This window comes from Microbacterium sp. NPDC012755 (assembly GCF_042901325.1).
Classification (GTDB): Bacteria; Actinomycetota; Actinomycetes; order Actinomycetales; family Microbacteriaceae; genus Microbacterium; species Microbacterium natoriense.
The window spans coordinates 1,583,768-1,641,438 of the sequence record NZ_JBIBCT010000001.1; the positions used below are offsets into that span (position 1 = coordinate 1,583,768).

Genomic DNA, 57,671 nt, shown 5'->3' on the forward strand with positions numbered 1-57,671 from the left:
TGCGTTCGACCGCGACCGCACCCAGCGCTCCTACGACGCGCCGGGCGAGCGCAGCCGCCCCTCGACCGGCGGCGCCTACCGCACCGACCGTCCGCGTCGTGATGAGCGTCCGAGCCGTGACGAGCGTCCGAGCCGCAACGACTGGAGCGCGAAGCCCAAGGCCGCGTTCGAGCCGACGGATGACGTCGTGCACGAGCGCCTCGAGGCGAAGTCCGTCGCTGCGGTCGAGGTCGACGGCGTGACCTTCGGCGACCTCGGTCTCGGCTCCAACATCGTCGAGACCCTCGTCGGCATGGGCGCGGCGACGCCGTTCCCGATCCAGGCCGCCAGCATCCCGGCCGTCCTCGAGGGCCGTGACGTCCTCGCCCGCGGCCGCACCGGCTCCGGCAAGACCATCGCCTTCGGCGCCCCGCTCGTCGAGCGCGTGCTGCAGTCTCAGGCCGGTAAGCGCCGTGAGTTCGGTCGGTCGCCGCGCGCGATCATCCTCGCTCCGACGCGTGAGCTCGCGCTGCAGATCGACCGCACGATCCAGCCGATCGCCCGCAGCGTCGGTCTCTTCACCACGCAGATCTACGGCGGCGTGCCGCAGGGACGCCAGGTGGGTGCGCTCAAGAAGGGCGTCGACATCGTGATCGGCACCCCCGGTCGCATCGAGGACCTCATCAACCAGGGCAAGCTCGACCTCTCGGACTGCCGCATCGCGGTGCTCGACGAGGCCGACCACATGTGCGAGCTCGGGTTCGTCGAGCCGGTGCAGCGCATCCTGCGTCACACGGCCGACGGCAGCCAGAAGCTCCTCTTCTCGGCGACGCTCGACCGTGAGGTCGCGGCCCTCGTCGACGAGTTCCTCGTCGACCCGGCCGTCTACGAGGTCGCCGGTGAAGACCAGGAATCCAGCACGATCGAGCACCGCGTGCTCGTGATCGAGCACCGCGACAAGGCCGACATCCTCACGTCGCTCGTCGACCGCGCCGGCAAGACGCTCGTGTTCGCCCGCACCCGTGCGTACGCCGACATGCTCGCCGAGCAGTTCGACGACGCCGGCATCCCCGCGGTCTCGCTGCACGGCGACCTGAACCAGGCGAAGCGCACGCGCAACCTCGAACGCCTCACCTCCGGTCGCGTGAACGTGCTGGTCGCGACGGACGTCGCCGCCCGCGGCATCCACGTCGACGACATCGATCTGGTCGTCCAGGCCGATGCTCCCGATGAGTACAAGACGTACCTGCACCGCTCCGGCCGCACCGGTCGGGCCGGCCGCTCTGGGCGCGTCGTCACGCTCATCACGCGTCAGCGTCAGCGTCGGATGACCGAGCTGCTGCAGCGCGCCGAGATCGACGCGCCGTTCGAGAACGCCCGCGTGGACGACGACCTGATCGAGGAGATCGCCGGCCGCGTGCCGACGGCGGCCGACCTCACGGCCTGACCCACCGCATCGAAGGCCCCGTCACCGCATCCGCGGGGCGGGGCCTTCGGTCTGCGTGCCTCATGCGCGTGCCTGCGGTGCGGCGGTCATGCATCGCGCCGCGCGAAGAGCACTGAGCCGATCACCCCCATGACGACGATCCACGCGATCAGCACGAGAGCTCCGGTCGTCGGCGTGAGGATGCTGTCGTCCGGCGCGTACAGTTGCGCCCCCGCGCGCTCCGGCAGCCACCGGGCGTGCTCGCCGAGCGGACTCAGCAGCGGAGGCAGCGCGAACACCAGAAGGAGCACCGCGATCAGCGATGCCATGAGCTGACGCAGCACGAGCGCGACCGCATGAGCGAGCAGCCCGATCAGCGTCAGATGGATCATCGCCCCGCCGAGGTGCGCAGCCGCCTGATCCCAGGGCAGGGCTGTCGCGGCCGCACCCAGCGCGGCAGCCACCGCGAGGGCGGATGTCGTCAGCAGCACCGCAGCGGCGGCGACGGTCTTGCCCAGCACGACCGCCATCCGTCGGGGCATCGCCGTCAGGGTGGTGCCGATCTGTCGACCGGTGTACTCCTGGGAGATCGGGACGACGCCGATCACGATCATTCCCGCCTGCAGGTAGGGGACGGCCCGCAGCGCCGCAGTCGCGGCATCCGTGCCCGGAGGAGCATTCCCCGCCAGGGCTGCGGCGAGCAGCGCTCCGATCGCGATCGTTCCGGTCGCCGTGTACACGACCAGGGGAAGGCCGCCGAGCTTCCTCAGCTCGGCGGAGACGGCGTTCATGCGTCCCTCCTCGCGAAGACCACGGCGCCGGCGACCGCGAATGCGAGCGCCCAGGCGGCCATCACGAGCGCTCCGGTGGCGGCGCCGAGTCCGCCCTCCATCATGTCCAGTCCGCTGAAGAGCTTGCGCCCCGCCATGTCGGGCAGCCAGTACGCCAACGGTGTGAGGTTCGCCAGCAGCACCGAAACCGAGACCACGGTGTTGTTGACGATCAGGATGATGAGCGGCACGATCACGCTCCGGACGAGGGCGGTGATGCCGAAGGCGATCAGCCCGGTCAGCGCCCAGTAGAGCAGGGCGCCGAGCGCTGCCAGGGGAGAGTCGTCGGTGGTGAAGGGCAGCAGATCGCCGATCACCGCGACCGAGATCCCTACGCCGGCCGCGAGGGCCGCGATCCCGGTGGCGATGCCGACGAGGAGCACGGCTGCGGCCTTCGCCGCGATGAGGAGGCCGCGTCGGGGGAGCGCCAGGAGCGTCGAGGTGATCTGGCGCCCGCCACCGGCATCCGACGTGTTCGCCGAGTACTCGCTGCCGATGGCGAGCACGCCGACGATGACCGCGCCCACCGTTCCCAGCGGGGCCGCCGCGTATGCGCTGTCGAAGACGGACACGAGGTGGTAGCCGTCGGTGTCGCCGGACAGCAGGGCGTCCTTCGCCATGAACGCGTTCAGCAGGGCGATGCCGGCGAATCCGGCGATCGTCACGGCGCAGCCGATCCAGACTCCGGGGAGCGTCATCAGCTTGCGCAGCTCGGCCAGAAGTGCACGCACCGCCGTCATCGGCCCGAGTCCGAGCCGGTCAGCGCGAAGAACGCGGTCTCGAGGTCGCCGTGATCGGCGACCACCTCGGGCACCGTCCCCTGGGCGACGACCCGACCGTGGGCGATCACGACGAGGTCGTCGGCCAGCCCCTCGACCTCGCCCATCAGGTGGCTGGACAGCAGCACGGTGCATCCGGCATCCGCCCGTTCGCGCAGCAGCCCGCGGATCCAGCGGATGCCGCCGGGGTCGAGGCCGTTCACGGGTTCGTCGAGCACCAGCGCCGCGGGGTCGCCGAGAAGCGCGGTGGCCAAGCCGAGCCGCTGGCCCATGCCGAGGGAGAACCGTCCGACCCTGGTGCCGGCGGCGTCGCCGAGACCGACGGTCTCGAGGACTTCGCCGACCCGCCGCCGGGGGATGCCGTTGCTGGTCGCGACCCAGCCGAGATGCCCGCGTGCGGTCCGGGAACGGTGGGCGCCGGAGCCGTCGAGCATGGCACCAACGGTCCGCATCGGCGTTCGCAGCCGCCGATAGGGGGTTCCGTCGATGAGGGCGCGCCCCTCGTCCGCGTGGTCGAGGCCGAGCAGGATGCGGAGGGTCGACGACTTGCCCGCGCCGTTCTCCCCGAGGAAGGCGGTGATGCGTCCTGGTCGGGCTTCGAAGGAGATCCGGTCGAGGACGGTGCGGCGGCCGTGGCGTTTCACGATGTTGTCGATGACGAGCATGCGTCCCATCACAGCCGGTGCGGTGCCGAGGCGGATCGGTCCTCGGGCCGGTGTTCGAGAGGTCCTCTCCGACCGAGGTCTCTCAGACCAGGGTCGGATGTGCCGGATGACGGGCGCTCCTAGACTCGGGAGATGAACGATCTCCCTCGGCCGGTCTGGCGTTCGCGCGCCTGGGGCGCGGCGCTGATCGTGCTCGTCGTGCTGGTGGTCCTGGTCGCGGCCGTGGGCGTCGACGGCCCGCGCACGGCCGGCCTCGTCGCCGCGGCGACCGCGCTGGCGGCCAGTGCGGTGGTGGTGTGGGCGATGCGTCGCACCCGTCGGCAGCGGCGCGAGTTCGAGGTGAGCCTGACCGCCTGGGCCGCTGAGCGGGCGACGCAGGAGGAGCGGCTGCGGATCGCCAGGGAGCTGCACGACCTCGCATCGCACGGCCTCGGGGTGATCACCGTGAGGGCGGCGGCCGCGCAGACGGCAGGTGTCGCTGACGCGGAGCGGATGCAAGCGCTGTCCGACATCGAGGAGGCGGGGCGCTCGGCGACGGCCGAGCTGCGGCGGATGCTCTCCGTGCTGCGCTCGCCGGAGCCCGCGTCTCGACGTCCGACCCCTGACCTCGGTGCTCTCGTCCCTTTGATCGCCGAGGCCGAGCGCAGCGACCTCTCGGTTCGCCTCGATCGCGGCGAACTCGGGGACGTTCCGGCAGGAGTCCAGGCCGCGGCGGTCGCGATCATCGGAGAGGCGCTGGCGAACAGCATCCGCCATGCCGGGCCGACCGCGACCGATGTGCGTCTCCGGCGTCGGGGGGACGCCGTGGAGGTGGAGGTGGAGGACGCGGGCAGCGCACCAGGGTGGCAGGCTCATCCGGGCGCCGGACACGGGGTGATCGGCATGCGCGAGCGGGCGGCCTCGCTCGGGGGCTCCGTGTCGGTCGGCGCGACGGAGACGGGATTCCTGGTGACCGCCGTCCTGCCCTGCGGAGACGCCGGGTGAACGAGGAGATCAGGGTGCTGATCGTCGATGATCAGCCGCTGCTGCGACACAGCCTGCGGATCATCGTCGAGGGCGCGGGAATGGACGTCGTGGGGGAGGCCGCCGACGGCGCCGCGGCGATCGAGGGGGTCCGTGCACTCCGTCCCGACGTCGTGCTGATGGACATCCGCATGCCCGGGATCGACGGCATCCGCGCGACGGAGACCATCGTGGCGGAATCGCCCGAGACGCGTGTGCTGATCCTCAGCATGTTCGAGCTGGATGAGTACGTGTACGGGGCGCTTCGCGCCGGGGCGAGCGGCTTCCTGTTGAAGGATGCGCGTCCGGAGCAGCTCGTCGACGGCATCCGGCGCACGGTTCAGAACGAGTCGCTGTTCGCTCCGAGCATCCTCGGACGGCTCGTCTCGCACTATCTCGACGCGCCCGTACGTCGCCCGAGCGCGAGCCCCGGACCGATGACGGCACGGGAGGCCGAAGTGCTCACGCTCGTCGGTCGCGGACTCGCGAACACCGAGATCGCCGATGTGCTGAAGATCTCGATGGGAACGGTGAAGACGCACATCGGCAACCTGCTGGCGAAGCTGCAGGCCAGGGACAGAGCGCAGCTGGTCATCGCCGCGTACGAGTACGGGCTGGTGCCGCTGAGTCGCTAGGCGAGCTCGTGCTCGTGCACCCCGGTGGTCAGCATCGTGCCGTTGAGCGAGAGGTACAGCGTCTGCTCGGTCACCGTCAGGGACAGCATGTTGCGGCGTTCGAGCAGGGGCACCGCCGAGTCGATGAACCCGGGGTCGAAGCTGTAGACGCGGATGTCCTCGGCGCGGTGGATGCGCTTGTCCGCCCAGGGGGCCATGACCTTCGCGGGATCGCGGTGCGTGTAGACGACGGTGCGCTCTGCGAGCCTGCTGCCGTAGTGGAGGCGCTCGGCATCCGGCGCGCCTACCTCGATCCAGACCGTGATCGCACCGGTGAGATCACGCACGAGAACAGCGGGCTCATCGGACTGCGAGACGGTGCCGCCGAACACGATGCCCTCCGCGTACTCGAGTCCGTACGCGATCACGCGGGTCAGCATGTAGGCGTCTGTCTCCGACGGATGCCGTGCGACGCGCAACGCGTACTCCTCGAAGACGCCGCGGTCCATGTCTGCGAGCTGCACCTCGAAGGTGTGCATCGTCGATCCGATTGCCATGGGTCGAGCCTATTGGCCAGGGCGGTCGCCGCCGGACGAGGAGGTTGCGCTCAGAAGAGCATCGGCTGCGCAGGGGCGGATGCCGCGGTCGACGCCGACGGCGCGAATCCGGGGCGCGTGCCGCGGACGGGATAGTCGTCTTCGTGTCGACCGTCGAGTCCGTGCATGCGGATCAGGGGGCGCACCCGTTTCGCCAGCCACTGCCGATAGGCCTTGGGGGCCTCCGCGGACACGCCGGGGTACAGGCCGCGATAGGACGACAGCAGGTCGGGCCGATACTCGCCGAGCCACTGGAAGAACCACGGCTTCACGCCGGGCCGGAGGTGCAGCGCCCCGTAGATCACGCGTGCAGCGCCCGCCGCTCTGATCCGGGCCAGCGCCGTGTCGAGCGCGTCGACGGAGTCCGTCAGGTGCGGCATGATCGGCATCAGGAAAACGGTCACGCGGAATCCGGCATCCGTCAGCGCCTTCACCGTGTCGAGGCGGGCCTGCGTCGTCGGCGCACCCGGTTCGATGGCCTTCTGCAGGTCGTCGTCGTACATCGCGATGGACATCTGGATGTCGACGTGCACGCGTTCGGCCGCTCTGACGAGCAGCGGGATGTCGCGTCGGATCAGCGTGCCCTTGGTGAGGATCGACATCGGAGTGCCGGATGCCGCGAGCGCCTCGATGATCCCCGGCATCAGGCGGTACCGCCCTTCTGCCCGCTGATAGGGGTCGGTGTTGGTGCCGAGCGCGACGAGCTCGTGCTGCCAGCTGCCCCGCCGCAGCTCCTTCTCGAGCACCTCGACGACGTTGACCTTCACGACGATCTGGGAGTCGAAGTCGGCTCCTCCGTCGAGGTCGAGGTACTCGTGCGTGCCGCGGGCGAAGCAGTTGTGGCTGATCACTCCGTTGGCGATGAAATCACCGGTGCCCGTCGTGATGTCCAGCAGATCCCGTTCTCCGTCAAGAGGCGTGATCTCGACCACACGCAGATCCGCGACGGTCTTGACCGCCGTGCCCTCGATGGACATCTTCCGGGTGATCGCGGGACGGACGGCGGCGAAGAACCGCTGCCTGCTGGGGAGGCCGCCGATGACACGGACGGCACGGACCCCGTTGGCGCGAGGAGCCTCGACGACGTAGGGGATACGGATCTCGCGCAGCCCTTCTTCGATGAGGGCGATGATCTCGTCATTCTTGTTCGAGATCCGAAGCACGCCGCGTGAGCAGCTCCCCTCTGCATCGAAGATGCCGGCGAGAAACCCTGCATACCAGTCACGATCTGCGTGTGCGGGCGTCTCGATCAGGGTCTCGATCGATTTGACGTGTGCTTGCGCTGCCGTGTGAATCGCCTGCGACGCGCTTCTGGTCGCGGACGCGACCGCGAAGGGTCGGGTCCGCGTCGGCACGCCTTCATCGAGGAGGAATTCGCGTGACCTGTCCAGGGCTTCGTCGTCGATGAGGGCGAGACGGAACCGGTGAATCCTCCGAGTCCGCCGTGGGCTCGGATAGGAGCCGTGGAAGATCATCCCGTCCCCACGGATCATCCCGGCGAGGTAGCCGCGACGGTACTCCTCGCCCGAATGCTCGATCGACAGGTCGTCCGCACCGACGCCGAACCCCATCAGTCGATTGTTCAGGGTGAGATGAGGGCGCTGCCCCGTCTCGGCATCCGTGACATGCTTCCAGCCTCGATCCGTGAGGAAGCGATGGTCCCCGCTGGCCTCGAGTCGAGTGCCGTCGGCGAGGGTGACGCGGTAGGCCGGCTTTCGGGTGCTCCATTTCGCCGTGATGGTCGTGCGCACATATCGGCGATAGAAGCCCTGCACTTCGGTGCCGATGATCTCATCGCCGATCTCAAGCTCACGCAGAGGACGTTGGCGCCCATCCGCGCACAGGATGAGCGTGTCGGGAGAGACGCAGTACACGCAGGCATGACTGCATCCGCGGTAGGGGTTGATCGTCCACCCGAACGGCATCCGCGACGATCCGGGGACCTTGTTCAGCGCCGAGCGCGACAGCACCTCGTGGAATGTCATCCCCGCGAACTCGGGCGTGGTCACCGTGCGCAGCACGCTGCTGCGGTCTTCGAGCCCCGGCAGAGCGGCAGCATCCGTCTCTCCGAGTTTCTGACCCTGCCAACGCATGATTCATTCGAACATAGCAACGACACTCGTGTCAACCGCGATGGGATATTCGTTCGAAACGGCGATGGGGGAGAATGGAGCCATGTACTCCGCGCGGCAGCCCCAGCATGCACGGCCGCGCTCCCCGATTCACGGGCCCGCCCTTCCCGTCGGACTGGCGGTGACGGCGCTCGGCATCCTGCTCTCCCTCGCCACCGTGCCGTCGGGCGACGCGTCCGCCCCGCAGGCCATGCCCGAGCCGAGCGTGGTCCAGGAGGTGCCGCCGGTCGAGACCGACGCGATCCCCGCCGCTGATCCGTGTTCCGACCCCGCGGTTCTCGACGCCATCGCCGCCGCCGACGACGCGGCGATCATCGCGGGCTTCGGCGGAGGGGAGAGGTTCCGTGCGGCCGTCGTCGCAGGCAATGCGCCCTGCATCTCCCTCGATGACCCTGCGCATGTCTGGGTCGTGGTGAACAAGGCGCGCCCGCTCAACCCCATCGACTTCGCGCCGGCGTCGCTGACCGATGCGCCGCTGCAGATCACCACCGGATCGGGTCAGGCGCGTACCGACGTCGCCCGGGCGGTGGGGGAGCTCGCGGCGGCCGCAGCCGCTGATGGAGTCGGCCAGATCGGCGCCAACAACGGCTACCGCTCGTACGACCTGCAGGTGCGCACCTACGCCACGCACGTGCGCGCCGAGGGGCAGCAGAGCGCCGACGCCGCCTCCGCCCGAGCCGGGCACAGCGAGCACCAGACGGGGCTCGCCCTCGATCTCGTGGCGTGTGCGCCGTGCGGCGGCATCGACGCGTTCGGCGGAACGCCCCAGGGGGCGTGGGTCGCGGAGCACTCCTGGGAGTACGGGTTCATCGTGCGGTACGAGGCCGGTGCGACGGGCATCAGCGGCTACAAGCCCGAGCCCTGGCACGTGCGCTACATCGGCGTCGAGCTCGCCGCGGCCTATCACCAGGGCGGATTCCACACGCTCGAGGAGTTCTTCGGCCTCCCCGCCGCGCCCGACTACCCCCACTGAGACGCCCTGTTGCGGCATCCGACAATCGCGGTACCCAGTCTCACGGATTGTGGGATGCATTCTCACAATGGTCTGCCGTGCCCCGTGTTTCCGGCATAGAATCACCGGAGCAAAGACGCACGACATGCTCAGGAGGACGCAATGGAACGCGACATCTACGAAGAGGATCACGAGGCATTCCGCGACCTCGTCAAGGATTTCGTCAAGCGCCACGTGACGAACGAGGCCATCGAGCGGTGGGATGCTGCAGGAGAGATCGACCGCGCGACCATGCTGGCCGCGGGTGAGGCCGGCCTGATCGGCCTGTCCGTGCCCGAGGAGTTCGGCGGCGCGGGGATGCTGCAGGACTACCGCTTCCGCACGATCGTCATGGAAGAGGTCATCGCGGCCGGTGCCGGCTCGCTCGCCGGCGCCTTCGGCATCCAGGACGACCTCGCGGTGCCGTATCTCGTGCACATGGGCACGCAGGAGCAGAAGGAGAAGTGGCTGCCCCGCATGGCCACCGGCGAGGTGCTCGGCGCGCTCGCCATGACCGACCCCGGCGCCGGCTCCGACCTTCGCGGCATCAAGACCAACGCCAAGAAGGTCGACGGCGGCTACATCCTCAACGGCGCCAAGACGTTCATCTCGTCGGGCACCACGGCCGACGTCGTCGTGACCTTCGTCAAGACGGGCGAGGGCAACCGGCCCGACGCGTTCAGCCTGCTGCTCGTCGAGAAGGGCATGGAGGGCTTCGACCAGGGCAAGAAGCTCAGCAAGATGGGCTTCCACGGCTGGGACACGGCAGAGCTCAGCTTCACCGACGTGTTCGTCCCCGAGGAGAACCTGATCAGCGGCAAGGAGGGTCAGGGCTTCATCCAGCTGATGCTGAACCTGCCGCTCGAGCGCCTCTCGATCGGCGTCGCCGCAGCCGCGGCCGCCCAGGCCGCCTTCGACTGGACCACCGCCTACACGAAGGACCGCGAGGCGTTCGGTGAGCGCATCACCGACTTCCAGAACACGCGTTTCCGCCTCGCCGACATGTCGGCGACGACCGACGCGATGTGGGCGTACATCGACCGCGCGCTGCTCGCCTACAAGGACAACAAGCTCACCGCCGAGGACGCCGCGAAGGTCAAGTTCTGGGCGACCGAGCGCGAGTGGGAGGTGCTCGACATGGGTGTGCAGTTGCACGGCGGCTACGGCTACATCATGGAGTACCCGATCGCTCGCGCGTTCACCGACGCCCGCGTGCACCGCATCTACGGCGGCACGAACGAGATCATGCGCGACCTCGTCGGACGTCAGATCGCCGGCAAGCGCTGACGCACGCTGCACGAAGGGCCCCGGATGCTGCATCCGGGGCCCTTCTGCATGCCCATCGTCCCGTCGGGCGTGCGCGGGGGCGGGCGCGGCTTCGGAGCGGGGGCGGGGCGCGCCGAGGGGTGGATGCTGTAGAGCGGCGTGTCGGGAGCGGGCTCCGCAGTCGTGCTCGTCGCGGGGTGGGCACTCGGGTAGCAGACTCCTTGCTACCCGAGTAGCATGGAGTCATGAACAGCAAGGTCAGTCTCAGCCTGAGCGAGAGCGATCTGGCGTTCCTCGACCTCGAGGCGCTCAGCGGACGGTACGCGTCGCGATCGGCGGCGGTGCAGGATGCCGTCCGTCTGCTCCGTGAGAGCCGCCTCGCGGATGCCTACGCCGAGGCCTATGCCGAGGGGTACGACCCCGAGTGGGACCTCGCCGACAGCGACGGACTCGCGTCGGCGTGAGCGCGGCATCCATCCCTCTGCTGCGTCGAGGGCAGATCGTCCTCGTGTCGTTCGACCCGGCAGTCGGGTCCGAAGTGCGAAAGACTCGCCCGGCCGTCGTGGTGAGCAACAACACCGCCAACACCGTCGCGAGCCGCAGCTCGAATGCGACGGTGACCGTCGTGCCCCTGACCTCCCGCACCGAGAAGGTGTTCCCGTTTCAGGTGCTCCTCCCCGCCGGCGCGACGGGACTCGATCGCGACTCGAAGGCGCAGGCCGAGCAGATCCGCACGGTCTCGGTCGCCCGCATCATGCGGCCGGTCGGCTGGGTGCCGGCGGAGCTGCTGGGTGCGGTCGACGAGGCGCTGCGGCTCCACCTGTCGCTCTGACCGCGCGGTCAGGCACAGCTTCGGAGCGGCACCCGAGCACATCTTCGGAGCGGCGACCGGGCACAATTTCGGAGCGGCGACGCGACACGCCGGCGAGGATGCCGGGTGAGCGGCGTGTCGGCCTCGAGATCCGCAGCTGTGCCCCAGAAGGGGGGCACGCGATGGCTCCGGTGCAGGCCGAATCCGGTCGCCGCGGCTACGGACGCGGCTGAGGAGTCCGGCCTCCGACTCCCGCACGGCGCAGACGGTCGGCGATCAGGATGCCGAGGGCGGTCGCGCCGACGCAGCTGGCGAGCGTGACGGCGAAGAACGTGACCTGGAGGCCCACGGTCATGCTCCCGAGGTTGAACGATGCCCACGCCAGCACCGGGTAGACGACGCCGACGACGATCGCGCCGACGTAGTGCATCCACGTGCCCCAGTAGCGCCAGATCACGAAGACGAACGGCAGCTCCGTGAACGCCGCCCACCACAGGTTCGTGAGCACGCTGGCGAATCCGTATCCGGAGAACGGCACGATCACGAGTCCCGCGAGAAGCCCGACCAGGATGCCGACGAGCGGCCGGTGCAGCAGTCGCAGCGCGATCACCGAGGGGAGGAGCCACAGCCCCGCCAGCGCGACGCTGACGAACGGCAGCCCGGGGAAGAGGATCGTCGAGATCCAGTTCGCGGGGGCGAGCAGCAGGCCGCCCGCGACGCCCAGTGCGGCACAGGTGAGCAGCACGGCCGTGGAGTAGCGCGCGCCCTTCGCCCCGCGGGGCCGATCGGTCGGGGCCGCAGCGGTCCCCGATCCTGCACCGTTGTAGTGCTGCCTCTCCGTCGCCGCAGCGGCGGCCGCGGCATCCGTCTCCGGGGTGTGCGCCCCGCCGTCCGTCGCGCTCATACCAGCGGCTCCGCCGAGGCCTCGCGCGCAGCCTTCGATGCGGGGGATGCCGCCCCGATCTTCCAGTAGCCGCAGAAGCTGACCGTGTTCTTGTCGACTCCGCGCTCGCCGACGAGGTGCTTGCGGACCCCCGAGGCGAGGGCCTGCTCGCCGGCGGCGTAGGCGTGGAAGGGAGCCGCGGGCAGGTCGCCCTCGCGCAGCGCCGCGAGCGCGAGCGTGCCGGGAGCCGTGGAGTGCGGTCGCACGATCCAGGTGACGTCGATGCCGGCCGGGTGCGGGAAGTCGAGGGCGTCCTCCTCGCTCGGCACCTCGATGAGGGCGGTGCCGGATGCCGTGGCCGGCAGCGAGGCGCAGATCGAGGAGATCGCGGGCAGCGCCGTCTCGTCGCCGACCAGCACGACGCGATCGGTGCCGCGCTCGGGGTTGAACGTGAGTCCCTCGTCGATGATCAGCACGTGCTCGCCGGGCTCGCACGTCTCGGCCCACCGCGACGCGGGGCCGGCGGTGCCCTCGGCGGCCGACCCGTGCAGTACGAAGTCGACGTCGATCTCCGCCCCGGCGTCGGCGGTCGCGGGGCGGTACGCGCGCACGCTGTAGTTGCGCATGACCGGACGCTCGCCATCGGGGATGCGGAGGAACTTCAGGTATCCGAACATCTTGTTCGCCTTCGCGGGCACGCGATCGAGCCCCGCTTCGCCGCCGATCGGCAGGAAGAGGCGGAACCACTGGTCGAAGCCCATCGGCCGGAACCTCTCGATCTCGCCGCCGCCGAGGGTGACCCTCACCCAGTGCGGTGCGAGCCGCTCGGTGCGCAGCACCGTCACGTGGAGGAGGTCGGAGGAGAGCGGCTTGACCAGTTTGCTGAACGCCATCGGTGCGCCTTTCAGATGTTCCAGGGGAAGAAGAGGGCGAGGATCGTCGCGGAGGCCGCGATCCCCACCACGATGAAGACGAGGTCGCGCCCGCGGAACGGCACCAGATGCCGCTCGGTGCGCGTGGGGTGGGCGCCGAAGGCGCGGGAGTCCATGGCCAGGGCCACACGCTCCGCGTGCCGGATCGCGCCCGCGAGCAGGGGGACGATGTATCCCCAGCCGCGTGCGATCCTGGCGAATGGACCGCGCCCGCCGTGATGGCCGCGCACGCGGTGCGCCGCGCGGATCACCGAGAGCTCGTAGCCGAAGCGGGGCACGAAGCGGAACGCCGCGAGGGCCGTGTAGCCGATCCGGTACGGCACGCGCAGCTGCTGCACGCTCGCCCGCACCAGGTCGGGACCCGTGGTGGTGAGACCGCCGATCAGCGCCAGCGCGATGATCGCTCCGAGGCGCAGGCCGGTGGCGAAGCCGATGGCGAGGGCGCCCTGGTAGAGCGTCCAGTCGCCGACGCGGAGCAGGGGTGCGGTGTCGCTCACGAGACCGGCATCCACCCAGATCGAGAACCCGAAGCCGATGAGCAGGATGCCGAGGGGCACGGCCGCGAACAGGATCGCCGCGGTGCGGCCAGTGAGACGTGCGCCGACGAGCAGTACGACGTAGGAGAGGGCGAGGAACGCGGCCGGTGTCGCGAGGTCCCGCACGAAGACGAGCACGAGGATCGCGGGCAGCACGGCCACGACCTTGGAGAGGGGGTTCAGCCCGTACAGGAACTGCCGCGGCGAGGTCGCCGTCATCTCGGCGTACGGATCGAACGCGGCGCTCATGATCTGCCCGCCAGCATCCGCTGCAGGGCGGGGAGGCGCAGCCCCGCCTCGGAGAAGGCGCGACCGTCGTCGAAGAGGTCAGCGGTAGGGCCGGCGGCGTGCACGCGCCCGTCACGGAGGATGACGGTGCGGGTCGCGTGCTCGGCGACCAGCTGCAGATCGTGCGTCACGATGACGATGGTCGTGCCCTCGGCGCGCAGGTCGTCGAGGAGTGAGAGCAGCTCGGATGCTCGTGCCCTGTCCTGCCCGAACGTCGGCTCGTCGAGAGCGAGCACCCGCGGCCTGGTGATGAGCGCGGTGCCCACCGACAGGCGTCTCTTCTCGCCGCCGGACAGCAGGAACGGATGCACGTCAGCCTTGTGCTCGAGGCCGAAGCGCGCGAGCATCTCGGCGACGAGGCTCTCGACCTCGTCGTCGGGCGTGCGCCGCAGCCGCAGGCCGTGGGCGAGCTCGTCGAACACCGTCGGTGCGATGAACTGGTGTTCGGGGTTCTGGAAGACGAATCCGATGCGGGCGGACAGCTCGCGCGGAGAAGCGGTGCCCGGGTCGACGCCCGCGACATCCACCCGACGCCGTGGCGGAGGGACGACCCCCGCGAGGGCCTGGATCAGCGTCGTCTTCCCCGCACCGTTCGTGCCGACGATCGCGGTGAGGCTGCCGGCGGGGATGCTGAGGTCGACGCCGTGCAGGATCTCCCGCTTCCCCTTCCGCACGGTCAGGCCGCTGGCCGTGATGATCGGCGGCGCGTCCTGCGCGGTCGTCTCGATCGCCTCGGCCGTTGAGCGAGCGGAGCGAGACGACACGCTGTGCGTCGCGGCTCCTGTCGTGCGTGGCATGAGGCGTCTCGGCTCGTCGCTGCGCTCCTCGCTCGACGACCGGGAGGTCTCGTTCGACGACCCGGGGGCGGCGGCGAGCGCGGCCCCGAGCTCATCGGGGGTCAGCGGCAGCGGTTCGAGGACGACGCCGGCATCCCGCATCCGCAGCGCCGCCAGCGTCGCCGACGGAAGCCACACCCCCATCGAGAGCAGCTCATCGACGTTCTCGCGCACCACGGATGCGGCGGGCCCGTCGAACGCGACGCGTCCGTCGCGGTCGAGTACGATCGCCCGCGTCACGAACCCCATCGCGGCGTCGAGGTTGTGCTCGACGAGGAGGATCGCCCTGTCACCAGCGGCGACGACGTCGGCGAGGGCCGCGTAGACGTCGTCGATGCCCTGCGGGTCGAGGTTCGCGGTCGGCTCGTCGAGCACGATGAGCGGCGAGCCCATCGCCAGCGCGCAGGCGATCGCGAGGCGCTGGCGGCCTCCGCCCGAGAGCAGATCGGGGTTGTCCGTCTTCCGGTCCCACAGGCCGACGCGTCGAAGCGCGTCTTCGGTGCGCCGCTCCACCTCGGCGAGCGGCAGCAGCAGGTTCTCCGGTCCGAAGGCGACCTCGTCGTAGACGGTGCCCGTGACGATCTGGGCATCCGGATCCTGGAACACCATCGCGACCCGGGTGCTCAGCGACGCGGTCGTCGTCTCGGCGGTGTCGAGGTCGCCCGCGGTCACTGTGCCGGTCATGGTCGCGGGGACGGCATGAGGGATGAGCCCGTTGAGCGCCAGGGTGAGCGTCGACTTGCCCGAGCCCGACGGTCCCAGCAGCAGCACGACCTCTCCGGCCGCGATGTCGAACGAGACGTCGCCCGGGGAGGGGTGCGCGGCATCCGCGTGGGTGATCGAGAGGTCACGCACGCGCAGAAGGGGCGCGGATGGGCGCACTAGCACGGCCTCGGGTCAGCGGATCGGACCCTACTAACTTAGCTGAGCCTTACCTATTTCGCCACGCGACTCTGTGGCTTCCCATGACGCGAGTACACGAAGGCGCTCGGCAGAGGGCGACCCTGGCTCCGCAGTGTAGATGAGCAGCACGTTCCCCGGCTCCGCCGTCAGTGCGAGCTCCTCGTAGGCGAGCACGAGTTCGCCCACCAGCGGATGTCGGAACCTCTTCGTTCCTGTTCCGTGCGTGCGCACGTCGTGCGCTGCCCACAGCCGGCGGAACGTCTCGCTGTGCGTCGACAGCTCGCCCACCAGGTCCTGCATGGCCTTGTTGTGCGGGTCGCGCCCGGCCTCGGCGCGCATCACTCCGACACACATGCCGGCCATGATGTCCCAGTCGGGGTAGAAGTCGTGCGCTGCGGGATCGAGGAACTGGAAGCGTGCGAGGTTCGGCGTCCGACCGCTCTCGCCGATCACGGGAGAGTAGAAAGCGCGACCGAGATCGTTCACGGCGAGGATGTTCTGCTGCGGATCGCGCACGAATGCGACCGCATCGACGATCGCATTCAGAGCCCAATGCAGGCTCTGCCGTGGAACGGAGGGCTTCGCCGCACGGCCTCGAGACCGTCCGCTCGTGGGAATCCCGTCAGCGGCGCGGGCCAGATCGAACAGGTGAGAGCGCTCGGCCTCATCGAGCTGCAATGCGCGCGAGACAGCGTCGAGAACGGATGCCGAGGCGCCGGCGACGGCGCCGCGTTCGAGCTTCGCGTAGTACTCCACGCTCACTCCCGCGATCGCGGCGACCTCGCTGCGGCGGAGCCCGTCGACGCGACGGTTGCCACCGGAGCTGAGCCCGGCCGCCTCCGGGGTCACTCGGGCTCGGCGAGACATGAGGAACTCCCGCACCTCGGCTCGATTGTCCATGCACAGCAGGCTAGACCGCCCCGCGCTGTTCGAGGGACGCCCTGACGGTACACCCCTTCACAGGGACTCCCACGAGTCCACGCGCACGCGGATGCTGAAGAGCATGACCGCCTCGACCCGATCGCTCGCGCACCGGATCCTGCCGACTCTGCTGCTCCTGCTGACGGTGTTCGGTCCGATCTCGATGGACCTCTACCTTCCCGCGCTGCCCGCACTGACGCAGGAGCTCTCAGCGGCGACCTCGGTCGCGCAGCTCACGGTCACGGCCTGCCTCATCGGCCTCGCCGCAGGACAGCTGATCGCCGGTCCGCTCTCCGACAGGTACGGCCGTCGCGGCATCCTCCTCATCGGGATCATCGCCTACATCGGGGCCTCGCTGCTGTGCGCCGCCAGTCCCTCGATCGAACTGCTGATCGCAGCGCGCCTCGTCCAGGGTCTCACGGGAGGTGTCGGCATCGTGATCGCCCAGGCGGCGGGCCGCGACGTCTACACGGGAGGGGCGCTGATCCGTTTCTACGGGCGGCTGACCGTGGTCGGCGGTTTCGCGGCGATCGTCGGTCCTCTGCTCGGCGGACTACTGAACAGCGTCACCGACTGGCGTGGTCTGTTCATCTTCCTTGCGATGATCGGCGCCGCGATCCTCGTGATCACGCTCCTCGCATTCGAGGAGACCCTGCCGTCCGCCTCCCGCACCACCGGCGGCCTCGGTCGCACCCTGCACGACTTCCGAGTGCTGCTCAGCGACCGCGTGTTCCTCGGCGCGATCCTCAATCAGGGCTTCCTCTACGCAGCGCTGTTCGCGTATCTCTCCGGCGCGACGTTCGTGCTGCAAGACGTGTATGGACTCTCGCCTCTCGACTATGCGCTCGCCTTCGGCGCGAACTCGGCCGGATTCATGGTGCTCGGATTCGTCGCAGGCCGGACCTCAGAGCGTTCGCTGCGAGGCACGCTGATCGCAGGCATCGCCGTCACCGCGGTCGGCGCGCTCGGACTGCTGGCGGCAGGCCTCACGCGGATGCCGCTGGGGGTCGTGCTCGTGTCGCTGTTCCTGCTCGCGGGCGGCGTCGCCGTCACCTCGCCACCCGCCACGACGATCGCTCTCGTCGAGTACCCGGACATCGCCGGCACCGCCTCATCGCTGCTCGGGATGGTGCGCTTCGGCTTCGGCGGCGTCGCCGCTCCGTTCGTGGGCATCGCCGGGGCGGCCAGCATCCTTCCACTCGGCCTCGTGACGGTGGTATCCGTCGTGCTCTCCGCCCTCGCCTTCGTCCTTCTCATCCGGCCCGCACAGATCCCGCGTCGAGTCGAGTCGGAGACCTTCATCACCATCCATCGAAAGGATCCGTCATGCGCGGAGTGGTCATGCACGCCCCCGGCGACGTGCGCACCGAAGAACTCGAGATGCCCGTCATCGTCGAGCCGACCGACGCGATCATCCGCGTCACCGCCACCTGCATCTGTGGTTCGGATCTGTGGCCCTATCGCGGCATCGAACAACTGCACGGCCCGCAGCGGATGGGGCACGAGTACATCGGTGTCGTCGAGAGCGTCGGCGACGCGGTTTCGCTCGTGGCGCCGGGTGATCACGTCGTCGGCTCGTTCGTCGCCTCGGACAACACCTGTGAGATCTGCCGAGCAGGGTATCAATCCCGCTGCGTGCACCAGGTGATGATGGGCTCGGTCGGCACCCAGGCGCAGTACGCGCGCATTCCTCTCGCCGACGGCACGCTCGTCGTCATCCCGGGCGAGCCGCCGGCAGATCTGGTGCCGTCGTTGCTCGCGGCCTCCGATGTGCTCGGCACCGGCTGGTTCGCGGCCGTCGCCGCCGAGGCCGGTCCGGGCACGACCGTCGCCGTGGTGGGCGACGGTGCAGTCGGACTTCTCGGCGCCCTCGCCGCTGCCCGGCTCGGCGCCGAGAGGATCATCGTGATGTCGCGGCACGCCGACCGGCAGGCGCTTGCCCGGCGCTTCGGCGCCACCGACATCGTCGAGGAGCGCGGAGAAGCAGGTGTCGCTCGGATCAAGGAGCTCACCGACGGGCTCGGTGCGCACTCGACGATCGAGGCTGTCGGCACACAGGAGTCGATGGACCAGGCGATCCGCGTGACGCGGGCTGGAGGCCACGTCGGGTTCGTCGGGGTCTCGCATGGCGTCTCGATCGATGGGCTCGAGCTGTTCTTCTCAAGCGTGCATCTGCACGGCGGGCCCGCGCCGGTGCGGCGCTTCCTGCCCGAGTTGATCCGACTGATCTGGGATCGCGAGATCGATCCTGGTGCGGTTTTCGATCTGACGCTGTCCCTCGACGAAGCCGCGGAGGGATATCGGGCGATGGATGAGCGTCGTGCGACGAAGGTGCTGCTCACGACCGAATGAGGCCGCTCGACCGGTGCGGCCTGTTCTGCAGACTCGGACGAGGGAACTGGCGTCGAGACCGGCCGAGGAGGAGCGGACCCGCGCTAGCGGCGTGCGACGCCGGCGCGGCTGAGCGCTGCGCCGATGGCGAGGCCCACCGCGGTCCAGACGATCGGGCCGAGGACCGAGATGACGAGGTACGCGATCTGCGCCCACGGCTCCATGGTCGACAGGTGCGCGGCGAAGAACACCACGACCGCGACGAACACGCCGATCACCGCTGCGGAGACGAAGAAGCGCCAGGCGCCCCACGAGCGGTATCGCGTGAGCGCGGCGACGCCCTCCTGGATCGCGCCGAACAGCAGCGCCGTGCCGATGAAGCGCAGCGCCCACGCGGGGTTGAAGGCGCTCGCGATGAGCGCGGCGATCACGTGCGTGACGATGGCGACGAGGGGGCGGCGGAGCACCTCCTGCGCGATGATGCCGGGCAGCACGTGGGAGCCGAGCACGAGTCCGTAGAGGAAGGCGGGACCGGCGAGCACGGGGACGGTCACCCAGCCCGCAATGCCTCCCAGGATGCCGGTCGCCACACCGATCGCGGCGCACACGAGCAGGACGCGGGTCGGCAGGGGGGAGCGGGAGGATGCCACGTCTCCAGCCTACTGTCGACCAACGGCGGAGACGGCTGGCCGATCGTCTAGGAACCGGCTGTGGATCTGGTGAGAGTCGGATTCCGGGACTACTTTGAGCGACGGTGCGGCAACGCGGCTGCACCATAGGACATCGGGAGCACCAATGGGTCGAACACCCCTCCGGATGGCAGCAGCCACCACCCTGGCGACGCTGTTCATCGCTTCAACCGCCACCGCCGGCTACGCAGGAGTAGAGGAGGTGACGCATCCCACCCCTGTCGAGGGCACTCCGGGGCACTACATCGTCGTGATGAAGTCCGACCCGCTGGCGAGCTACACCGGCGAGGTCAAGGGACTCAAGGCGACCAAGCCCGTCGAGGGCGAGCAGCTGGAGACGGAGTCCGAGGACTCGCAGCGCTACATCCAGCACCTCGAGACCGAGCAGCAGACCCTCGCGCAGGAGGTCGGCGTCACGCCGGACACCACCTACCAGACCGTCCTCAACGGGTTCAGCGCTCAGCTCACGGGCGAGCAGGTCGACAAGCTCCGCGCGTCGAAGGACGTCTACGAGGTGTTCCCCGACGAGATCCGTCACCCCGATGCGCAGACGTCGACGTCCTTCCTCGGACTCGGCGACGACAAGAAGGGGCGCGGCGGCCTCTGGCAGCAGACCGGCGGCGTCGACCGGGCGGGTGAGGGCATCGTGGTCGGTGTGATCGACACGGGCATCGCACCGGAGCACCCCTCGTTCGAGGGCAAGAAGCTCAAGAAGCAGAAGCGCGACCACAACCGCCACAAGGGCAACCAGCCCTACACCGACGGCACCTACGTCTACTTCGACAAGTCGGACGGCGGGCAGTTCAAGTCCCTCATGGTCGAAGGCCAGGGCTGGGACAAGGGCGACTACTCGACCAAGATCATCGGCGGCCAGTACTTCTACACCGGTGCGCAGGCCGACGGCTTCGACTTCCAGTACGACTACCTGTCTCCGCGTGACGGTGCAGGCCACGGCTCGCACACCGCGAGCACGGCCGCCGGGAACTTCGGAGTGAAGGCGTCGATCGAGAACGTCGACTTCGGCAAGATCTCTGGCGTCGCGCCCGGCGCCAAGATCTCGGCGTACAAGGCCTGCTACGAGGGCCCGGACCCTGCCGTCACGACCGATGACATCTGCGCGTTGAGCGACCTCGTCGCGGCGATCGATCAGGCCGTCGCCGACGGCGTCGACGTGATCAACTACTCCATCGGCGGCGGAGCGGCCAAGACCGTGCTCGCCCCCGAGGACATCGCGTTCTTCAACGCGGCGGCCGCGGGCGTGTTCGTCTCGGCGAGCGCCGGCAACGACGGCCCCGACCCCGTCACGGCCGATCACGCATCGCCCTGGTACACGACGGTGGCGGCATCCACCATCCCGACCTGGGAGGGCACCGTCACGTTCGACGGGTTCGCGCAGGCCGGCGCCTCGGTCAGCGTGCCGTTCGGCACCACCGTGACCGGTCCGTCGATCTACGCGGGGGATGCCGCGGCAGCGGGTGCGGCGAACGCGCAGCAGTGCCTCCCAGGCACCCTCGACCCGACGAAGGTCGCGGGGCACATCGTGGTCTGCGACCGCGGCAACAACGCCCGCGCCGAGAAGTCGCAGGTCGTGAAGGACGCCGGCGGCAAGGGCATGGTCCTCGTGAACGTACCGGGTGGAGCCGACTCGCTCGACAACGACTTCCACGCCGTTCCGACGGTTCACCTCGCTTCCGCGCACCGTGCGGCCGTGCTCGCCTACGTGCAGGGCGGCAAGGACCGTCCGATCTCGCTCGTCGGCAAGAACACCACCGGCGTCACGACTCCCGTCCCGCAGATCGCGGGCTTCTCGAGCCGTGGCCCGATGCTCGCCGACGGCAGCGACATCATGAAGCCCGACATCGCAGCGCCCGGCGTCGCGATCCTCGCGGCGACGAACAACGCGCCGGACGAGAAGCCGACCTTCGGCATCCTCTCCGGCACGTCGATGGCGGCGCCGCACATCGCCGGACTCGCGGCGCTGTACCTCGGCGAGCGTCCGAAGGCCACGCCGGCGGAGATCAAGTCCGCGATGATGACGACCGCCTACGACACGGTCAACGCCGACGGTTCGAAGAACCGGAACCCCTTCGAGCAGGGCGCGGGTCAGGTCGATCCGACGCGCTACTTCAACCCGGGCCTGCTGTACCTCAACGGCGCGAAGGACTGGGCGGCGTTCCTGGAGGGCAAGGGACTCGGCGCCTTCGACGGCGTCGACCCGATCGACGGCAGCGACCTCAACATCGCGTCCTTCTCGATCGGCTCGCTCGCCAGCGCGCAGACCGTCACGAGGACCGTCACGGCCACCGAGAAGGGCACGTTCACGGCATCCGTCGATCTGCCCGGCGTCAAGACGACGGTGACGCCGTCGACGCTGAAGTTCGACCGTGCGGGGCAGACGGCCACCTTCACGGTGACCTTCGACAACCAGAGCGCTCCGGTGGAGCAGTGGGCCACCGGCTCGCTGACGTGGACGAGCAAGAAGAACACGGTGCGCTCGCCGATCGCGGTGTTCCCAGTGACGGCGGACGCTCCGCCCGAGGCCTCGGGCACCGGTGTCGACGGATCCGCCACGGTGGAGATCGTCCCCGGCGTGACCGGCGACCTCGCCCTCACGCTGTCGGGTCTCACCCCGTTCGAGCTCCTCGCCGACCCGGACGGCCGGGTCGATGGGCACTCGGGCGACGAGGCGTCGGGCGATGCCGACAAGAACGTCTCCTGGCTGGTCGACGTGCCGGCCGGCACGACGCTGTCGCGCTTCGATCTCGACTCGTCGGATGACGCGGGCAGCGACCTCGACCTCGCGGTCTACCGCGTGGTCAGCCCTGACGACCTGCGCTACTACGACAAGTGGCAGTCGGCGACGGGTTCGGCCGACGAGCAGGTCACGCTGAAGGCTCCGAAGGCCGGAACCTACCTGGTGGTCGCGAACGTGTACTCGACCTCGGCGCCGATGACGTGGGACATGACCGTCGCCAACGTGCAGCCGAGCGGAGAGGGCGCCTTCACGGCCACCCCGAACCCGATCGCGGCGACGCGCGGCACCAAGACGAGCTTCCAGCTCGGATGGAGCGGCCTCACCGCCGGGACCCGCTACCTCGGCCTCGTGCAGTACGGCGAGTCGGCGGTGTCGACCATCCTCACGGTCGACGCGCAGTAGCACGTCGGAACGGGGTGGGGTCCTCCGGGGCCCCACCCCGTTTCGTCTCGTCGCTGCGCTCCTCGCTCAACGCCCGGGACTCGCGGCCTCGCGACCGCCCCCGGGCCGTTGAGCGACACTTCGACTCGCTTCGCTCGCTCAGTGCTGATCTTCGCGAGTCGAGACGCCCGCCGCGAGTCGAAACGCTTCCCGCGAGGCGACCTCAGATCCTGCGGCCCCGTGGCATCAGTCGCACGTCGGGCAGGGGAGGGGCGGGGATGCGCACATCGTGCCCCTCGACCTCGCCGAAGCGGGCTGACGCGGCCTCCCAGTCGGCCCTCGCGGCGGCGATCTCGTCGTGCGTGCGGCCTGCGAAGTTCCACCACATCACGATCTCGTCTTCGAAGGGCTCGCCGCCGAGCAGGAACAGCAGCGCCCCTTCGGCGCTCGACACCTCCACGCTCTCCCGCGAGTCGCCGAGGTAGAGGGTGTCGTTCAGGGTGAGCGGATGCTCCGCCACGGTCGCCGCGCCTTCGACGAGCATGATCCCGTGCTCCCAGTCGGCGCGCAGTGGCAGGTGCACGGTCGTCCCGGCCGGCACCACGATCTCCGCGCCGACGATCGGCGTGTGCACGGTCGCCGGAGACGTCGCCCCCGCGAACTCGCCGAGCGCGACGGTGGCCGCGGCATCCGCTCCGTCGACGGCGGGCAGCGTGACGCCCGGCAGCGCGGTGTGGCGTTCGAATCCGGCGGCGCCGTGCCGTGCCGACTCGGGCAGCACGACCCAGAACTGCAGGGCGTCCAGCGGGATCGGCTCCTCGCCGATCGAGTACTCCGAGTGCGAGATGCCGTTCCCCGCGGTCATGAGGTTCAGCTGCCCGCGGCGCAGGTCGGCGTCGCTGCCGAGCGAGTCGCGATGACGGATCTCCCCGACCAGCGGCCAGGTCACGGTCTGCAGGCCGATGTGGGGGTGCGGTTCGACGCGCATCCTCGTGTCTGCGGGACCGAACCGGTCGAGGAAGCACCAGGCGCCGATCGTCGGCAGGTTGCGGTGTGGCAGGGCGCGCAGCACGTTCATGCCGCGCACGCCGCCGAGGGGCACCTCCCGTGGCTCGAGGATGAGCCGGTGCTGACCGATCATGAGTCGCGGCGTCCGGGCCAGCGGATCTCCGCCCCGGGGATCTCGTGCGTCTCGAGGTACTTCGCGATGTACGGGCACAGCGGCACGATCGCCTCGCCGGATGCCGCGGCATCCGTCAGGGCGTCCTTCGCGAGGATGCCGGCGAGCCCCCGCCCCTGGAACGCCGGATCGATCTCGGTGTGCGTGAAGCGGATCGCGCCGGGGCGCAGCTCGAACTCCGCGAAGCCGGCGAGGCCGCCGTCGAGCGTGATCTCGTAGCGGGAGGCGTCGTCGTTGCGGGTGACGGCGATATCGGTCATCGGTAGCTCCTTCTGCGGTCTGCGTCCAACCTACGCCCGCCGGGAGCGGGAGGGCTCGCTCCGCGCGCCGACGCCCGGCCTGGCCTCCGTCTCTCAGGTGGGGCGTCGTCTCGTAGGCGGGGCGTCGGGCGCGGACGGGGCCGGGCGCGACGGAGCGGGCTCAGTGCACGGGCTCGGCGTCGGCGAGACCGTGCGCGTCCTCCCGGCTTGTGCGGGGGAAGGCGAAGCTCACGGCGACGAAGATCGTGAGCGTGATCGCCGGCACGATGAGGGTGTGCTGGAACGCCTCCGACGGCGATCCCGACCCTGCGGCGTCGAAGAACACCGAGGCGAAGATCGCGACGCCCACGGCGCTGGCGATCGCCTGCACCGCGGTGAGCACTCCGGATGCCGAGCCGATCTCGTCATCCTTCACCGCCGCGAGGATCGTGCTGAACAGGGCGGCGATGATCGCTCCCCCGCCCATGCCGAAGAGGACGATGCCGGGGGCGATCCCCCAGATGCTGAAGTCTCCCGGCTGCTGGAGCTCGAACCACAGCAGAGCGGTGCCGGCGAGCTGCGTCACGGCGCCCAGCTGCAGGACGGAGCGGCCGATCTTCTCGGCGAGCCAGGCGCCGCTGAGCGCTCCGCCGATCGCGGACCCGATCGCGAGGGGCAGGTTGCCGAGCCCGGCCTCGCCGGCGGTGAAGCCGTTGCCCTGTTGCAGGAACAGCGTCAGCACGAGCTGCGTGCCGGTGAGGCTGCTGAAGAACAGGGCGATGCCCACGAGCCCGAATGTGTAGGCGCGCCGCGTGAACATGGTGGCGGTGACCAGCGGCACCCCTCCTCGACGCAGCAGGCTGTGCTGCTGCCAGCCGAACACGACGAAGCCGAGAGCGCCGACGACCACGCACACCCAGGCCCAGACCGGCCAGTCGAGCTCGGGGCCGAACGTGAGGGCGAGCACGAGCAGGCCGGATGACAGGATGATGAGCGCGCCCCCGACGGGGTCGATCGTGACCCTGCGGTCGCCGGATCGCTTCGGCAGGATGCGCCAGGCGACGATCAGCGCGGCGATCCCGATGGGCAGGTTCACGAGGAAGACGGAGCGCCAGCCGAGTCCGAACAGGTCGGCCTCGATGAGTCCGCCGCCGATGACAGGACCGAGGATGCCGCCGAGTCCGAGCGCGGGCCCGAACACGCCGAACGCGGTCGCCAGCTCGGCGCCCGAGAGGTTCTCGCGCAGCAGTCCGAGCCCCTGGGGGAGCAGCAGTGCGCCCGCGGCGCCCTGGACGAGTCGGAACGCGATGAGGGTCTCGGGGCTCGGCGCGAGCGAGCAGGCGAGGGATGCCGCCGTGAACACGGTGAGCCCGAGCAGGAACATCGGTCGGCGCCCGTACCGGTCGCCCAGCCGGCCGCCGAGGATGAGTCCGGCGCCGAGGGCGAGGGCGTAGCCGCCGATCACCCACTGGAGTCCGAGCGGGGTGACCCCGAGGGACGTCTCCAGCGAGGGTCCGGCGACGTTGACGATGGTCGCGTCGAGCATGTCCATGATCTCGGCGGCGAGCATCACCCCGAGGATCGCCCAGCGCCAGCGGTAGGGAGGTTCGGTCGTTTCGGCCATGTCATCTCACATCTTGATAATCAATAGAATTAGCAATTATTCATACTACTATGACAGACATGGATGCGACGTCGAACCAGCGTGCGGCTGGACGAGGGGGCTACTCGCCGTCGAGGCGCCACGAGACCGAACCAGCGGAGGAGCGCGACCTCCGGTCGCGCGTGCAGCAGCTCACGATGCGGCAGCAGCGATTCGAGAGGTCGCTCGCGAAGCGGCTCGACCTGGATGCCGCCGGACTCGAGGTCGTCGACCATCTCATCTCGTCCGGGCCGACGACGCCGACCGAGCTCGCGCATCGGGTCGAGATCTCGACCGCAGCCATGACCCTCGTGCTCAACAGGCTCGAGGATCGAGGGCACATCGGCAGGGAGCGGCATCCGTCCGACGGCCGCAAGCTCATCGTGACGGTGTCGGATGCCGCAGCCGCCGACGCAGAGCGGATGGTCGCGCCGCTCATCGACGAGGTCGAGGACGTGATCTCGGCGATGAGCGAGGAGGAGCGCGCCGTCGTCTCGCGATTCCTGGACGACCTCATCGGCGCCTACGACCGCTCGACTCCGGACTGAGCCGCCCGCCTGTCCGAGCTGCACTCCCTCCGGCTATGTCGTGTGCGAGCGCAGTGGTTCAGCGGCGCGCGGCGGCATCCGTGCTGTTCTGCACCCATCTCTTGAGCGTCGCGAAGCTCTCGTCGACGCGCGCACTGTCCTTCGAGATGAAGAAGTCGAGATACAGGCCGAGCAGACTCGCGATGATGTAGCGGCCCTCCTCCTCGGCGATCTGTCGGGACAGGCCTTCCTCCTCGCCGAGTCGGGCGAGGTAGTGTGCGAAGGCGTCGAGGTCGTGGCGGAGGCCCGGGAGTTCTACGTCGGGACGCTCGGCGGCGGAGGATGCGAGGACGAAGAGCAACTGCGTCTGGAGGCGGTTGTTCGGGTCGCGGAACATGTCCCAGGTGCGCTGGATGCGCTCGGCGCGGTTCTGGGGCGGGATCGGGCTGAGCCTGGCGATGTACTCCTTGCTCAGCTGGAGCATGACCAGGCTGAGCAGGTGCTCCCTGGTGCCGAAGTAGTACTGCAGCATCCGATGGCTCGTGCCGATCCCGGTGGCGATCTGCCGCAACGATCGGTTGACGTTGCCCTGGCGTCGCAGTTCTGCGACGACGTCGAGCAGCATCTTCTCGGCGCGCGAGCCCTCTGGGGGGAGCGAGATGGGGGGAATGGGCGTCTGGTCGGCGTCCATGCGTCCTCCTCCTCGTTCGCGTGCGCTGCCCCTCCATGCTCTCAGACGCTTCCTATCGGTTGACGGTGACCGAGAAATGTGCCACTGTATCAAAAGTGTGCCACTGTATCACCGGCCACGTCTCAGCGGGCGGACATGGGAGATTCGCCGCGCGACCCTCGATCTCTAAGGACAAAGAATGAAGATCAGCATCCGTTCGCGGCGGAAGCAATATGCCGGAACGACGGTGGGTGCCGTGGCGCTCGCCTCGGTGGCTCTCATGATCGGCGCGGGACCCGCCGCCGCCGTCGTCGTCATCCCGCCGCCCATCCCTGCAGACGACGACTACACGATGGTGCAGGGCTCGACGCTCGCCGTCCCCGCGGAGGACGGCGTGCTGATCAACGATGACGAGGGGGCACCCGGTGCGGGGCCGCTCCAGGTCACCACGCTCACCAACTCGAACCTGCTGAGTCAGATGAACGCCGACGGCGCCTTCAGCTTCACGCCCGCTCCAGACTTCGTCGGCACGTATGTGTGGACGTATCGGGTGCACGCGGTGAACTCTCAGAGGGACAGCGATGGTGCTGCGACGGTGACGATCACCGTGACGGCCGCCGAGCCCGAGAACGCCGCGCCCGTCGCGGAAGACGACACCTATGAAGTGAGCCAGGGCGCCGAGGCCCCGACGCGACTCACGGTCGGTCCGGCAGGGATCCTCGGCAACGACTCAGACCCCGACGGCGATCCGATCGTCGTCTGCGACTGGGCCGCTGACGACCCTTCGATGTTCGAGGCCGTGAACGCCGACGGGAGCCTGGTCTTCGCTCCCGGCGCGGCCTTCACCGGCGTCGCAGAGCTCTTCTACTGGGTGTGCGACGACCACGATCACAAGAGCGACGTGGCGAAGGTGACGATCACGGTGACGCCGGCGGTGGCGCCCGAGCCGCGGCCGGATACGCCGCAGAAGCCCGACACGACGGCGAAGGGTGAGCTCGCTCAGACCGGCGCCGAGGCGCTCCCGGGCGTCGTGGCCTCTGCGCTGCTGCTGGGTGCGGGCGCTGTGCTCGTCGCGCTCCGCTCGTCGCGTAGGCGTCGTGCCGTCTGACCTGCGATTCGCGAGAGAGAACACGAGAAGGAGTGATCATGGGACTTTTCACCAGGAAGACACAGCAGGAACGGCAGGAGGAGGGGCTGAAGATCGCCGACGACATCGCCGCAGGGCGTGGACTCATGGGCAAGATGACCAAGGCGTTCATGGGTAGCGAGTTCACTGCGGCAGTGGGGCAGGCGGCGGGCTCGATCCACCAGGCCGAGAATGTCGCCGTGCTGCGCGCTGCCGGGGTGCCGACGCAGGAGGCGACGGTGCTCGGGATGCAGGACACCGGGCAGACGGTGAACGACAACCCGAGCATCGTGCTGACGCTGCAGGTCGGCGCGCAGGCGGTGGCGATCCAGGCGCTCGTGTCGAGGCTGGAGATCCCGCGCGTGGGGGAGACGGTGCTGGTCCTGACCGACCCGCAGTCCGGTGAGATGCTGTACGCCGGGATGGCCTCCCGCGCGTGAACTGAGCGGGAGGTCGAGGCGTCGTCGAGTCCGCGCCTGTGGAGAACGCGGGGCGTGACGTCGGCGGGGGTGGTTACGCTGGAGGGATGCCGCAGACTCCCCGTGACCCGTACGAGGATCTGCCGTATGCAGACGAGCCCTGGGGCGACGGGTGGGAGCCGAGCGAGCCGCCGGAGCCCATGGACTGGGAGCCGCAGGGCTCAGGGTACGAGCCTCCGCTCGACTGGGGGCCCGGACCGCAGACGCCCGTGACGGCATCCGCCCCGGCATCCGGTGCGCCCGTGCGCAGGGCGACGCCCAGCCGCTTCGCCACCGCGCGGGAGGCGCTGCACACGGCCTTCGGCTACGACGAGTTCCGCGGCGACCAGGCCGAGATCGTGGAGCAGGTGATCGGCGGCGGGGATGCCGTCGTGCTCATGCCGACCGGCGGCGGAAAGAGCATCACCTATCAGGTGCCGGCGCTCGTGCGCGAAGGCACCGGACTCGTGATCAGCCCGCTCATCGCCCTCATGCACGACCAGGTCGACGCCCTGCGCGCCAACGGCGTGAACGCGGCGTACCTCAACTCGACGCAGTCGATCGACGAGCGGCGCGAGGTCGAGCGCGCGTACGTCGCCGGCGAGCTCGACCTCATCTACGTCGCGCCGGAGCGGCTCAGCAGTGCGCAGACCACCGCGCTGCTGCAGCGCGGCACCCTCAGCGTCATCGCGATCGACGAGGCCCACTGCGTGTCGCAGTGGGGTCACGACTTCCGTCCCGACTACCTCGCTCTCGGCGACCTCGGCGAGAGGTTCCCCGGGGTGCCGCGCATGGCGCTCACGGCCACGGCCACCAGGGCCACGCACCAGGAGATCACCGAGCGGCTGCGCCTCGACGCCGCGCGGCACTTCGTGGCGAGCTTCGACCGCCCGAACATCCAGTACCGGATCGTGCCGAAGGTCGATCCGCGCAAGCAGCTCGTCGCCTTCATCCGCTCGATGCCGGAGGGCGCCGCTGGCATCGTCTACGCCCTCAGCCGCAAGTCGGTGGAGCAGACCGCGACGTACCTCGCTGCGCAGGGCTTCGACGCGCTGCCGTATCACGCGGGGCTTCCGGCCGAGGTCCGCGCGACCAACCAGTCGCGGTTCCTCCGCGACGACGGCGTGGTCATGGTCGCCACGATCGCGTTCGGCATGGGCATCGACAAACCCGACGTGCGCTTCGTGGCCCACATCGACCTGCCGAAGTCGGTCGAGGGGTACTACCAGGAGACCGGTCGTGCCGGCCGAGACGGCGAGGCCTCCGTCGCCTGGATGGCCTATGGCCTCGGCGACGTGGTGCAGCAGCGCCGTCTCATCGACCAGAGCCCCGGCGACCGCACGTTCAAGATGCGCATGGGGCAGCATCTCGACGCGATGCTCGCGCTGTGCGAGACCGTCGAGTGCCGCAGGCAGAACCTGCTCGGCTACTTCGGTCAGGAGTCGCAGCCGTGCGGCAACTGCGACACGTGCCTCGAAGACACCGCGACCTTCGACGGCCTCATTCCGGCGCAGAAGCTCCTCTCGACGATCGTGCGTCTCAAGAAGGAGCGCAACCAGGCCTTCGGGGCCGGTCACCTGATCGACATCCTCCGCGGCGCGTCGACCGAGCGCATCCGTCAGCAGGGCCACGAGAAGATCGCGACCTACGGCATCGGCGCCGACCTCTCCGATCAGGACTGGCGCAGCGTGGTGCGGCAGCTCCTCGCCCGCGGCATCCTCGTCGCGCAGGGCGAGTACGGCACTCTGGCCCCCGGCGAGCTCGCGGTGGGGGTGCTGAAGGGCGAGACCCCCGTGCCGCTGCGCAAAGACACCATCGGCCGTCCGACGTCGGCGCCTCGCGCCCGCAAGGCGAGTGCGGCGGATGCGCTGGATGCCGGAGATCGCCCGCTGTTCGAGGCGCTGCGCGCCTGGCGTGCGGAGACCGCGCGGGAGCAGGGTGTGCCCGCGTACATCGTCTTCGGCGATGCGACGCTGCGTGCCCTCGCTGAGCATCGGCCCGCGTCGATGGGGGCGCTCGACGGGATCACGGGCATCGGTGAGAAGAAGCGCGAGGCCTACGGCGAGGGCGTGCTCGCCGTGATCGCCGCGGGCTGAGCCGCGCTCGCTCGGAGGTCGTGTTCCGGTCGTTGAGCGAGGAGCGCGGCGACGAGGCGAAGGCGTGTCGGCGGGCGGGTTCGAGGCTCGCTCGGAGGTCGGGTTCTGGTCGTTGAGCGAGGAGCGCAGCGACGAGACGAAACGCGGTGGCGGATGCTCGGTGCACTCCCTCCATCGCAGGGAGGAGTCAGCCGCTGACCGTGCTCAGCGCCCGGCGGCCCACTCCGGGTTCACGGCGATCGCCGTGACGTGGAGGTCGCGCCGGGGGAAGTCGATGCCGTCGACGTCGATCTCGATCCGCCGCTCGCCGCTGATGGCGTCCGCGCTGAAGATCGCGAGGCTGAGGAGCTTGTCGTACGATTCGCCGCGGTTCGGGTTGATGAAATCCTCCTCCGTGGCGACGCCGAAGACGCGGCCTCCGCTCTGCGCCAGTGCACCCTGGTCGGTGCGGACGACCGGGCTCAGCTCACCCACGAACCCGCCCAGATCCGCCGCCGGCTCGGCGTCCACCGACCTCGACTCCGCGATCTCGGCGAGCGGGATCGACCACAGGGTGGCCCCGGCGGCCCAGTGCAGTCGTCCCTCCCAGACGAAGGGCGTGCCCGATTCCCACCCCAGCACCGACTCGGGGTAGTGGATCTCGAGTTCCTGTCTGTCCCCTGTGGCCCGGTCCCAGATCTGCAGGCTCTGGTGCGCCGAGGTCTCCTCGTCGACGATCTCGCCCAGGCCGAGCGCGCGGTCCTGGTCGCAGACGAGCGTGCGGACTCCGGTGAACACGCCGAGCCCGTCGATGTCGCGCGACTCCGAGGTCACGATGCGCACACCGGACTCGTCGACCAGGGCGAGATCATCGCCGCACGTGGTCAGCGCGGGATTGACGTACCCGAGGTCGATCGTGGTGATCTCTTTCGTGGCGGCATCCACGAAGGCCAGCTGCTGGCCTTCGGCCGAACCCGTGTACACCGCGAAGCCGTCGGCGACGGCGAGCCTCGCCCGCTCCGACGACGACTCCTTCGCGCCCGACAGGGGCAGCTTCGTGAGCCCGTCCTCGTGGATCAGGTACTCGTCTGCGGGGCCGCCGACGCTCAGCCCCGCCTCCGACCACGCGATCCTCGACTCCTCGAAACCCCGCTCCTCGAGCTCCACCGACCGCGTCTCTCCGGCCTCGTTCACGAGCACGAGATAGGCGTGGTCGCCGGCGTGCAGGCGCAGGGCCACGACGGCGTCTTCGAGGCCGAAGTCCGCGGAGATGGGCGGGGCGTTCAGCATCCTGACAACGGAGGGGATGCCGAAGAACGCCGCCCAGATACCGACCAGCACGGCAGCGACGATGATCCAGCTCTTCAGCAGACCGGCCCCCGCGCCCTTCCCGCCGCGATCAGGGCGCCCTTTCGCCCTCTGTGTCGCTCGGCCCCCCGCAGTGCTCATGGGAACGATCCTGTCAGAGCGAGGCGGTGCTCGACGGACGGAGGTGCGGGGACGCGTCTCAGCGCGCGGGAAGCACGTCGTCCAGGTGGGCGCGGAGCTGCACGGCGACGTCCACCGCGTCGCGGTCGTAGAGCCACTGGTACTGCAGTCCGTCCCACAGGGCGATGAGCCAGATCGCCTCGCGTTCGGGGTCGCGATGCTCTGGAAGGTCGCCGTCGAGCTGAGCGAGCCGGAACACCTCGGTGAAGTAGTCCAGGCTGCGCTCGAAACGGCGGATGAAGTAGTCGTGGGCGGGGTGGCCTGCGGGCACGGCTTCGCACGAGAGCACCGCGTACACCTCGATGAGGCCGGGTTCGACCTCGGCGTTGTGCGCGGCGCCCGCGGGCATCCCGCGCAGGAGGTCGGCCGCACGGCAGGGGGTCGTCGCGTGGTCCTGGAGGCGGATCGCGTCGTCGCGTTCCATGAGCACCGCGCTCAGCAGCGCCTCCTTGGTCGCGTAGTGGTGCAGCAGCGTCGACTTCGACACCCCCACCGCCTCGGCGATGTCGCGCAGGCTGGTGTCTCCGTATCCGCTGCGGGCGAAGAGCTGCGTGGCGTCGACGAGGATCTGCGCTCGACGTCGGCGGCCGGCCGCGTAGCCGGCCTGGTCCTCGTCGGCGAGGCCGCTGAGCGCCAGTTCGGGAAGAGGGCCCGACGGCTCGGCGGGCGGCTCGGGCTCCTCGGGGTCGCGCCATCCGACCGGCGTCGCCCACAGCCCTTCCCGCTCTTCGAGCATCTCCACGACGTCGACGCGCTCCGGGAGGTACTGCGCCATGAGCTGCAGGCCGTCCCACCCGGCCATGTGGCGGATCGTCTCGCCTTCGAGCTCGCGATCCGCGGAGATCACGCCATGGTCCACGGCATCCTGCATCGCGTCGACCGTCAGCTCGCGCATGGTGGCGTAGCGCTCGCGCATCCGCTCGTGAGCGGGGTGGGCCGGCGCCGACGCCTCGCCGGTGAGTGCGGCGTACAGCTCCAGGTAGCCGGGGGTCTCCGCGTTGCGGGTGGCGAGCTCGGAGAGCACGAGTGCCCCCGGCTCGGCGGCGGCGGTCAGGACGCTGACGGCCTCCGCGTTCTCCTCCTCGAACTGCGCGACGACCTCGGCGAGCAGGTCGTCCTTCGAGGCGAAGTGGCCGAGGAGACCGGGATGACTGACGGATGCCGCGGCGGCGATGTCGCGCAGCGAGGTGGAGCGGTAGCCCTGGGCGACGAAGAGCTCGCGGGCAGCCGTGAGGATGCGCTGCCTCGTGGCAGCGGCACGAGCATGCCGGGTGTTCGTCATCGCATCCTCCCAGGACACTCTATCCTCGCTCATTACCAACCGGTCGAGATTCACTTACCAAACGGTCGAGATTCGTGTATCGTCGAGTCCGCGCCGATCGCGGAAGACCGGCGGAACCTTGCCCGAAAGGATCTCCCATGACAGAGCTGTCATCGGCTGCGAACGCCGCAGCCGCCGGAACCACCGGCTTCAAGCTCCCCGGAACCACCCCCGAGAAGACCCCCCGCGGCTACACGCCCGGTCTCGCCGCGGTGAACTTCGGCGTCTACCTCGCCCTGCTCACCCCGGTCATGGTCTCGATGGCCTTCAAGGTCCAGCACCTCGACCCGACCAACACCGAGGGGAGCCTCGGCCTCGTGATGGGGGTCGGCGCCGCTTTCGCCCTCATCGCCAACCCGCTCGTCGGGCGCCTCTCCGACCGCACCACCTCGCGCTGGGGGATGCGTCGTCCGTGGATCCTCGGTGGTTCGATCGTCGGTCTCGGCGGGTTCGCCCTCATCGGCATCGCGTCGTCGGTGTGGATGGTGCTGCTCGCCTGGTGCCTGGTGCAGACCTCGATGAACGCGGTCCTCGCCGCAGCGAACGCCACGCTGCCCGACCAGGTGCCCGTCTCCAGCCGCGGCAAGGTCTCCGGTCTCGTCGGCATCACGACCCCGATCGGCATCCTCGCCGGCAGCTTCCTGGTGAACTTCCTCCCCGGCGACTTCGAGCGCTTCGTGGTCCCCGGCGTGATCAGCCTGATCCTCGCCATCGTCTTCGTGGCCATCCTCAAGGACCGCGTGCTCACCGAGAAGCCCGCCGAGCGCTTCACGATCGGCATGTTCTTCGGCTCCTTCGTCTTCAACCCGCGCAAGCACCCCGACTTCGGCTGGACGTGGCTGACCAAGTTCATGGTGATGTTCGGCTACGCGGGCATCGCGACCTTCCTGCCGCTCTACCTCGTCACCAAGTTCGGCCTCGACGAGCAGGGCGCCGTCGGCATCATCCTCGCCGCCAACCTCGCCTCGATGGCGGCCATGGCCGTGTCTTCGCCCCTCGGCGGGTTCCTCTCCGACAAGATCGGCAAGCGACGCCCGTTCGTCGCCGTCGCCGGCGTGATCATGGTCGTCGGTCTCGTGATCCTCGCGATCGCCCCCAGCATCCCGGTCGTGATCATCGGCCAGGCCATCATCGGCCTCGGCGCCGGCTCGTTCTTCTCGGTCGACCTCGCCCTCGCCACCGAGGTGCTGCCGAACCCGGACGACGTCGCGAAGGACCTCGGCGTGCTGAACATCGCCAACGCCCTTCCGCAGTCGATCGCCCCCGCCGTCGCCCCCGGCATCATCGCCCTGGGGGCCGCGACCCCGCTCGGCGGCTACCCCACCTGGTACCTGTTCGGCGCGGTCGTCGCGCTCGCAGGCGCCGTGCTCGTCTACCGCATCAAGGGAGTCAAGTGACGATGTCCGAACGGAACGAACGCCCCTGGCTCGACGCCGATCTGCCCGTCGACGAGCGCGTCGAGCTGCTGCTCTCCGAGATGACCCTCGAAGAGAAGGCCGGGCTCTTCTTCCAGACCATGATCGTGATGGGCGAGGGCGGTGAGCTCTCCGAGGGCGACGCGAACTTCGGCATCCCCTCGAACCGCGAATACGTGGTCGGCCGCCACATGAACCACTTCAACCTGCTCGGGGTCGCGCCGAAGGCGAGCGACATCGCCGCCTGGCACAACAGGCTGCAGGAGCTCGCGGCGTCCACCCGCCTCGGCATCCCCGTGTCGATCTCGACCGACCCGCGGCACTCGTTCAGCGACAACCCCGGCGCGACGATGCTCGCGGGGCCCTTCTCGCAGTGGCCGGAGCCCCTCGGTCTGGCGGCCACGCGTGACGCCGCGCTCGTCGAGCGCTTCGGCGACATCGCCCGCCAGGAGTACACGGCGGTCGGCATCCGCGTCGCCCTGCACCCGCAGGTCGACCTCGCCACCGAGTCGCGCTGGGCCCGGCAGCTGCAGACCTTCGGCGAGGATGCCGCCCTCGCGGGCGAGCTCGGAGCGGCCTACGTGCGCGGCTTCCAGGGCGCGTCGTTCGGCCCCGGCTCGGTCTCCACCATGACCAAGCACTTCCCCGGAGGCGGCCCGCAGAAGGACGGCGAGGACCCGCACTTCGACTACGGGCGCGAGCAGGTCTACCCCGGCGACAACTTCGAGCACCACCTCCTTCCGTTCGAGGACATCTTCGCCGCCGGCGGTCGCCAGATCATGCCCTACTACGGCATGCCGGTCGGCACGCAGTATGAGGAGGTCGGCTTCGGCTTCAACAAGGGCGTGCTCACGGGGCTGCTCCGCGAGCGGTTCGGATTCGACGGCATCGTCTGCACCGACTGGGGTCTGGTCACCGACCACCCGATCATGGGCACGGACTTCGCCGCGCGCGCCTGGGGTGTCGAGCACCTCACCCCGGCCGAGCGCATGGTGAAGATCCTCGACGCCGGCGCCGACCAGTTCGGCGGCGAGAACGAGACGGAGCTGCTGATCGGCCTCGTGCGCTCGGGAGAAGTCGCGGAGGCTCGTCTCGACGTCTCCGCGCGCCGCCTGCTGCGCGAGAAGTTCGAGCTCGGGCTCTTCGAGGACCCCTATGTCGACGTGGATGCCGCGGACGCCATCGTCGGCTCCGCGGAGTTCCGCGCGGCGGGCGAGCAGGCGCAGCGCGCCTCGGTCGCGGTGCTGTCGAACGACGGGGTGCTTCCGCTGCGGACGGGGCTGAAGCTCTACGTCGAGGGCATCGCGCCCGAGGCGGCGGCGCGCTACGGCGAGGTCGTCGCGACACCCGAGGAGGCGGATGCCGCGATCCTGCGTCTGCAGGCCCCGTACGAGCAGCGCGCCTCGATGTTCGAGAACTTCTTCCACGCGGGCTCGCTCGACTTCCCGGAGGACGTCATCGCCCACGTCGCCGAGGTCGCGGCATCCGTCCCGACCGTCGTCGACGTGTTCCTCGACCGCCCCGCCATCCTCGGGCCGATCGTGGAGGCCGCAGGCGCCGTCGTCGCGAACTGGGGAGCGGGCGCCGAGGCACTGCTCGACGTGCTCACGGGAGCCGTCCCCGCGACGGGGAAGCTGCCGTTCGACGTGCCGAGCTCGATGGCCGCCGTCGAGGCGTCGCGCCCCGACGTCCCGTTCGACACGGCGGACCCGCTGTTCCGGTTCGGGCACGGTCTGTCCCTGTAATCGTGCGCGAAGAGACGCCCCGCTGGCTTCGGCCCGCGGGGCGTCTCTCCGTCTCAGGAGAACAAACGCCGATCCTCTGCGCCGATGCATCCCGCGTCACAATCCTTCACTTCTGAAGTTTTCTGTGCATTCGCTGGACATTCTGAGAGTTGTACCGGAATACTGGCATGGCATGCGCTCTGTCGACTCGATGTCGATACCTGGGGAGGGCCTTGTGACGCGAACGAAGTTCTGCATCACACGGGAGAGGCGAATGAAGAACATTGAGGGGAAGACCCTGCGCAGACGCAGGGCAATCGGAGGGGGCATCGCCGCGGCAACCGCGGGCGCTGTCATCCTCACCAGCGCGCTGGTGCCCATGGGCGCCACCGCCGCACCGAGCGATGATTCCGAGGCACTCGGCCAGATCATCCGCACCGAGCTGCTCGGCGGAGACATCCTCGATGTCTCGCAGGCCGTCAGCGGGAACCCGAGCGACATCGGGCCGGAGATCACTCCGCTCAACGTCACTCTGCTCCAGGGGTTGACCGTCGATCTCGGCGGCGGCCTCCAGCTTCCGCTGATCTCGGGTCCGGGTGGCGCAGGCCTCCTCGACCTCGGTCAGCTCGGCGTGCTCAACTCCTTCGCAGGGTCGCCCACGGCGAACACCTCGACGGCCAGCGCCGGTGCGATCAGCCAGGACGGCACGATCGCCACCGACATCAACAACCCCGGCGCCTACGGCAACGCGAAGCTCAACCTGACCGACGTGCTCGACCAGCTCGGTGTCGCGGGGATCACCGACCAGGTCGTCGACAACCTCGGCATCGAGCTCGGCGCGATCGCGTCGACCGCGACCGCCACGGGCACCGCGTCGGACGTGACCTTCGCTTCGGAGTACACGGTCGCGGACCTGGAGCTCAACGTCTCCAGCCCGCTCGTCGGCACCGTAGCGACCTCGCTCGGCGGCGTCCTCGGCGGCGTCGGCGACACGCTGGACGCGGCCGTCGGCACCGGCGGTGTCCTCGACTCCGTGGTCAGCGCCGTCAACCTCAACCTCGGTGTTCCGGCCGTCCTGCAGGTGCAGATCGGCGGTGGAACGATCGCGATCGACGGGCTCGACGCGGCGATCACCGCCGCGACGAACACCCTGATCAACGAGCCGCTGGCCGACCCCAACGGAATCGTCTCGATCAACCTCGCGAACGGCCTCGTCTCGGTCGACCTCGCGAAGATCGTCAACGGGCCTGCGGCGACCGACCTCAACGGTCTCGACCCGAACACGCTCGTCCTCGACGACACCACGATCACGGCGATCACCTCCGCGGTCACCGCGGCCCTCGGGACGCTGACCACCAAGGTCACGACGGTCGTCACCGACCTGATCAACAACCTGAGCCTCCACATCGAGCTCGGCGCGCACGTCACCGCGCTCCTGCTGAACGCCGATGTCGACATCACCGTCGACGTGAAGCTCGGTCAGCTCACGGGCGCGATTCCCGGGAGCCCGGTCGTCGGCGTCGACGGAGATCTGCTGGGCATTCCGCTCGGCGGCGTTCTCTCGCTCGTCACGACGCCGGTGATCAACCTGCTCACGACCACGCTCGCGCCGGTCATCAGCACGCTGCTCACCACGGTCACCAGCGGTCTCGCCCCGGCCCTCGACGGCATCCTCAACCCGGTCGTCGCCGCGCTGAGCCCGCTGTTCGACGCGCTGAACGAGGTCGTCGAGATCACGATCAACGAGCAGGAGGAGCCGGGAGTCCTCGGCGCCGAATCGTTCACGGTCAACGCCATCAGCTTCGAGCTCCTTCCAGGGCTGGGTGCGCTGAACCTCGACCTCGCCTCCTCCACGGTGCGCGCGGCCGAGATCGCGGCGGTCGACCCGACGGTCGATGCGCAGGATCCGGTTCAGGCCGGAAGCAACCTGCCAGTGGTCGGTGCGAACTGGGTTCCCGGATCCACGGTGACCCTCACGCTGCGCAACGCCTCGAACGACACGATCGGCACGCCCGTGACGTTCACGGTCGAGGCCGACGGCAGCTTCCCGGCGAACACGGTCTACGCGATCCCCGCGGGTACCGCCGTCGGAACCGGCTACGTGCTGACCGCGGCTGACGACGAGGACCCGCAGAACGTCGCGACCGACACGGTCTCGATCACCGCGGGCGGGGGTGGAGACGTGAACACCAACGCGGCGGCTTCGGCATCCGCGTCGGCAGACGCGACCGCGAGCGGCGACCCGGCAGCCCAGGCTGCGGCACAGGCTGCGGCTCTCGCCAACGCGACGTCCCAGGCTTCGGCTGCCGCGACGGCCGACGCTGAGGCAGCAGCCGAGGCTGCGGCCACGGTGACCGCCTCTTCCGAGGCCTCGACAACGGCTGACGCGGACGTCAACGCTTCGGCAGCGGTCGCGGCTCAGGCGGCGGCTCAGGCTGATGCGTCGGATGACGTGAACGCTGCGGCTTCCACCGCTGCAGAGGCGAACTCCTCCACCTCGTCCGAGGCTGCCGCTACAACCACGTCATCGGCGGAGGCATCGGCCGAGGCGTCGGCAAACCTGAATGCGACGGCATCGGCTACTGCATCGGCGAACGCCGACGCATCGACCGCGGCCGTCGCCGAAGCCGCGGCTCAGGCCGCTGCTTACTCCGATGTCGACTCGGATGCCTCGGCGGCCGCCGACATCGACGCCAGCGCGGCAGCGGATTCTGCGGCCACGACGACCTCGTCGACGGCGGCCACGGCCGATGCCACCTCGGCGGCCAACGCCGGCGCGGCGATCGCTGCTCAGGCTGCTGCACTGGCTGACGCCACGTCGAACGCAGCGGCCGCGGCTACGGCCACGTCCGACGCGAGCACGTCGGCAGCATCGAACGCCTCGGCGGCGGCGATTGCCACGGCGTCGACCACGGCATCGGCTGACGCGGTGACTGAGGCTACGGCTACGGCGAACGCGGATGCGACGGCGACCTCTTCGGCGCAGGTGAACACCAACGCCTCGGCTTCCGCCGCGGCGTCGGCTCAGGCGGATGCTGACAACAACGCAGTGGCAGTCGCCGCCGCGCAGGCTGCAGCTCTCGCGGACGCGACGAGCAAGGCGTCGGCAGCGGCAGATGTCTCCGCGAACTCCGCTGCCTCGGTAGCGGCCACCGCGACGGCAACTGCATCCGCGGATGCGTCCACGTCTGCGACGACCGAGGCGGATGCTGCAGCGGCAGCGTCGGCTCAGGCGGCTGCGCAGACCGACGCGACGTCGATCAGCGCAGCGAACACGGACGCGTCGGCGACCGCCGACCCGAACGCCGCAGCTGCGGTCGCAGCGAACGCCACCTCGTCGAACAACGCCTCGTCGACGGCCGCGGCTGACGCGACGTCGTCGGCGAGCGCAGAGGCCACCGCCACCACCACGGCAACCGCCTCGACGAACGCGAACGCCTCGGCGGCCGCGAACCCGCAGGGCAAGCTCGGCATCACGATCAAGTCGCCGGTCCTGGAGCGCAGCCAGCAGCAGACCGCTGTCGGCACGGGCTTCAAGCCGGGCGAGGTCGTCACCGGCGTGATGAACTCCGACCCGCTGGCGCTGGGCACCCAGGTGGCCAACGCTCAGGGCACGGTCACGTTCACGTGGGCGATCCCGGCCGGCACCGACCTCGGCACGCACACCGTCACGCTCACCGGCCCCGAGTCGGGTAGCGTCGCGGGTACGTTCAAGGTCGTGGCCACCGGCCTCGCCGCCACCGGCGGCACGGCGCCCAACGGCTGGATCGTTCTCGGAGCCCTGCTCCTGATGTTCGGTCTGGGCACGGCGCTGGTCGCACGCAAGCGCGCGACGGCCGCAGCAGAGTAAGACAGAAACGCTGTCACAGGTCGGGGTCGCCCTCATCGGGCGGCCCCGGCCTTCAGTGATGAGAAGGACTCTTATGAGCACGAAGACCGATCAGGCTCCGAGCGACACGGAGGCGGATGCCGTCGCTGTCGCGACCAGACCACGACCGACCTGGTGGGTGAAGCTCATCGCGTTCGTCGCGTGCCTGCTCACCCTGTGGCACGTGTTCGCGTCGTTCCTGTGGATCGCGCCGTACTCGGCGCTGCGCGAGATCCCCACGCAGGACGTGCTCGCCAGCTACATGCTGCCGATGTTCGGCCAGTCGTGGAGCGTCTTCGCCCCCGAGCCGATCAACGGGGACTACCACTTCAACGTCCGCGCCGTCATCGAGAAGGACGGCGAGGAGGTCGAGACCGGCTGGGTCAGCGCGACCGACGTCGAGCTCTCGATGATCCGCTACAACCTCTTCCCGCCGCGCGCCGGGATCCAGTCCAGCGAGGTCGCGAGCGGGCAGATGAACGCGTACAACGACCTCAGCGAGCAGCAGCAGGCCGTCGCCGCCCTCGACTTCGCGAAGGACGGCTGGGAGGACTGGATGGTCGGCTCGTTCGACAAGCTCGAGGGCGACGACAAGCCCTCAACGGTCGAGTACATGAAGGCCGAGCACCTGGCCACCGCCTACGCCACGCAGGTCGCCTACGCGATCTGGGGTGCGGATGCCGTCGTCAAGGTGCAGTACCGGGTGAGCCGACAGAACGTGGTCCCCTACGCCGAGCGCAACAACCCGAACGCCCAGCGTCCCGATCCGACGTTCTCCACGACCGGGTGGCGCGCGCCGATCGAGGAAGAGGGACAGAACCGCGGCAACTTCGCCGACGTCTTCCGTGCACAGTTCGAGAGGACCCAGCAGTGAGCGTCGACACCCGGCCGCCGAAGGCGCCCAAGACCGTGAAGAAGACGGATGCTCCGGCATCCGCCCCCGAGGCGCCGCAGGCGTCCTTCCCCGCGCGCCTGCTCACCTTCATCGCGTCGATGATCTCGGGATTCTGGGCGATGCTGCTGTCGGCCGTCGACAAGATCTCCGCGTTCGTCTCGGACTGGCTGTTCAACGGCAAGAAAGCCCTCTACGGGCTCGCGGTCACCCGCATCCTCTTCGGCGTCACGGCCCTCGGCCTGCTCGCCTCGAACTTCGGCACCCGCCTGTACACCTTCGGCTCGGGTTCCGCGTGGAACGGCGAGCTCGCTCAGCCGGTCAGCGACTTCCCGAAGATCTGGATCTTCAGCGCGTTCCACGCGGCGATGGGCAACGATCTCGCCTACACGGCGCTGTACCTGCTGCTCGCCGCGCTGGCCGTGCTGTTCGTGCTCGGCTGGCGGTTCCGCATCGTGCTGCCGGTCTTCTTCTGCCTGTGGGTGGGCTTCATCGAGGCCAACGACATGGTCGGCGATCAGGGCGACAACATGTTCCGCATCGCGCTGCTGCTGCTGTTCTTCGCCGACCCCGCCGCCCGCTGGTCGCTCGACGCCCGCCGCCGTGCGAAGAGCGGCGACTGGTTCGCCGCCGGAAGCCAGCCCGCGCTGCTCGGCACGGTCTTCCACAACCTCGCGCTGGTGGCGCTCACCGCTCAGGTCTGCTTCGTCTATGCATCCGGCGCGCTGTTCAAGGCCGGGGGTGCGCCGTGGGAGCAGGGGTACGCGGTCTACAACCCGCTGCACACCATGCGCTTCGGCACCTGGCCGGTGCTCAGCGAACTCGTCACGACCTGGGGTCCCATGGTCGTGGCGTTCAGCTGGGGATCCATCCTGCTGCAGGTGGCGTTCCCACTCGCGCTGCTCACGCGTCCGACGCGGCTCATCGCGCTGGTCGGCATCCTGTCCTTCCACATCGGCATCGCCGTGCTGATGGGGCTGCCGTGGTTCTCGCTGACGATGATCGCGATCGACTCGATCTTCATCCGCGACCGCACCTGGGAGCGTCTGAGCACGGGCGTGCGCCGACGCTGGAACGCGGCCAAGACGGCGCCTCCGCCTCCCGCATCCTCTCTGGCCTGACCCGGACTGTGCCGAGGGCACAACGCGACCGGGGGATGCCGCGGCATTCGATTGTGTGAATGTCACACGTGAGTTCTCTCGATGTTGTGGCAGACCTACCATTGACGTACCCCACGTCTTGAGAGGAACGCCATGGTCGACGTCGCCACCGTGCCCGAAGTGAAGAACCCGCAGCCCGATGTGGAGCAGATCACCGAGCTCCTGATGGGCACCTGGGCCGACATCCGTCGCCAGGCCCGCGAGATGATCAAGGACCCCGCCTTCTGGCGCAAGGACGACCTCGGCAAGGACGAGCACCGCGAGCGCGTGCTCAGCCAGCTGCACCTGCTCGTCGAGAACAAGGCCGTGCACCGCGCGTTCCCGAAGCGCCTCGGCGGCGAGGAGAACAACGGCGCCAACATCGCCGGCTTCGAGGAGCTCGTCGTCGCCGACCCCAGCCTCCAGATCAAGTCGGGCGTGCAGTGGGGCCTGTTCGGTTCGGCCGTGCTGCAGCTCGGCACCGCCGAGCACCACGACAAGTGGCTGCCCGGCATCATGAGCCTCGAGATCCCCGGCGCATTCGCGATGACGGAGATCGGCCACGGGTCCGACGTCGCCTCGGTCGGCACCACCGCGACCTACGACCCGGAGACGGAGGAGTTCGTCATCCACACGCCGTTCCGTGCGGCGACCAAGGAGTACCTGGGCAACGCCGCCCTGCACGGCGTCGCGGCCACGGTCTTCGCGCAGCTCATCACGAACGGCGTCAACCACGGCGTCCACTGCTTCTACGTGCCGCTGCGCGGGGAGGACGGCGTCGACCTGCCGGGCATCGGCCGCGAGGACGACGGACTCAAGGGCGGGCTCAACGGCATCGACAACGGCCGCCTCAGCTTCGACCACGTGCGCGTCCCCCGCACGAACCTGCTGAACCGCTACGGCGACGTCGCGGCCGACGGCACCTACTCCAGCGCGATCGACAGCCCCGGCCGCCGCTTCTTCACGATGCTCGGCACGCTGGTGCAGGGGCGCGTCTCCCTCGACGGCGCCGCATCCTGGGCATCCGCTCTCGGGCTCAAGATCGCGATCACCTACGCCACCGAGCGCCGCCAGTTCGGCGGGGCCGACGGGCAGGAGGTCGTGCTGCTCGACTACGGCAAGCACCAGCGCCGTCTGCTGCCGCGCCTCGCGACGACCTACGCCCAGATCTTCGCGCACGACGAGTTCCTGCAGAAGTTCGACGGCGTCTTCTCCGGACGCACCGACACCCCCGACGACCGCGAAGACCTCGAGACGCTGGCGGCGGCCCTCAAGCCGCTGTCGACGTGGCACGCGCTCGACACTCTGCAGGAGGCTCGTGAGGCGTGCGGCGGAGCGGGATTCATGTTCGAGAACCGCCTCGTCGGGCTCCGCGCCGACCTCGACATCTACGTCACCTTCGAGGGCGACAACAACATCCTGCTGCAGCTGGTCGGCAAGCGTCTGCTCACCGACTACGCGAAGCAGTTCAAGGGCAAGGACGCCGCGGCCCTCGCGAAGTTCGCCGTCGGCCAGACCGCGGGCAAGGTGTTCCACGGTGCGGGTCTCCGTCAGCTCGGTCAGGCCGTCGCTGACCTGGGCTCGACGGCCCGCTCGGTGGAGAAGGGCCTGCGGGAGGAGCAGCAGCACGAGCTGCTCGCCGACCGCGTGCAGCAGATGGTCGCCGACATCGCCGGGCGCCTGCGCGCGGCGGGCAAGGACAAGGAGCTCGGAGCACGGCTCTTCAACGAGAACCAGGCCGAGCTCATCGAAGCCGCTCGTGCGCACGGCGAGCTGCTGCAGTGGGAGGCGTTCACCGACGGGGTGAACCGCGCGACGGATGCCGGCACCAAGAAGGTCCTCACCTGGCTGCGTGACCTCTTCGGCCTGCAGCTCATCGAGAAGCACCTCGCCTGGTACCTCATCAACGGCCGCCTCTCGACGCAGCGCGCCGCCGCGGTGTCGAGCTACATCGACCGCCTGTGCGCGCGCCTGCGTCCGTATGCGCTCGACCTCGTCGACGCGTTCGGCTACGAGCAGGAGCACCTGCGCGCCCCCATCGCGAGCGGGGCCGAGAAGGCCCGCCAGGACGAGGCCCGTGCGTACTACGCCGACCTCGCGGCATCCGGCAACGCCCCGATCCAGGAGAAGGCGCTGAAGAAGCAGCGCTGAGCTGCGTCGCCTCGGTCGAAACGCGTTAGTCGGCGCCTCGCGTCGGAATCCTGTGTGGGTTCCGGCGGGAGGCGCCGATTTCGGTGCTGGCCGGAGAGGTGAGCCTCACACCTGAGTCGGCGGGTGTCCCTGAGCCGGAGGGTAGGGCTGTCCAGGCTGGTGGGACTGTCCCTGCTGGTACGGCTGGTACGGATGTCCTGGATCGTGAGGCTGCCCCTGCTGGTAAGGCGGCGCGGGCGGGTAGGGCTGCCCCGGAGCGTAGGGCTGAGGGGCGGCCGCGGGTCCGGGTGCCGGATAGTTCAGGGGATAGCCGTCCGCACCGAGCGGGGCGACGTAGGTCCCCGGCAGGATGCGGTTCTGCGCGCGTGCCCTCAGCAGCACGGCCGTGAACAGCGCATAGGCCAGCGCTGCCGCGACCCCGGCGCCCATCACCAGCAGCGGCGGGACGGAGCGGCTCATCTCCCTCGAGAGGGTGAAGAGCACGTCCTGGAATCCGCTCCCCGGTGAGAGCGAGAGCGGCGTGAGCACGAGCAGCACCACAGCGGGGAGCAGCAGGGCGAACGGCGACCACCGGGTCGTCATCACCCCCGCGACGACCAGCACGGCGCCGCTGAGGACCGCCGCGATCGCATCGAACGACACGTCGAAGCGGTACTGCTGGAGCGCGACGAGCATCCCCCTGCTGATGCCGAACGCGAGCAGTCCGATCCCGACGGTGAGCAGCACGGGTGCCGCGACGAGTCCGACGATGTTCATCGCCATCCGGGGTCGGGCGGGCGAGCGCCGCGCGAGGAGCAGCACGAGACCCATCGCGCCGAACGCGAGGAACAGGGCGAGCGGGATTCCGTAGACGATGCCGTCGACCCACTCCTGCGGCAGCGGTGCCTGATACATCGAGAGCAGCAGAGAGGGGAAGATCGCGAAGACGAGACTCGCGAGCGCCAGGATGCCGACGGTGAGCAGCCCCGCCGAGCTCCAGAACCCTGTCGCCACGACCGCCAGCAGCAGGAGGATGCCGACGGCCTGCAGCAGCACGGGGCCGAGGAGTCGGCTCGTATCGAAGCCCCCGAACGCGGTGAAGGTGTAGTACCACGCACGCCCTCCGGCGCTGAGGAGCCCGGCGCCGATCGGGGCGACGACGACCGCGAACAGTGCGGTGATGATCCGGGCAGGCATGGATGATCTGCGCATGAGACGTCCCTCCAGAGTCGTACCGGCCACGGTACCGGTCCGACGGGCGCCCTGCACGGCGATCGTCCGGCAGGGCGCGGAACGCGGGAGAATGGCGGGGTACGCCATACAGAGGAGCGCCCATGACCCGCGTCACCGCCTACGCCGCCCCCAGCGAAGCAGCCCCGCTCGAGAGGACCACGATCGAACGGCGGGATCTCGGCCCGCGCGACATCCTGATCGACATCGCCTTCGCGGGCATCTGCCACTCCGACATCCACACCGTGCGCGGCGACTGGGGTCCGCAGCACTACCCGCTCGCTCCTGGTCACGAGATCGCCGGCACCGTCGCCGCGGTCGGGGAGAGCGTCACGACGCACGCGATCGGCGATCGCGTCGGCGTCGGATGCCTCGTCGACTCGTGCGGAGAGTGCCCCGCCTGCTGCCGCGGCGAGGAGCAGTTCTGCCGAGAGGGCGCCGTCTTCACCTACGGCAGCACCGACCGCGACGGCACCATCACCCAGGGCGGGTACTCGCAGCAGGTCGTCGTGACCGAGGGCTTCGCCGTGCGCATTCCCGACGCGATCCCGCTCGACAGGGCCGCCCCGCTGCTCTGCGCCGGCATCACCACGTACTCCCCGCTGCGGCGCTGGGGTGTGGGGCCAGGCACCCGCGTCGCCGTCGTCGGCATGGGCGGGCTCGGCCACATGGGCGTGCAGCTCGCGCATGCGCTCGGCGCGGAGGTGACGGTGCTGTCGCAGACCCTGAGCAAGAAGGACGACGGCATCCGGCTCGGAGCAGACCACTACTACGCGACCGCCGACCCCGCGACCTTCAAGGAGCTGCGCGGGTCGTTCGACGTCATCCTCAACACCGTCAGCGCGGTGATCGACCTGCGCGCGTACCTCGGGCTGCTCGCGGTCGGCGGGGCGATGGTGTGCGTCGGGGCGCCGGGCGAACCGCTCGGGCTGCCGATCGGCTCGCTCATCGGCGGCAACAAGACCCTCGCCGGGTCGAACATCGGCGGCATCGCCCAGACGCAGGAGATGCTCGACTTCTGCGCCGAGCACGGCATCGCCGCCGAGATCGAGGTGATCCCGGCATCCGAGATCAACACCGCCTACGAGCGCGTGCTCGCCTCCGACGTGCGGTACCGGTTCGTCATCGACGCCTCCACCTTCGCCTGATCGACGGAGGGGAGCAGCGGACGACGCCTCTCCCCTCCGTCGACGGTCAGCCGACCAGGATGCCGGCTCCGGTCATCCGCGCGATCAGGTGCGGAGCGAGCGGGGCATCGGTTCCGAGCACCACGCGAACCGTCGCCCCCGGCTGATCCACCGATCCTCGTCGCTGCCCGCGCAGGTCGCAGATGGTCTGCCCGCGCGCCGGACCCGCCGTGGTGTCGACCACGACGCTCACCGCCGGGGCGACGGTCGCGGCGATCCCGCCGACCGCGATCGCCGCGGCGAGGGGATCGTGCAGTGCGCTGCTGCGCTCGCCGTAGGTCTCGACGTAGAAATCGAAGTAGAAGTCGAGCATCTCGCCGACCGTGCGGGCGAGGGGCACGTCCGAGGCGAGCAGCGCGGCGCGGTCGTCCTCGTCGAAGACGTTCTCCATCGTCACGTCCAGGGGCACGAGGGTCACCGGCCAGCCCGCGGAGAGGGTCGCAGAGGCGGCCTCCGGGTCGTTGCCGATGTTGGCCTCCGCCACCGGGGTGATGTTGCCCGGCACGAGGGCTGCGCCGCCCATGACCGTGACGCCCGCCACGCGAGAGGGCAGGGTCGGGTCAAGAGCGAGCGCGGTGGCGAGGTTGGTGAGCGGTCCGACCGCGATCACCTCGAGGTCTCCGGCGTGCTCGTGGGAGAGCCGGATCAGCATGCGCGCGGCATCCTCGTCCTCGGGCGTCCGTGCGGCGGGCGGGAGGACGACCTCGCCGATGCCGTTGTCGCCGTGCACGTGCGGAGCGCCGCCGTCGTACGGGTGGGTGAGGAAGTCATGCGCGCCGACGGCCACGGGCACGTCGGTGCGACCGGCGACGGCGAGCAGGCCGAGGGTGTTCACCGCGGCCTGCGCCGAGCTGGTGTTGCCGCTGACGGTGCCGACGCCGACGAGCGCGATCTCCGGTGAGGAGAGCAGGTAGGCGAGGGCGAGGGAGTCGTCGATGCCGGTGTCGCAGTCGAAGTAGACGGGACGGGCGGTGGCGTGTGTCATGGAGTGCTCCGGTGGTCGGGAGGGCGGCCGCGGCCGCGGCCGCCCGAGGGGTCAGGAGGCGTCGACGGGGACGCGCGGGCGGATGAGGAAGCTGGTGATGAGGGCCAGGGCGGTGATGCCGACGGAGATCCACAGCGCCGTGACGTAGCCCCCGGGGGTGCCCTGCGCGGCGAAGGGGGCGACGATGCCGATGCCGAGACCGGCGCCGATGCCGAAGGCGCTGCCGTTCAGGCCGGGGAGCGCCGCCGGCGCCTCCGCGGGCGACTGCACGACGCCCAGGCCGTTGATCGTGGTCAGCACGATGCCGTTGTACGTGATGCCGAGGAGCGCGATCATGGCGAACACCACCCAGAAGCTCTGGGGGAGCAGGGCGATGACGACCAGCAGGACGAGACAGGCGATCATGCCCACGCGCAGGACGGGGATCCATCCGCGGCGCCCGGCGAGCCAGCCCGACATCGGCGCGGCGAAGACGCCGATCAGCGCGGGCGGGGCGAGGAAGAGCAGAGCCGCGGTGGCGGCATCGAGGCCGAATCCATGGGTGCCGTCCTGGCTGAGCAGCACCACGGTGAAGTTGATGACGGCGAAGACGCTCGACAGGGTCAGCACGGTCGTCGCGAGCACCGGCCACACCTGGCGGGAGCGCAGGTGCTCGACGGCGATCAGCGGGGTCGCGCGCCTCTTCTCGACCACCCAGAACGCCACGAGGGAGGCGACGGCGCCCGCCAGGAACAGGAGGGTGACCGGGGCCAGCCACCCCGCGCTCGGTCCGGAGGACACGAAGTACGTCACGCAGATCAGCGCGATCGACAGTACGGCAGCTCCCCACCAGTCCATCTTCCCGGTCGAGGCGCTGACCTGCGTGGCCGGGATCACCCTGGCCACGCAGACGATCGCGATGAGGCCGACGATGAAGATGACGACGAAGATCGAGCGGAAGCCGAAGGCCTCGCTCAGCAGGCCGCCGATGTAGCCGTCGACGCCGCCGACCCCGCCGTTGACGGCGGTGATGATGCCGAGGGTCGTGCCGAAGACCTTGGCGCTCAGCGATTCGCTGAGGATCACGTAGGCGAGCTGGAACGCGGCACTCGATGCGCCTTGGAGGACGCGTCCGATGAGCAGCACGGTGAGGTTCGGCGCGAAGATGCACAGGAGCGTGCCGAGGGACAGGATGCCGAGCACGATGAACAGGGCGCGCTTGCGCCCGATGAAGTCGCTCCAGCGCCCGAGGACGACGCCGCCGACGGCGCCGGCGACGAAGAACAGGGAGGACACCTGCGACACGCGTCCGATGTCCTCGCCCAGCTGTGCGGCGATGTCGGGCAGGGCGGGCGTGATCATGCTCGCGTTCAGCTGATACGAGAGCACGCCGAGGATCAGGGTGGCGACCAGCCCGACGGCGCGCGCACCGCGGACGGGCTCGCGGACGGGTGCGCCGGGGGAGGCGGTGGGGGCGTGGGTGTGCACGGAGACTCCTTCGTCATGGGTGCCGTCGGGTGCGGCTTGTATGATGTTATACCTCTCCGGTCTAACATGGTCAACACGAGGTGTCCCGTGCTTGAATACGGAGGACGCTCGCGCCGGAGCGGCGACGGAAGGAACGACAGGATGACGAACGGGATCGAGCAGTTCCTCGGACGGAGTCTGACGAGCACCGTCGGGCAGCCGCTGCGCGTCGCGGTGTACTCGCGCATCGCCGACGGCATCCGCTCCGGCATCTTCGAGCTCGGCTCCGCCCTGCCGCGGGAGACCGAGCTGGGCGTCGCGCTGGGCGTCAGCCGCACCGTGGTCCGCGAGGCGCTGATGCTCCTCGAAGAGGACGGGCTCATCATCACGCGCCGGGGCATCGGCCGATTCGTCGCCGACGACCTGCCGCGCGTGGGGCTCGAGGAGCTGCGGCCGCTGGAGCAGGCGCTCTCCGACGGCGACGACGACGTGGTCGTGCGCATGCTCAGCTTCGACCTGCAGTCCACCACCGACTTCACCTCCAGCAAGCTCGCGCTCGACCCCGCCGCGAACACGTGGTTCCGCGAGGCCGTCGTCGAGCGGCGCGGCGAGCCGGTCGCGATCCTGCAGGAGCACCTGCCCGCCGGCCGCTACCTCAGCGACATCAGCCGGCCGATCGCCGACGCACTGGAGGAGGCGGCGACCTCTCCGTCGAGCATCCTGGCAGCGCTGCGCGAGCGGACCGACGTCGTCTTCGACTCCGCGGTCTGCGAGATCACCGTCAACGTGGTCGGCGCATCGCGCGGGTCGCTGCTCGGCCTCGGCGCCGCCGAGCCCGTGCTCATCCTCACCCAGACCGTCACCACGGGTGGAGCCCCCGTGTACCTCGCCAAGTGCATCGTCTCCTCCCGAGTCGGTCATCTCTCCGTCGTCCAGACCACGTCCTGATTGCGAGTCCCCGTGCAGAGTCCCCTTCCCCTCACCGTCGTCGGAAGCATCAACGTCGACCTCACCGCACGCGCAGAGCGTCTTCCGCAGGCGGGTGAGACCGTGGGCGGAGGCCGCCTGGTCCGCGAAGCCGGAGGCAAGGGCGCCAACCAGGCCGCCGCGGCCGCGCGGCTGGGCGCCGCGGTGCGCATGATCGGCGCCGTCGGCCCCGACGCCGACGGAGCGTGGATGCGCGCCGAGCTCGATGCCGCCGGCGTCGACACCTCCGGTCTGCAGGCGGGCGCGGAGCCGACCGGTGTCGCCCTCATCGTCGTCGACCGCGAGGGGGAGAACCAGATCGCCGTGTGCGAAGGCGCCAACGGGGAGGTCTCCCTCGACGGCGTCGAGTTCGCCGAGGGCGAGGCCGTGCTCGCGCAGCTGGAGATCTCCATGGACCTCGTGGTCGAGCTGGCCGCGAGGGCGCGCGGATACCTCGCGGTGAACGCGGCGCCGGCCCGCGAGCTGCCGGACGCGGTGCTGCGGCGTGCGGACCTCATCATCGTCAACGAGACGGAGTACGCCCTCATCCCCGCCCTCCGCACGGCCGCTCGGGTCGCCGTCACCTACGGCGGCGACGGGGCGAAGCTGTTCGAGGGCGGTGTCGAAGTCGCCGCGGCCCCTGCCGTGAAGACGACGGTGGAGAACACGGTCGGCGCGGGTGATGCGTTCTGCGCCGCGCTGACGATCGGCCTCGCCTCCGGGGCATCCGCTGCCGAAGCGCTCTCCGTGGCGTGCGCCGTCGGAGCAGCCGCGGTGGCCGATCCGCGGTCGCAGCCCCTCCTCGACCCCTACGACGCCTACCTCGCGCGCTGAGAGACGGCGGTGTCCGTCGCCGCGGATAGCCTGGGAGCATGACCTCCCTCATCGCAGGACCCGACGCACTCGACCGCTGCGCCTGGGTCGGTGACGACGCCGAATACCGCCGGTATCACGACGAGGAGTGGGGCACCCCGCTCCGCGGAGACAGGGCGCTCTTCGAGAAGATGGCGCTGGAGGGCTTCCAGGCTGGTCTGTCGTGGATCACGATCCTGCGCAAGCGTCCGAGGTTCCGCGAGGTGTTCGCCGGTTTCGAGCCCGAGGCCGTCGCCGAGTTCGATGAGGGAGACGTCGAGCGTCTGATGGCGGATGCCGGCATCGTCCGCAACCGGGCGAAGATCGAGGCCACGATCGGCAACGCGCGGCTCGTGCGGGATATGGCCGATGGTGAGCTCGACGCCCTGATGTGGTCGTTCGCACCTCCGGCCTCCGGCATCCGTCCGCGCAGCATGGCCGACGTCGCCGCCGTGACCGCCGAGTCGACCGCGATGAGCAAGGAGCTGCGGCGACGAGGATTCCGCTTCGTGGGGCCGACGACGATGTACGCGCTGATGCAGTCCGCGGGCATGGTCGACGACCACATGGAGGGATGCTGGCGCGCCTGATGCCGTAGGGCGTGCGGACGTTTCGTCTCGCTGCGCCCGCTCGACGCCGGCACCGCCCCCGCAGGGGTGACGCTCAGCGCCGACCGGTCTCCCTCGTGAGGGCGGAGCGGGAGTCCGACGTGTTCTCGACGGCGAAGGTCGCCATCGTCGGCAGGTAGCGGTCGTCGGCGGTCTCGACGAGCGCTCCGTCCTCGGCCCAGGCCATGCGGCGCACGCGCAGGAGAGGGCTGCCGAGCGGAACGGCGAGGACCTCTGCGTCGAGCGGATCGGCGGCGACCGCGTCGAAGAGATGGCGGGCGCGCGTGGGGGCGAGGCCGTGCGCCGTCATGGTCTGGTAGATGCTCCCGGTGTCGAGATCCGCAGCGAGCAGCACCCGGCCCACGTCGAGGGGGAAGGCGGAGCGCTCGAGCATGGCGGGGGCGTCGTCGAGCAGACGGAGGCGCACGATCTCGACGACCGGATCCCCCTGTCCGATGCCGAGCCCGGCGGCGACGTCGTCCGACGCCGGCCGGCGAGCGGCTTCGATCACGCGCTGACCCGGAACGCTGCCGATGCTCAGCGCCCATTCGGTGAACGAGATGAACGTCTGGAAGGGCTGCGTCGGGACCATCCTCTTGACCCGCGGGGGAGCGCCGCGGCCGCCGTCGACCGCTCCCTGCGCGCGCAGGGTCGCGAGCGCCTGTCTGATCGGCCCCCTCGACGTGCCGAATTCGGCGATGAGCGACTGCTCGCTGGGGACGCGCTCTCCCTCGGGCCATTCGCCGGAGCGGATGCGCGACAGCATCCGCTCGTAGAGCTGTTCGTGCAGCGGTGCGCTCACGTGTCGGCCCTCCTTGTCGCTACTTCTTCGGGACAGGATCCCGCTCTCTGACGAGTCTGATGCCTGTCGGTGAACATTCGGGGAACTTCGCTGTCAGAAGTTGTCATGACTACTTGCATTCAGCAGGCTCGTATCGGGCGGTACCCGCGCCCTCACCCCGCATCGTCCGACCCCACGGTCCCCCACTCCCGAGGAAGAAGCACATGAGATTCACACGCGGAATCGGAGCCCTCGCGGCCTCCGCCGCTCTCGCCCTGATCGCCGGAGCAGCGGCGAGCCCCGCGGTCGCCGCCGCGCCCACACCTCTCGCCGAGGGCTTCACGACCGGGTCCGCCGCCCAGGCGTCCGCGGGCTGGAGTGTCGAGAGCACCAACGTCGCCGGCATGCGCACCGGATGGCAGGGGTGGACGTTCCACACCGTGCCCGAGGTCGTGTCGACCTGGGGCAACAGCGGCGATCGCGGATCGTTCTCCCGCGCCGACGGCATGACCGCCGTGGTGCACTCCGACTCCAACCGCCCCACCACAGGGCGCTTCAGCTCGGTGCTCTGGGCGCCCGAGCTCGACCTGCAGTCCGGCGCCGGCGCCGTGCAGGTGACGTTCGACAGCCACTACAAGCAGGGGCAGGCCCCGCAGACGGCGCAGCTCGTCGCGCGCTTCGACGACGGTGCACCCGTCACCGTGGAGTCGTTCTCGCGCAACCGGCTCGACGAGCAGGTCTCCGTCGCGGTCCCGGTGCCGTCGGGTGCGGGCAGCGTGCAGATCGGCTGGTCCTACGCCGAGAGCAGCAACAACTGGTTCTGGATGATCGACGACGTGCAGATCGGCGAGACGGCTCCGGTCGACTCCACCCCGCGCATCCTCTCCGCGACCAAGCCCGTCGCGGCGGCGGGCGCGACCGTGCCCGTGAAGATCGGCGGGCTCCGTCAGGGGCAGCAGCTGGAGGCGCTGCTCGGCGCCGACGCCGTCTCGGGGATCCCGGTGGCGGATGCCGCGGGCGAGACCTCCTTCTCGGCGACCCTCCCGGCCGGGACCCCCGCCGGGTCGGCGACCCTGTCGCTCGGAGGGGCGGGCATCGCGCCGGCATCCCTGGAGATCACCGTGCTGGGTGCGGGCGACGCCGAGACCCACACGACCGAGCAGCAGATCTGGTTCGACGGCTTCGAGGCCGACACCTGGACGGCCAGCGGGTCGTGGAAGACCTCGACCATCGCCGACGTCATCGCCGAGTACGGCACCGATCGGAGGCACGCGTTCACCCGCGCCTCCGGGCGGATCGCCGTGGCCGAATCGGCGAAGGCCGCTTTCGACGGCGCGCTGACCTCCGCTCCGATCGCGGTGACGCCCGGTGATGCGCTCGAGCTGCGTCTCGACAGCCACTACCGCAAGCGCGGCGGCGCCCAGCAGGGCACCGTCACGGTGTCGTTCGACGACGGCACGCAGACCGTGCTCCGTGCGCTCGCCGATGCGGATGAGGAATCCGCCCAGCTGCGGCTGCCGTTCTCCGTACCAGCGGGGGCGAAGGCGATGACCGTGCGCGTCGCCTTCGCGGCGGCCGCGGCATCCGGTTCCTGGATGCTGGACGACGTCCAGGTCGTGCGTCCGCTCTCCGCCCTCGCCGACGGCACGACGGCGCAGGCCGTGGTCGACATCTTCAGCGACGTGCAGGGTGCGACCACCCGACTGAGCCAGAACGTGATCCCCGGCTTCCGCGGCATGACGCAGAAGGCCGACGTGCTCGTCTCGAACGGCGACCTCGTCAGCAACGGCTCGACGTCGAACTACTCCGCGTACCTCGCGGCGCTCGCCGCGGGCGGCGGAGGCCAGTACGGCACGGTCGTCTCGACCATCGGCAACCACGAGTACTACGGGAGCGACGGGTCGGCGACGTACCAGAAGCGGTTCCTCGACACGACCGGCATGCGCGACGTCGGCGGTCAGGGCGGACTGTGGGGCGAGGTGCTCGTCGACGGCGAGCTGCCCCTGATCTGGATCGGCAGCGAGTCGTACGACTACTCCGCGAAGACGGGCTCCGGCCCGTTCGTCGACTTCAGCTCGGCGCAGTACACCTGGCTGCGCGAGCGCCTCGACCACTGGCGGGCCGAGAACAAGCCGGTGCTGCTCTTCTCGCACCACCTGCTTCCGTACTCGGTCTCTGGCTCCTACGCGCGCTTCTACAAGAACGACTACGGCCAGGAGGAGGCGCGCTTCGCGGCGCTGCTCGCGCAGAACCCGAACGTGATCATGTTCAACAGCCACACGCACTGGTCGCCCACTCTGAACGACTGGAGCTCCGAACTGCGCACCGACCCGGCGCAGGCGCACGCGCCGACCGTCGTGAACACCGGCGCGGTGACGACGATGTACGGTCCGAGCGGCGACTGGGAGGAGAAGGCCGTCGGCGGCGCCGACCCCGTGGGCCTCCGCGCAGCCCTCTACGACGACCGCGTGCGGGTGACGGTGTACTCGTTCTCCACGACCGGCGCCTCCGAGATCAAGCACGTCGACGTCCCGCTGCCGACGGATGCTCCGGTGGAGCCCGCGCAGCCGCTGATCGACCTCGGCGCCGACACCGTCGTCGCCGGCGGCGAGCTCGCGGTCTCCGGCACGGGCTTCCCGGCGTCGGCCGAGCTGGCGATCGAGCTGCGCTCCACCCCGGTGCGGGTCGGTCAGGTCACGACGGATGCCGACGGCGCCTTCCGCACCACGGTGACGATCCCGAAGAGCACGCCGGCCGGGGCGCACACGCTCGCCGTCATCCTGCCCGACGGCACGGAGGCGACGGCGGCGGTCACGGTCACCGCGGCGGATCCTGGCGCTGCAGCGGGCAGCGGAGGCGCGGGGTCGACCGGGGGCGCGGGCGGTTCGAAGCCGCCGGCATCCGGAGGCGACCTCGCCGCCACGGGAGGCGAGACCCCGCTGGGACTGCTGGCGCTGGCCCTCGCCCTCGTGGCCGCCGGTGCCGCTGTCGCGTTGCGACGCAGAGCAGTCCGCCGCTGAATCGCTCCGGCGGACGCCTCGACCCCCGCGAGGCGTCCGCCGGGCGATGGCACAGGCACTGGATATAATCCCCGTGGGGGAACGGCGTGCTCGATGTGCACGGCGATGTGTTCTCTCGCCGGTTTTCGACATCGAGGGGAGCGCGTGTGGCAAAGCGCATCATGTCGGCACCGCCGGTGCTCGCCGGCTACTCCTACGTGCGTCCGCTCGGTTCCGGCGGCTTCGCCGATGTCTTCCTGTACGAGCAGGATATGCCGCGCCGGGTCGCCGCGGTGAAGGTGCTCCTGGCGGATGCCGTGAACCCCGAGATCCTGCGCGACTTCAACGTCGAGGCCGACATATCCGCCCGCCTCAGCGCGCATCCGGCGATCGTGACGGTCTATCAGGCCTCGATCTCCTCAGACGGTCGCCCTTACATCGCCATGGAGTACTGCCCCGACAACATGGGCACCCGGTACAAGAAGGGCCCGCTGCCGGTGGCAGAGGTGCTCGATGCCGGCGTGCGCATCGCCGGAGCGCTCGAGACGGTGCACCGTGCGGGGCTCCTGCACCGCGACATCAAGCCCTCGAACGTGCTGATGAACTCGCTGGGCTCTCCTGTGCTCGCCGATTTCGGCATCGCCGCCGCGGTCATCGACGAGAGCGACTCCGACACCATCGCCATGTCGGTGCCGTGGAGTGCGCCCGAGGTGCTGCAGGAACGGGTCTCGGGATCGGTCGCCAGCGAGGTGTGGAGTCTCGCAGCCACCCTGTACACGCTGTTCGCCGGTCGCACGCCGTTCGAGAGCGACGATCGCGCCGCGAATTCGCGGGCGCAGCTGACCCGCCGCATCGGCAAGGCGAACTACACGCCGGTTCCCGTCATCGGATTCCCCCGTGCGATCGACGAGGTCCTGGCGACAGCCATGCAGCGCGATCCGTCGCGCCGGTTCTCGTCGATGGCCGAGTTCGCCGAGCGGCTGCGTCGCGCGCAGTACGACCTGGGCATCGCTCCGACGGCCTTCGAGGCGGCTTCGGCAGAATGGGCGGCGGCTGCGCCGGTCAACTTCTCGGATGCCGCGCCCCGGGGCCCGGTCGTGACCACGGTCGATACGGGCGGGCGGCGGGCGGTGCGAGCGGCGAATCAGGATCGCAGGCCCCGGGAGCGTGACGAGCTCCCCGCGCCGTCCAGGCATCGCTCTCCTCTCGTCGCCGGTCTCATCGGCGCCGGGATAGGTATGGCGGTGCTGGCCGTCGCCGGCGTCGTGGTGCTCATGCTGACCGGAGTGATCTGATGCCGCTCGGCGACCGAGGCGACACTGCGGTCCGCCCCCGTTCGCGTGGGCGGATCATCGCCGCCGTCGCCGGTGTCGCAGCCCTCGCAGCCGTCGTCGCCTTCGCGGTCACCGCGCAGGGCTACCAGGCGCAGGAGGTCCCGCGGCTGGAGTCCTCGGTGTGGGTGGTGCGCGATTCCGGCCAGTACGCCCGCGTGAACACCGACCTCGCCGAGATCGACACCGTGCGCGATGTCGATTCGCCCGAGCATGTCTGGCAGAGCGGTGCCGAGGCGGTGCTCTTCAGCCAGGGCTCGCGGCAGCGTTGGGATCTCGATCCGGCAGACCCCAAGGATCTCCTCTCCGACTCCGGTGAGGAAGGGGCGCCTCTCGCCTCACAGCCCACGCCGACCGGAACCCGTGAGATCGTCTCGGCCGGTTCCTACGTGGCCTATCTCACCGACACCGGTCAGGTGTCGGTGTCGACGCTCGGTCCGAAGGCGGCGACCGCACTCGTAGACCCCTTCTCCGATGTCGAGGTCGAGAAAGGCGAGGAGCGCCCCACCTATACGGCCGACGCGATCGGGCTGTCTCCTGACGGCATCCTGGTGATGTATTCGTCTGAGGAGTCGGTCGTGCGCCGCTTCGACGTCTCGGAGCACCGTTTCCTCGGCGAGGGCGACAGGGTCGCATCCAAGCCATCGGGCTCGGCGGGTCTCGCGATGACGGTCGTCGGCGACACCTGGGCTCTGCTGCAGCCCGACAAGGGGCGGCTCTGGCTGTCCGGTCGCGGTGAGCCGGTCAGCGTCGACGTCGGCGACGACGCGCTGCTGCAGAGCGGCGCCTCGTCCGGCGACAGGCTCTTCATCGCCGACGGCGAGGGTCTCGTGTCCGTCTCCCTGC

The 57,671-nt window shown here is 69.8% G+C and carries 47 protein-coding genes and 1 pseudogene (2 of these 48 running past the window's edge); 27 read left to right on the top strand and 21 right to left on the bottom strand.

Translation table 11 applies throughout. From position 1 onward, the window contains the following. A protein-coding gene (locus tag ACFY5A_RS07390; RefSeq protein ID WP_387232766.1) for a DEAD/DEAH box helicase crosses the window boundary here: on the top strand, positions 1-1,426 show its 3' portion. The gene continues 896 nt to the left of window position 1, outside the view; the window shows 1,426 of its 2,322 coding nt (coding positions 897-2,322); its start codon lies off the left edge, out of view; its stop codon occupies positions 1,424-1,426. 86 nt (positions 1,427-1,512) lie between these two features. On the opposite strand, the gene ACFY5A_RS07395 is transcribed toward ACFY5A_RS07390, so the two are convergent. From ACFY5A_RS07395 to ACFY5A_RS07405, 3 genes are read right to left on the bottom strand one after another with little or no spacing between them, the layout of a single operon-like run. Further along, the gene (locus ACFY5A_RS07395; protein ID WP_387232769.1) at positions 1,513-2,196 is read right to left on the bottom strand and encodes a hypothetical protein; all 684 of its coding nucleotides are present in this window, start codon (positions 2,194-2,196) and stop codon (positions 1,513-1,515) included. Further along, on the bottom strand, positions 2,193-2,975 hold the full coding sequence (locus ACFY5A_RS07400) for an ABC transporter permease (protein WP_387232772.1): 783 nt from the start codon (positions 2,973-2,975) through the stop codon (positions 2,193-2,195). Before ACFY5A_RS07400 ends, ACFY5A_RS07395 begins: the two co-directional genes overlap by 4 nt. Then, positions 2,972-3,679 carry an ATP-binding cassette domain-containing protein gene (locus ACFY5A_RS07405; protein ID WP_344013258.1) on the bottom strand — a complete coding sequence of 236 codons (708 nt, stop codon included), beginning with the start codon at positions 3,677-3,679 and terminating at the stop codon, positions 2,972-2,974. The genes ACFY5A_RS07400 and ACFY5A_RS07405 overlap by 4 nt, the downstream gene beginning before the upstream one ends. Before the next feature lie 132 nt (positions 3,680-3,811). Here ACFY5A_RS07405 and ACFY5A_RS07410 point away from each other — a divergent pair, with 132 nt between their 5' ends. Next, the gene (locus tag ACFY5A_RS07410; RefSeq protein WP_387232776.1) at positions 3,812-4,663 is read left to right on the top strand and encodes a sensor histidine kinase; all 852 of its coding nucleotides are present in this window, start codon (positions 3,812-3,814) and stop codon (positions 4,661-4,663) included. 14 nt (positions 4,664-4,677) lie between these two features. Continuing rightward, a complete protein-coding gene (locus ACFY5A_RS07415; protein WP_387232779.1) occupies positions 4,678-5,316 on the top strand; it encodes a response regulator in 639 nt (212 codons plus the stop codon). Here the strand turns inward: ACFY5A_RS07415 and ACFY5A_RS07420 are convergent. Both ACFY5A_RS07420 and ACFY5A_RS07425 read right to left on the bottom strand, forming a co-directional pair. Continuing rightward, positions 5,313-5,852, bottom strand: coding sequence for a YaeQ family protein (locus tag ACFY5A_RS07420; protein ID WP_223587221.1), 540 nt, complete (start codon positions 5,850-5,852; stop codon positions 5,313-5,315). The genes ACFY5A_RS07415 and ACFY5A_RS07420 overlap by 4 nt on opposite strands. Positions 5,853-5,902: 50 nt before the next feature. Beyond that, positions 5,903-7,984 (bottom strand): intein-containing Rv2578c family radical SAM protein, encoded by a 2,082-nt coding sequence (locus ACFY5A_RS07425; RefSeq protein ID WP_387232782.1) that lies wholly within the window; start codon positions 7,982-7,984, stop codon positions 5,903-5,905. Between the two features lie 82 nt (positions 7,985-8,066). Between ACFY5A_RS07425 and ACFY5A_RS07430 the strand changes: the two genes are divergently transcribed. The 4 genes from ACFY5A_RS07430 to ACFY5A_RS07445 all read left to right on the top strand — a co-directional run bounded on the left by ACFY5A_RS07430 (position 8,067) and on the right by ACFY5A_RS07445 (position 11,112). Continuing rightward, a complete protein-coding gene (locus tag ACFY5A_RS07430) occupies positions 8,067-8,996 on the top strand; it encodes a M15 family metallopeptidase (protein ID WP_387232785.1) in 930 nt (309 codons plus the stop codon). Between the two features lie 141 nt (positions 8,997-9,137). Continuing rightward, entirely contained in the window at positions 9,138-10,301 is a 1,164-nt protein-coding gene (locus ACFY5A_RS07435; RefSeq protein WP_387232788.1) for an acyl-CoA dehydrogenase family protein, read from the top strand. Between the two features lie 224 nt (positions 10,302-10,525). Continuing rightward, positions 10,526-10,744, top strand: coding sequence for a ribbon-helix-helix domain-containing protein (locus ACFY5A_RS07440; RefSeq protein ID WP_105673794.1), 219 nt, complete (start codon positions 10,526-10,528; stop codon positions 10,742-10,744). Continuing rightward, positions 10,741-11,112, top strand: coding sequence for a type II toxin-antitoxin system PemK/MazF family toxin (locus ACFY5A_RS07445; RefSeq protein ID WP_341940483.1), 372 nt, complete (start codon positions 10,741-10,743; stop codon positions 11,110-11,112). Before ACFY5A_RS07440 ends, ACFY5A_RS07445 begins: the two co-directional genes overlap by 4 nt. A gap of 196 nt (positions 11,113-11,308) precedes the next feature. On the opposite strand, the gene ACFY5A_RS07450 is transcribed toward ACFY5A_RS07445, so the two are convergent. The 5 genes from ACFY5A_RS07450 to ACFY5A_RS07470 are packed head-to-tail and all read right to left on the bottom strand — an operon-like array spanning position 11,309 to position 16,369. After that, positions 11,309-11,995 carry an ECF transporter S component gene (locus tag ACFY5A_RS07450; protein WP_387232791.1) on the bottom strand — a complete coding sequence of 229 codons (687 nt, stop codon included), beginning with the start codon at positions 11,993-11,995 and terminating at the stop codon, positions 11,309-11,311. Beyond that, positions 11,992-12,867 (bottom strand): siderophore-interacting protein, encoded by an 876-nt coding sequence (locus ACFY5A_RS07455; protein ID WP_341940481.1) that lies wholly within the window; start codon positions 12,865-12,867, stop codon positions 11,992-11,994. The genes ACFY5A_RS07450 and ACFY5A_RS07455 overlap by 4 nt, the downstream gene beginning before the upstream one ends. Positions 12,868-12,878: 11 nt before the next feature. Continuing rightward, positions 12,879-13,691, bottom strand: coding sequence for an energy-coupling factor transporter transmembrane component T (locus ACFY5A_RS07460; protein WP_387232794.1), 813 nt, complete (start codon positions 13,689-13,691; stop codon positions 12,879-12,881). Further along, positions 13,688-15,448, bottom strand: coding sequence for an ABC transporter ATP-binding protein (locus ACFY5A_RS07465; protein ID WP_387232797.1), 1,761 nt, complete (start codon positions 15,446-15,448; stop codon positions 13,688-13,690). Before ACFY5A_RS07465 ends, ACFY5A_RS07460 begins: the two co-directional genes overlap by 4 nt. A 33-nt stretch (positions 15,449-15,481) precedes the next feature. Next, positions 15,482-16,369 (bottom strand): helix-turn-helix transcriptional regulator, encoded by an 888-nt coding sequence (locus ACFY5A_RS07470; protein WP_341940478.1) that lies wholly within the window; start codon positions 16,367-16,369, stop codon positions 15,482-15,484. A 103-nt stretch (positions 16,370-16,472) separates the two neighbouring features. On the opposite strand from ACFY5A_RS07470, the pseudogene ACFY5A_RS07475 reads away from it, so the two are divergent. Together ACFY5A_RS07475 and ACFY5A_RS07480 are read left to right on the top strand one after the other, a co-directional pair. Beyond that, positions 16,473-17,630 (top strand): annotated as a pseudogene (locus tag ACFY5A_RS07475) (multidrug effflux MFS transporter); the annotation flags it as partial. Between the two features lie 86 nt (positions 17,631-17,716). Next, positions 17,717-18,742 carry a zinc-binding dehydrogenase gene (locus ACFY5A_RS07480; protein ID WP_387232801.1) on the top strand — a complete coding sequence of 342 codons (1,026 nt, stop codon included), beginning with the start codon at positions 17,717-17,719 and terminating at the stop codon, positions 18,740-18,742. A gap of 83 nt (positions 18,743-18,825) precedes the next feature. On the opposite strand, the gene ACFY5A_RS07485 is transcribed toward ACFY5A_RS07480, so the two are convergent. After that, entirely contained in the window at positions 18,826-19,371 is a 546-nt protein-coding gene (locus ACFY5A_RS07485; protein WP_387232804.1) for an ECF transporter S component, read from the bottom strand. A gap of 166 nt (positions 19,372-19,537) precedes the next feature. Here ACFY5A_RS07485 and ACFY5A_RS07490 point away from each other — a divergent pair, with 166 nt between their 5' ends. Next, entirely contained in the window at positions 19,538-22,567 is a 3,030-nt protein-coding gene (locus ACFY5A_RS07490; protein ID WP_387232807.1) for a S8 family serine peptidase, read from the top strand. 202 nt (positions 22,568-22,769) lie between these two features. On the opposite strand, the gene ACFY5A_RS07495 is transcribed toward ACFY5A_RS07490, so the two are convergent. The 3 genes from ACFY5A_RS07495 to ACFY5A_RS07505 all read right to left on the bottom strand — a co-directional run bounded on the left by ACFY5A_RS07495 (position 22,770) and on the right by ACFY5A_RS07505 (position 25,589). Then, entirely contained in the window at positions 22,770-23,687 is a 918-nt protein-coding gene (locus ACFY5A_RS07495) for a pirin family protein (protein ID WP_387232809.1), read from the bottom strand. Further along, positions 23,684-23,986 carry a GNAT family N-acetyltransferase gene (locus ACFY5A_RS07500; RefSeq protein WP_105673810.1) on the bottom strand — a complete coding sequence of 101 codons (303 nt, stop codon included), beginning with the start codon at positions 23,984-23,986 and terminating at the stop codon, positions 23,684-23,686. Before ACFY5A_RS07500 ends, ACFY5A_RS07495 begins: the two co-directional genes overlap by 4 nt. A 160-nt stretch (positions 23,987-24,146) precedes the next feature. Next, positions 24,147-25,589, bottom strand: a complete 1,443-nt coding sequence (locus ACFY5A_RS07505) for an MFS transporter (protein WP_387232812.1) — start codon at positions 25,587-25,589, stop codon at positions 24,147-24,149. Between the two features lie 59 nt (positions 25,590-25,648). On the opposite strand from ACFY5A_RS07505, the gene ACFY5A_RS07510 reads away from it, so the two are divergent. Continuing rightward, positions 25,649-26,155, top strand: coding sequence for a MarR family transcriptional regulator (locus tag ACFY5A_RS07510; RefSeq protein ID WP_341940471.1), 507 nt, complete (start codon positions 25,649-25,651; stop codon positions 26,153-26,155). A 58-nt stretch (positions 26,156-26,213) separates the two neighbouring features. Here ACFY5A_RS07510 and ACFY5A_RS07515 read toward each other — a convergent pair whose 3' ends face one another. Then, a complete protein-coding gene (locus tag ACFY5A_RS07515) occupies positions 26,214-26,825 on the bottom strand; it encodes a hypothetical protein (protein WP_341940470.1) in 612 nt (203 codons plus the stop codon). Positions 26,826-27,003: 178 nt separating this feature from the next. Here ACFY5A_RS07515 and ACFY5A_RS07520 point away from each other — a divergent pair, with 178 nt between their 5' ends. The 3 genes from ACFY5A_RS07520 (at position 27,004) to recQ (ending at position 30,484) form a co-directional block, all read left to right on the top strand. Next, a complete protein-coding gene (locus tag ACFY5A_RS07520; protein WP_387232816.1) occupies positions 27,004-27,912 on the top strand; it encodes an Ig-like domain-containing protein in 909 nt (302 codons plus the stop codon). Between the two features lie 38 nt (positions 27,913-27,950). Then, positions 27,951-28,370: a hypothetical protein gene (locus tag ACFY5A_RS07525; protein WP_387232819.1), complete on the top strand. Its 420-nt coding sequence runs from the start codon at positions 27,951-27,953 to the stop codon at positions 28,368-28,370. Positions 28,371-28,456: 86 nt separating this feature from the next. Beyond that, the gene (gene recQ, locus ACFY5A_RS07530) at positions 28,457-30,484 is read left to right on the top strand and encodes a DNA helicase RecQ (RefSeq protein WP_387232822.1); all 2,028 of its coding nucleotides are present in this window, start codon (positions 28,457-28,459) and stop codon (positions 30,482-30,484) included. Positions 30,485-30,688: 204 nt separating this feature from the next. Here the strand turns inward: recQ and ACFY5A_RS07535 are convergent, their stop codons facing one another. After that, the gene (locus ACFY5A_RS07535; RefSeq protein WP_387232825.1) at positions 30,689-31,912 is read right to left on the bottom strand and encodes a hypothetical protein; all 1,224 of its coding nucleotides are present in this window, start codon (positions 31,910-31,912) and stop codon (positions 30,689-30,691) included. A 58-nt stretch (positions 31,913-31,970) separates the two neighbouring features. Further along, complete coding sequence (locus ACFY5A_RS07540; RefSeq protein ID WP_387232828.1) at positions 31,971-33,233, bottom strand: TetR/AcrR family transcriptional regulator; 1,263 nt, start codon at positions 33,231-33,233, stop codon at positions 31,971-31,973. Between the two features lie 137 nt (positions 33,234-33,370). Between ACFY5A_RS07540 and ACFY5A_RS07545 the strand changes: the two genes are divergently transcribed. The 6 genes from ACFY5A_RS07545 to ACFY5A_RS07570 all read left to right on the top strand — a co-directional run bounded on the left by ACFY5A_RS07545 (position 33,371) and on the right by ACFY5A_RS07570 (position 44,461). After that, complete coding sequence (locus ACFY5A_RS07545) at positions 33,371-34,669, top strand: MFS transporter (RefSeq protein ID WP_387232831.1); 1,299 nt, start codon at positions 33,371-33,373, stop codon at positions 34,667-34,669. Positions 34,670-34,671: 2 nt separating this feature from the next. Next, positions 34,672-36,432 (top strand): glycoside hydrolase family 3 protein, encoded by a 1,761-nt coding sequence (locus tag ACFY5A_RS07550; RefSeq protein WP_387232834.1) that lies wholly within the window; start codon positions 34,672-34,674, stop codon positions 36,430-36,432. Between the two features lie 253 nt (positions 36,433-36,685). Further along, positions 36,686-40,261, top strand: a complete 3,576-nt coding sequence (locus ACFY5A_RS07555; protein WP_387232837.1) for a choice-of-anchor G family protein — start codon at positions 36,686-36,688, stop codon at positions 40,259-40,261. A 73-nt stretch (positions 40,262-40,334) separates the two neighbouring features. Next, entirely contained in the window at positions 40,335-41,153 is an 819-nt protein-coding gene (locus tag ACFY5A_RS07560) for a DUF5819 family protein (protein ID WP_387232840.1), read from the top strand. Beyond that, the gene (locus tag ACFY5A_RS07565) at positions 41,150-42,292 is read left to right on the top strand and encodes an HTTM domain-containing protein (RefSeq protein WP_387232843.1); all 1,143 of its coding nucleotides are present in this window, start codon (positions 41,150-41,152) and stop codon (positions 42,290-42,292) included. Before ACFY5A_RS07560 ends, ACFY5A_RS07565 begins: the two co-directional genes overlap by 4 nt. A gap of 132 nt (positions 42,293-42,424) precedes the next feature. Then, entirely contained in the window at positions 42,425-44,461 is a 2,037-nt protein-coding gene (locus ACFY5A_RS07570; protein ID WP_387232846.1) for an acyl-CoA dehydrogenase, read from the top strand. A 105-nt stretch (positions 44,462-44,566) separates the two neighbouring features. Here ACFY5A_RS07570 and ACFY5A_RS07575 read toward each other — a convergent pair whose 3' ends face one another. Beyond that, entirely contained in the window at positions 44,567-45,652 is a 1,086-nt protein-coding gene (locus ACFY5A_RS07575) for a hypothetical protein (protein ID WP_387232848.1), read from the bottom strand. Between the two features lie 122 nt (positions 45,653-45,774). Between ACFY5A_RS07575 and ACFY5A_RS07580 the strand changes: the two genes are divergently transcribed. After that, a complete protein-coding gene (locus ACFY5A_RS07580; protein ID WP_387232851.1) occupies positions 45,775-46,818 on the top strand; it encodes an NAD(P)-dependent alcohol dehydrogenase in 1,044 nt (347 codons plus the stop codon). Positions 46,819-46,864: 46 nt separating this feature from the next. Here ACFY5A_RS07580 and ACFY5A_RS07585 read toward each other — a convergent pair whose 3' ends face one another. Both ACFY5A_RS07585 and ACFY5A_RS07590 read right to left on the bottom strand, forming a co-directional pair. Continuing rightward, positions 46,865-47,842: a nucleoside hydrolase gene (locus tag ACFY5A_RS07585; RefSeq protein ID WP_387232854.1), complete on the bottom strand. Its 978-nt coding sequence runs from the start codon at positions 47,840-47,842 to the stop codon at positions 46,865-46,867. A gap of 51 nt (positions 47,843-47,893) precedes the next feature. Next, entirely contained in the window at positions 47,894-49,309 is a 1,416-nt protein-coding gene (locus ACFY5A_RS07590) for an MFS transporter (RefSeq protein ID WP_341940455.1), read from the bottom strand. 141 nt (positions 49,310-49,450) lie between these two features. On the opposite strand from ACFY5A_RS07590, the gene ACFY5A_RS07595 reads away from it, so the two are divergent. The 3 genes from ACFY5A_RS07595 to ACFY5A_RS07605 are packed head-to-tail and all read left to right on the top strand — an operon-like array spanning position 49,451 to position 51,696. Then, entirely contained in the window at positions 49,451-50,236 is a 786-nt protein-coding gene (locus ACFY5A_RS07595; RefSeq protein ID WP_105673847.1) for a GntR family transcriptional regulator, read from the top strand. 12 nt (positions 50,237-50,248) lie between these two features. Further along, complete coding sequence (locus ACFY5A_RS07600) at positions 50,249-51,088, top strand: PfkB family carbohydrate kinase (RefSeq protein WP_387232860.1); 840 nt, start codon at positions 50,249-50,251, stop codon at positions 51,086-51,088. Positions 51,089-51,126: 38 nt separating this feature from the next. Beyond that, on the top strand, positions 51,127-51,696 hold the full coding sequence (locus ACFY5A_RS07605) for a DNA-3-methyladenine glycosylase I (RefSeq protein ID WP_387232863.1): 570 nt from the start codon (positions 51,127-51,129) through the stop codon (positions 51,694-51,696). 73 nt (positions 51,697-51,769) lie between these two features. On the opposite strand, the gene ACFY5A_RS07610 is transcribed toward ACFY5A_RS07605, so the two are convergent. Next, positions 51,770-52,516, bottom strand: coding sequence for a GntR family transcriptional regulator (locus ACFY5A_RS07610; RefSeq protein WP_387232866.1), 747 nt, complete (start codon positions 52,514-52,516; stop codon positions 51,770-51,772). A gap of 203 nt (positions 52,517-52,719) precedes the next feature. Between ACFY5A_RS07610 and ACFY5A_RS07615 the strand changes: the two genes are divergently transcribed. From ACFY5A_RS07615 to ACFY5A_RS07625, 3 genes are all read left to right on the top strand, one after another. Continuing rightward, the gene (locus ACFY5A_RS07615) at positions 52,720-55,515 is read left to right on the top strand and encodes a metallophosphoesterase family protein (RefSeq protein WP_387232869.1); all 2,796 of its coding nucleotides are present in this window, start codon (positions 52,720-52,722) and stop codon (positions 55,513-55,515) included. Between the two features lie 146 nt (positions 55,516-55,661). Continuing rightward, the gene (locus ACFY5A_RS07620; RefSeq protein ID WP_387232872.1) at positions 55,662-56,789 is read left to right on the top strand and encodes a serine/threonine-protein kinase; all 1,128 of its coding nucleotides are present in this window, start codon (positions 55,662-55,664) and stop codon (positions 56,787-56,789) included. Beyond that, positions 56,789-57,671, top strand: partial view of an Ig-like domain-containing protein gene (locus ACFY5A_RS07625; protein WP_387232875.1) — the beginning only. 5,030 nt of this gene lie beyond the right edge of the window; the window shows 883 of its 5,913 coding nt (coding positions 1-883); its start codon is at positions 56,789-56,791; its stop codon lies off the right edge, out of view. The genes ACFY5A_RS07620 and ACFY5A_RS07625 overlap by 1 nt, the downstream gene beginning before the upstream one ends.

Coding starts and splice junctions, on each gene's coding strand:
- ACFY5A_RS07395 (WP_387232769.1), bottom strand. CDS start 2,196: ATGAACGCCGTCTCCGCCGAGCTGAGGAAGCTCGGCGGCCTTCCCCTG.
- ACFY5A_RS07400 (WP_387232772.1), bottom strand. CDS start 2,975: ATGACGGCGGTGCGTGCACTTCTGGCCGAGCTGCGCAAGCTGATGACG.
- ACFY5A_RS07405 (WP_344013258.1), bottom strand. CDS start 3,679: ATGCTCGTCATCGACAACATCGTGAAACGCCACGGCCGCCGCACCGTC.
- ACFY5A_RS07410 (WP_387232776.1), top strand. CDS start 3,812: ATGAACGATCTCCCTCGGCCGGTCTGGCGTTCGCGCGCCTGGGGCGCG.
- ACFY5A_RS07420 (WP_223587221.1), bottom strand. CDS start 5,852: ATGGCAATCGGATCGACGATGCACACCTTCGAGGTGCAGCTCGCAGAC.
- ACFY5A_RS07425 (WP_387232782.1), bottom strand. CDS start 7,984: ATGCGTTGGCAGGGTCAGAAACTCGGAGAGACGGATGCTGCCGCTCTG.
- ACFY5A_RS07430 (WP_387232785.1), top strand. CDS start 8,067: ATGTACTCCGCGCGGCAGCCCCAGCATGCACGGCCGCGCTCCCCGATT.
- ACFY5A_RS07435 (WP_387232788.1), top strand. CDS start 9,138: ATGGAACGCGACATCTACGAAGAGGATCACGAGGCATTCCGCGACCTC.
- ACFY5A_RS07440 (WP_105673794.1), top strand. CDS start 10,526: ATGAACAGCAAGGTCAGTCTCAGCCTGAGCGAGAGCGATCTGGCGTTC.
- ACFY5A_RS07450 (WP_387232791.1), bottom strand. CDS start 11,995: ATGAGCGCGACGGACGGCGGGGCGCACACCCCGGAGACGGATGCCGCG.
- ACFY5A_RS07455 (WP_341940481.1), bottom strand. CDS start 12,867: ATGGCGTTCAGCAAACTGGTCAAGCCGCTCTCCTCCGACCTCCTCCAC.
- ACFY5A_RS07460 (WP_387232794.1), bottom strand. CDS start 13,691: ATGAGCGCCGCGTTCGATCCGTACGCCGAGATGACGGCGACCTCGCCG.
- ACFY5A_RS07470 (WP_341940478.1), bottom strand. CDS start 16,369: ATGGACAATCGAGCCGAGGTGCGGGAGTTCCTCATGTCTCGCCGAGCC.
- ACFY5A_RS07480 (WP_387232801.1), top strand. CDS start 17,717: ATGCGCGGAGTGGTCATGCACGCCCCCGGCGACGTGCGCACCGAAGAA.
- ACFY5A_RS07490 (WP_387232807.1), top strand. CDS start 19,538: ATGGCAGCAGCCACCACCCTGGCGACGCTGTTCATCGCTTCAACCGCC.
- ACFY5A_RS07495 (WP_387232809.1), bottom strand. CDS start 23,687: ATGATCGGTCAGCACCGGCTCATCCTCGAGCCACGGGAGGTGCCCCTC.
- ACFY5A_RS07500 (WP_105673810.1), bottom strand. CDS start 23,986: ATGACCGATATCGCCGTCACCCGCAACGACGACGCCTCCCGCTACGAG.
- ACFY5A_RS07505 (WP_387232812.1), bottom strand. CDS start 25,589: ATGGCCGAAACGACCGAACCTCCCTACCGCTGGCGCTGGGCGATCCTC.
- ACFY5A_RS07510 (WP_341940471.1), top strand. CDS start 25,649: ATGGATGCGACGTCGAACCAGCGTGCGGCTGGACGAGGGGGCTACTCG.
- ACFY5A_RS07515 (WP_341940470.1), bottom strand. CDS start 26,825: ATGGACGCCGACCAGACGCCCATTCCCCCCATCTCGCTCCCCCCAGAG.
- ACFY5A_RS07520 (WP_387232816.1), top strand. CDS start 27,004: ATGAAGATCAGCATCCGTTCGCGGCGGAAGCAATATGCCGGAACGACG.
- ACFY5A_RS07525 (WP_387232819.1), top strand. CDS start 27,951: ATGGGACTTTTCACCAGGAAGACACAGCAGGAACGGCAGGAGGAGGGG.
- recQ (WP_387232822.1), top strand. CDS start 28,457: ATGCCGCAGACTCCCCGTGACCCGTACGAGGATCTGCCGTATGCAGAC.
- ACFY5A_RS07535 (WP_387232825.1), bottom strand. CDS start 31,912: ATGAGCACTGCGGGGGGCCGAGCGACACAGAGGGCGAAAGGGCGCCCT.
- ACFY5A_RS07540 (WP_387232828.1), bottom strand. CDS start 33,233: ATGACGAACACCCGGCATGCTCGTGCCGCTGCCACGAGGCAGCGCATC.
- ACFY5A_RS07545 (WP_387232831.1), top strand. CDS start 33,371: ATGACAGAGCTGTCATCGGCTGCGAACGCCGCAGCCGCCGGAACCACC.
- ACFY5A_RS07550 (WP_387232834.1), top strand. CDS start 34,672: ATGTCCGAACGGAACGAACGCCCCTGGCTCGACGCCGATCTGCCCGTC.
- ACFY5A_RS07555 (WP_387232837.1), top strand. CDS start 36,686: ATGAAGAACATTGAGGGGAAGACCCTGCGCAGACGCAGGGCAATCGGA.
- ACFY5A_RS07560 (WP_387232840.1), top strand. CDS start 40,335: ATGAGCACGAAGACCGATCAGGCTCCGAGCGACACGGAGGCGGATGCC.
- ACFY5A_RS07570 (WP_387232846.1), top strand. CDS start 42,425: ATGGTCGACGTCGCCACCGTGCCCGAAGTGAAGAACCCGCAGCCCGAT.
- ACFY5A_RS07575 (WP_387232848.1), bottom strand. CDS start 45,652: ATGCGCAGATCATCCATGCCTGCCCGGATCATCACCGCACTGTTCGCG.
- ACFY5A_RS07580 (WP_387232851.1), top strand. CDS start 45,775: ATGACCCGCGTCACCGCCTACGCCGCCCCCAGCGAAGCAGCCCCGCTC.
- ACFY5A_RS07585 (WP_387232854.1), bottom strand. CDS start 47,842: ATGACACACGCCACCGCCCGTCCCGTCTACTTCGACTGCGACACCGGC.
- ACFY5A_RS07595 (WP_105673847.1), top strand. CDS start 49,451: ATGACGAACGGGATCGAGCAGTTCCTCGGACGGAGTCTGACGAGCACC.
- ACFY5A_RS07605 (WP_387232863.1), top strand. CDS start 51,127: ATGACCTCCCTCATCGCAGGACCCGACGCACTCGACCGCTGCGCCTGG.
- ACFY5A_RS07615 (WP_387232869.1), top strand. CDS start 52,720: ATGAGATTCACACGCGGAATCGGAGCCCTCGCGGCCTCCGCCGCTCTC.